Below are 57,647 nucleotides of genomic sequence, written 5' to 3' on the forward strand. Positions count from 1 at the left end.
TCGATAACCAATTGTTTTTTTTGATACATTCTAACTAGATCAGAGCAGGATCGCTGCTCATTGTAAGCAATAATATCTACAGGAGGAAAATCCACATCATCTTCTTCCTCTAGATACTTTTCTTCTTCGGATGCTAGTAATTTCTCTTCTTGAGTGAGATAATTAACCATAATTTTTATCCCTCCTAATATCTATAAAATTTTCACAGTTAAAAGGGTACTTTATTAGACAATAAAGCACCATTTTAATTTAGCTTAGAACTCTCCTTTTAAAGCGGCATTACAGCGCTCGCAAATAGTGGGATCATCGGCAAATTTTCCCACTTGAGTGGAATAATTCCAACAGCGATCGCATTTTTCGCCGTCTGCTTTGACAATTCCCACCGAAACAAAGTCCGATTCTCCTTTATATTCTGCGGTTTGAATTGCGCTAATATCACTAACTAATTCCACCTGAGAAGAGAGAAATAGATAACGCAATTCATCGACTTTATTTCCCGTTAAACTATCACAATTGTTGAATAATTTTAACTCCTGTTGTAAGGTTTCATCGGGAACATAAAGTAAAACTTTTGCCTCTAAAGAAGCACCGATCGCCTTATCATTTCTTGCAGTTTCCATCACCTTATTAACTTCGGTGCGTAGCTGCCGGAATTTGGCCCATTTATCGGCCAATTCGCGATTATTCCAAGCAGGATCGATGTTTAGCCATCCTGACTCAAATACCGATAAATAAGGAGTTTTGTAGGGGAGAAATTGCCAGATATCTTCCGCTAGATGAGACAGGACAGGAGCGATCGCTTTAGCAAGATTTTCTAAAGCAATAGCATAAACTGTTTGACAACTGCGACGACGGAAAGAATTAGAATCAGAAATGTATAAACGATCCTTAGCGATGTCGATATAAAAGTTAGATAAATCGACAACACAAAAATTCTGTACCGTCTGGAAAAAGCGGAAGAATTGGAAACTTTCAAAAGCTGCCGTAACTTCCGTAAACACCTCCGAGATACGATGTAACATATAGCGATCAATCTCCGGTAGCTTTTCATAAGCTACCGCATCTTTAACGGGATCAAAATCATTTAAACTCCCCAGTAAAAACCTGGCAGTATTCCGGATTTTATTACGGATATCTACCAACTGTTTAAGAATATTTTTACCGATATTCACATCATTGGTATAGTCCACCGAGGACACCCATAACCGAATCACATCCACCCCATAAGCGGGTTCTTTTTTCTGGTCTTTACCCCCATTAATGATCACATTGGGATCGATGACATTACCCAGAGATTTACTCATTTTTCGTCCCTGTTCATCCAAAACAAAACCGTGAGTTAACACCGTTTTATAGGGAGCAATACCATTAGCAGCGACACTGGTTAATAAACTCGATTGAAACCATCCCCGATGCTGATCCGATCCTTCTAGATACATATCCGCAGGATAACTTAATTCTGGTCGAGCATTAGCCACCGCATTCCAACTAGAACCAGAATCAAACCACACATCCATAGTATCCATTCCCTTGCGATAACTGCGACCATTATCGCGATAACTGGGAGGCAACAATTCCTCTACAGATAACTCCCACCAAGCATTAGAACCCTTGACCGCGAAGATAGCTTGAACGTGATTAATCGTCTCCTCCGTTAACAGAGGTTCATTCGTTTCTTCGTCATAAAAAACAGGAATAGGAACCCCCCAACTGCGCTGACGAGAGATACACCAATCGCTTCTTTCACTAACCATAGAAGTGATGCGATTCTTACCCGTTGCAGGAATCCAACGCACCGAATCAATTGCATCTAAAGCTAATTCTCGGAATCCTTCCACGGAAGCAAACCATTGTTCTGTTGCGCGGAAAATTGTCGGTTTTTTGGTTCTCCAATCGTAGGGATATTTATGCTGGTATGCTTCTTCTTTGAGTAAGGCACCCTTTTCTGTCAGTGCTAAAATTATCGCTTCATTAGCATCTTTCAGGACATTTAAACCCGCAAATTGTCCCGCTTCTGCGGTGAAATTTCCCTTATCATCCACGGGAGAAAGTATCGGTAAACCGTAACGTTGGCCGACGATATAATCCTCCTGACCATGGCCGGGGGCCGTGTGAACTAATCCGGTGCCGGAATCAGTGGTGACATAATCCCCACCGATGAGAATCGCACTTTCTCTGTCAAACAAAGGATGACGATATTTAGTATGTTCTAATTCCAGACCTTTAACCGTTGCTTTAATTGTCAAAGTCCTGTTAAAAGTGTCGGCCAATTTTTCGACTAAATCCGTCGCTACAATTAGATAATTAGACTCGCTAGTTTCCACCACTGAATAGTTTAATTCTGGGTTTAATGCGACGGCCAAATTCCCGGGTAAAGTCCAGGGGGTAGTCGTCCAGATAGCGACGGATAAATTAGGCAAAAATGGCCTTAAAACCGGGGTTGAAACTGACGTAATTGGGAAAGCAACATAGACACTGCGGGAAGTGTGACCTTCGGGATATTCTAATTCTGCCTCAGCTAAAGCGGTTTGAGAACTGGGACTCCAGTGAACCGGTTTTAGTCCCCGATAAATATAACCTTTTAGGGCCATTTTTCCGAATACGGCAATTTGAGCGGCCTCGTATTCAGGTTGTAGGGTTAAATAGGGATTTTCCCAGTCTCCCCAGACTCCATACCTTTTGAAACCTTCACACTGTTCTTTTTGCGTTTGAAGGGCAAAATCATGGGCTTTCTGACGTAATTTCAAAGGGGTTAGACCCTCTTTTTCCGAGCTTTTGAGACTTTGTAAAACCTTCAGTTCAATCGGCAACCCGTGACAATCCCAACCAGGCACATAGCGCACTTTGTAACCTTGCAGCAGTTTATATTTATTGATAATGTCTTTGAGAATTTTGTTTAAAGCATGACCGATATGCAGGGACCCGTTAGCGTAGGGGGGGCCATCGTGGAGAATAAATAATTCTTTGGGGTTATTTTGCGCTAATTTCTCATATATTTGCTCATCTTGCCAGAATTTCTGGATTTCTGGCTCACGTTTGCTGGCATTTGCTCGCATATCAAAGTCAGTTTGAGGCAAATTAACGGTATCTTTGTAACTTTTAGCGTTGGACATTCTGGCAAACCTATGGATATCAATCGTTTTCGGGATTCATTCCTAAATAACGTCCCTTTGAGAGTCGTTATCTCTAGCCTGTCACATAACTGTAATATAAATATTACAAGTGACAATCATTGATCTATAAGTCTAGCGAGATTGTGTCCAAGAGCGATGATTCCCAAAGGCTATAATTTAGTTATTCGAGGATAGGGAGCATGGGGACGATGGTGACGAATCCTAATTTTTTTTATGTCTCTCCAGAAGTGTATCTAGAAGGGGAAAGAGTCAGTCCGATCAAGCACGAGTACCGAAAAGGACGGATTTATGCGATGGTAGGCGCAAAAAAGCCGCATATCGTTTTATCGGCCAATTTAGCCAAGGTTTTAGGTAATCATCTCGATGATAGTCCCTGTCTTGTTCTCACTTCCGATATCAAAGTCCGGTTAGAGGAGGCAAATTGTTATTATTATCCCGATATTGCGGTGGTTTGTGACGAGAGAGAGATTAACAATACCGATGATTTTATTCTCTATCCCGTTCTGATTATTGAAGTATTATCGAAATCTACGGAATCCTTTGATAGGGGTGATAAATTTAGCGATTATCAAACCTGTCCCACCTTAAAAGAATACATTCTTATTCATCAAAACCAGAGGAAAATTGAATGTCACCGTCGCGAGGATTCGGGAGTTTGGCAAGAACAGATCTATGAAGCGGGAGATGAGGTAGAATTTACCAGTGTAGGATTCCGGGGATCGATCGCTTCTATCTATCGCAAAGTCCCCGGTTTGGTATGATTACAATTCTTTTTTGACATCGCACTTTTAGGTCTCTAATTCTCTAAAGCTTCAAACTGACGTAAGGCAAGACTAGAACCTTGGTTCCAGCCTAATTCTACATAATAGGGGAAAAGTTTCTTGATATTTATATCGGGAAAGAGACGACTATTTTCGCTTTCTTGATAACCGTCTTCTCTGAACAGATATATTTTTAATTCTTCCCGACGATAAACCCACAATTCGGGGATTTTTAGCAATTGATAGGCCTCTACATCAGTCAGAGAAGTAAAATCCACTTCTATAGCTAAATCGGGAGGAGGATCAACAGTTAAATCAATTCTCTCTTTGCCTAAAATTGCCTGTCTATTATCAATATAAAAACAACTATCTGGTTCTAATCCCGCTTCCCCCGGCATTTTCAAGGTAATCGGATCAAAACATTGCCAGTCTTTACCTTGGCGACGGAGGATAATTTTTACTAAATCCCTTAATGTATCAACACGATTGCCATGACTTGGTAAAGGAGACATAAGCCGAATTTCTTGAGTTTTGCGATTAAAATAGAGTTTGGGATAGGTTTTTTGGAGACGTAAACTCAGCAATCTTTCGTAATCTTCCCAAGTCTGATGCGGAAAAATAACTTGACTGCCCGGAGATAAAGATAAAGTATTTTCGTTGAGAGTAATTAGTAGCATTTTGATAATTATTTTTAGTTTGTCAGATCCCCCCGCCTATCGGCACCCCCCTTATTAAGGGAGGCAGGGGGGATCAAGGGGGGATTAAGCTCACTTTTATACAAAAAGTGTTTTAACTAAAATTCTCTAAAGCTTCAAACTGACGTAAGGCAAGACTAGAACCTTGATTCCAGCCTAATTCTACATAATAGGGGAAAAGTTTCTTGATATTTATATCGGGAAAGAGACGACTATTTTCGCTTTCTTGATAACCGTCTTCTCTGAACAGATATATTTTTAATTCTTCCCGACGATAAACCCATAATTCGGGTATTTTCAACAATTGATAGGCCTCTACATCAGTCAGAGAAGTAAAGTCCACTTCTATAGCTAAATCGGGAGGAGGATCGACAGTTAAATCAATTCTTTCTTTGCCTAAAATTGCCTGTCTATTATCAATATAAAAACAAGTATCTGGCTCTACTCCCGCTTCTCCAGGCATTTTCAAGGTAATGGGATCAAAACATTCCCAGTCTTTACCTTGACGACGGAGGATAATTTTTACTAAATCACTTAAAAGATTGATACGTTTGCCATGACTTGGTAAAGGAGACATAAGCCGAATTTCTTGAGTTTTGCGATTAAAATAAAGTTTGGGATAGGTTTTTTGGAGACGTAAACTCAGTAATCTTTCGTAATCTTCCCAAGTCTGATGGGGAAAAATAACTTGACTGCCCGGAGATAAAGATAAAGTATTTTCGTTGAGAGTAATTAGTAGCATTTTGGTAATTATCCTTGATTTTTTCCTGTGGGATTTAACTAATTTCGCTCTGGCAACCAATGCCTATCAAGCATTTGTTCAAGGGAATAGGGACAATTTAGAGGGAAATTGTGAGGAGATATTTCAGTTTTTTGCCCGACAATAAAAACGGCATCTTGATAAATTCTTTCTTGGTTATCTAGGAGATAGTTTTCTAAATTTGTGCTTAAATATCCATTTAGCTGAACTCTAAAAGTGGCTATTTCTCCTTGCCAATGCCGATGATTTAATTCAAATTCTTCTGACCAATATTGCCATAACAAAAGATGAATAATTATCTGTCTTAAAAAACTCTCAACTCGATTTTTATCCCGTTTGCTCAAAGCCTCCAACTCCTCGATTAAATGTTGAATATCCAACTCAGCTAGACGATTTTCCTTGAGAAGTTTAATTGTTTCAGTTAACCAGAGATGTTCATCTTGTTCGTAGAGAAATTGTAACTGATTTAGCCAAGGATCTTTTTTCATATTTTTTTGGCTGAGGAGACTTCTAAAACTGCTTTCGGGTAGGCAATGCGTTGATGGTGGAATTGTTGCCAAACTTGCACAAAAACCTCGGCAATAATTGGTAATTCCTCCTGACGAATACCACTATCTACTAATTGTTGATCGCGCCATCGGGCCTGAAAAATCTTTTTGATCATATCCATGGCTTGTTCTGGGGATGCCTCCTTCAGCGATCGCAAAGCGGCCTCGCTACTATCGGCTAACATAACGATCGCCGTTTCTCGCGATTGGGGAATCGGACCATCGTAGCGAAAGGCCGCCTCATCGACGAATTCTTGACCATTTTGGGCGGATTTTTGCAAAGCTTGCTGATAAAAATAGGAAATTAAGAGATTGCCTTGGTGTTCGGGAATAAAATCGCGGACGACTCGCGGTAAACCGTGTCTGCGGGCCATGACTAACCCTTCGCTAACGTGCTTTTTAATAATCTCGGCGCTGACGTAGGGATCGTTAATTTCATCGTGTTTATTCGGGCCACCCATTTGATTTTCAATAAAACCGAGAGGATCGTGCATTTTCCCGATATCGTGATAAAGGGTTCCCGTGCGAATTAATTCCACATTACAGTGCAGTTTTCGGGCGGCCGCTTCAGCTAAACAGGCGACAAAAAGGGTATGTTGAAAAGTCCCCGGCGCTTCCGTGGCCAAACGTTTGAGCAAACTACAATTAGGATTGGACAACTCCACCAGACGAATGGGAGTGACCACATCGAAACAGCGTTCCAAATAGGGGGATAATCCTAGGGCGATTACCGTCCAAGCTATCCCCGATAGACCATAGACGAGCGCCGTGGGTAGTAGAGTATAGATGATCGTGCTGGCCGTGGCGCTAACGATTAGGTAAGTGAGCAGATAAACACCCCCTTGACTGACTCCGATTCCCATCCCTAGCAGCGATAATTCATCCCTAGAACGCAATTTTCCCGCTATCATAGCCGCTAATAGTCCCCCTATCGTCCCCGCGATTAAATCGGCGCTGATACCTTGGATGCTGAATAGGGAAAGACCGGCAGTTAAGAGGACTTGGGTGACGGCCAGAGTCGGGCCGTAGAAACTGCTGACTAATAAACCCACGGCTGCCAAATTGGTAAAGGGAATATTGGCGATCGCTAGGATCGGTGTGGTAAAACTTAGTAAACCCAAGAGAAGAAAATCCCGGTGACGCAGAGGCCGATGGAGACGCTGAGCAACGAGGCAAAAAGTCCCGATCGCGCTGGTGACAAGGATTGCCGTTGACCCTAAACCCATCCAGTTAATGCCCCGTTCGCTCAAACCAAAGCCATCGATGAGAACAAACTGAGCTTGAGTAATTTTTTCGCCTGCTTTAACGATAATTTGACCGGTTTGAGCGCTAGACATGACCATATCTACCGCTTCCACCGCTTTAGCGGCTTGTTCTTTGGTTGCCTCCCGATCTTCTATCAGGTTCGTTTGTCCCTCTAGGGCTGCCAGAAGGATATTTTCGGCTAAAGACTGCTGGCGACTGGTTAGGCGATCGCTGCTAATCTGCACGGCGATGGTATCCTGTAGGTGACTGGTGGAAATCCCCGGGGGAATGCCTTGTATCAAAATCCGGCGACCCGCTTGCAGGACGGCTTTTTCTAGGTTTTGCCACTCTCGATCGCCTATTTGGGCCACTGTGATCAGATCGGCGTATTTGAGTTTATTTAAGCTGGAATGCCGATAATTTTGGCTGGTTTGCTCCTTTATTTGCCGTAATTGCCCTAATCGATCGATAAATTGCTCAAAGCTTCCCTTCGTCACGCGCTGACGATAGGCTTGGATTTCGCTAACAGCATATTCCTGCTCTTTTGTCAAGAGGTTTGTAAAAGATTCTTCATAGTTGAGGCGGCTTTGTAGAGTTGACCATTGAGGGGCAGAAAAGGTGAGCAGCGTTTCCATTGTGGCGTTGGAAATAGTCCTGCCCATTAAAATGGAATTTCTTCGCAGAATTGGGCGAATTTGACTTAATTGCCCTAAAGTGTCTCGCAGCGATCGCTCGATCTGGTCGGTGGTTTGGGGGTCTCTTTTCAGCCGGGGAAGCAGTCCAGCCCGAATTTTTTGGCGTTTGAGGGCGGTGGTTTCTTGGTCTTGAAAACGGGCATCTTCGGGGGCGATAATCGTGACGGGGGAAATAGTCCCGACGGCCAATTTCGGCTGATTATAGAAACGATAACCGACCACGCTAGTCAGACAACCGACGGTAAACAGGAAGATTAAGGGTCGTCGCAGTTTACCCAGGGAGTAAGAGCGAGATTTTCGGGCAGAATCAGGAAAAACAGTGAAAGAATGCAGAAAATGATTCATAAATTCCAGCTAAATTCTATAAACTGCGCCACCATGCCCAGAGGAAAAATACCAGCAATTTGGTTTTGGGTTCCCTCTTCTATTTTAAGGACTCCCTGTGCAAAAAAATTTTTTCTCGAAAGGTATCTAGGGGCTGCTGAAAAAGTTTGTTGGTGGGGTGAGGAGTCGGTCGCAGGTCGGGGAAGAGAGAGGCAAAAGGCAAGGGCTTGGAACTACACAAGGGAGGGTCTTTCTCCGTTTCCTGATGGGTTAAGCAAGAGGTAGAACCTCTAGAAATGCGTTGCAAGGGAGACCCTTGCAACGAGGTACGAGGTAAATTATCAATAGCTCTAATCTATTTCTAGATTTTCTAAATCGGCTAAATCTTGTAATCTACCTGATGCTTTTTTGTTTTTTTTAAGATTTTCTAAGTCGATAAAGTTAACAATAATATCGTCAATTTTAACCTCAATTCTGGATAAGTAACAAGTTTGGAACTCTACCCCATCGGGGGTTGTAATTAAATCAATACGGTTAGGAGGATAACCTAATTGTATCACTTGATCTGGCGTTAAAAAGTCATCAATTGTTAATCCTAAAGAACCAAAACCGAACCCTTCTAAGGCTTTGATTAGATTATAGGCATTTAACGAACTCATTTCTATCCAAATATCAATATCTTTAGTATAACGAGGATAGCCATGTAAGGCAACGGCATAGCCGCCTAAGACGAGATAACGCACTTGATTATCGTTTAACAATTGTATAAACTCTTTGAAGTCTTGGTTCAGCATTATATTTATATTGATGATATTCTTGACGAATTTCTTCTAAGGCCGATAGTCTCGTTTGGTACGATTGACTACGCCAATAGGCTGTCTCCGTTTTGGGAGCTTTTAAGTTAACTTTTTGATGAGTGATTTTCATAGAGAGATTAAGTAGGTAGGCGTTAAAAATTATCAGACACCCCCCTTATCAAGGGTAGATCCCCCCGCCTATCGGCACCCCCCTTATCAAGGGGGGCAGGGGGGATCGAACTTAAAATCCATTTTTAATTTAATTATAACCCAGCTACTTAAGTGTTATTTTTCGCTTTTATTGTTTAAAGAGGGGTGGCAGTTTCTAGGGAAATTTTAAGATTCCTGTTCTCAGAAATCCTGTAGTTAAGTTTTTCAAAACCAATAACTTCGCCTTTTTGATTTTTCATTAAAATAACTTCGTCGCCGGTTTCTTCGCAGAGATATTCCGAAGAGCGATCGCCAAACCACACGGTTAAGGTATTGCCCATCGGATCATAATAAACGTTTACTTCTGCCATAAAATTTCCCCTTCTTTAATTGCATCGGTGGGATAAGTGGTAATTAGGAAGCCTTCACCATTGAGTTTTCGGATAATGGCACAGAGCCAACGTTTTGGTCGTTGAAGTTTATAAAAAAGATAAACATTAGGGTCACTGCGGCTACGTCGAATTTCATCAGGTTGGCTAAGGGTTTCTTGGACTAATTTTTCTTGTCCTTTCATTATAGGATGTTTGATCTGGGTGATAATCCTAAATCCTTTGAGTATAGGCTACTTATGAAGACAGGCACTCATGCAAGAGGCAAAAGGCAAAAAGGGGAATAAATAATCAGTCTTTAATAACCGGATTTAGTATAACCTATCCCTGCGTCTTCATCGGCCCGCATCCTGTAGGGGCGAAGCATTCGGGCAATAACCTATTGCTGAAACCGTAGATTTTCTATCCGAATGCTTCGCCCGTACTTTTTCAGCACAGAAAACGGGTTTCTCCGAGAAACCCGTTTTCTACTCATGGACACCCCCCTTATCAAGGGGGGCAGGGGGGATCGACACCCCCCTTATCAAGGGGGGCAGGGGGGATCGACACCTAATAACCAGATTTAGTATAACCCCTAAACCAATACACTTGTTCTATAGTATGCCCCAAAAAATTCCGGAAAAGGGAATAAGGGAAAAAAAAGAGAAAAAAAGAGAAAAAGGGTTACAGGGTCCCCCCGACACCGCACACCACCCGAAAACCGTAGCCGAGGTCGTAGAAGCCGCGGTAGAAGCTGTAGCGGACAGCGGAACGGCAGGCATCCGGACCGTCGCACCAAGAACCGCCCCGCAATGGAGAATAATTATCATTCCCATTTTTTGTCCAAGCACTGCCATCCGTCGGCGCAACATGATAATTATCGTGCCAAGTATCGGCGCACCATTCCCAGACATTGCCGTGCATATCGTACAACCCAAAGGCGTTAGCTACCTGAAAATAGCCCACTGGGGTTGTTTTACGTCGATATTTTCCTGTAAATTCATCGGCATAAGTTTCAGTAGCTCGATAGTTAGCTAAATCTGCCGTTATCGTTTCCCCAAAATGAAAGGGTGTTTTTGTCCCGGCTCTACAGGCGTACTCCCATTCTGCCTCACTCGGTAGCCGATACTCCCGTTTTGTTTCCCTTGATAGTCGTTTACAGAATTCTGTTGCTTGATACCAGTTGACGCTTTCTACGGGTAGCTCATCCCCTTTGAAGCGAGAGGGGTTTGTCTTCAGGTCGATGTCTATTTTAGCGGTTGCGGCGATAGCTTGCCACTGAGCTTGGGTAATCGGGGTTTGACTGATGTAGAAAGCGGGGACTTTGACTAGGTGTTGTGGTCTTTCACTTCTAAATCCGTCCCAACCAAATTTTTTAACCAGTCTTTCGATTTCCTCATCTTCCGTTCCCATCCAGAATTCTCCTTGGGGAATATACATCATGCGGATATAGTTTTGAGCTTTTTTCCATTTGCGAACTTCCGCAAGGTTTTCATCGTAAAAATAGGCTTTAACAGGTTTTCTCTCGATAACTTGGCCTGTTTTATTAACCAATACCGTTTCTGCGGTAAAAAGGTTTTCATTGTAGGGAACAATAGCGGCTACTTCGTCTATTAAACGTTTTTGTAGGGTTCCTTCGTCTTCTGGGGAAAGTTGAAGGACATTGCCAACGTGGTTTAAATCCCCTCTAGAATAGGCGGCAATCGGTTCATTAAGCAATAATAAGGGTTCATAATCGGCTAAAGCAGCCGATATATTTTCTAATAAAGCTGTCAATCTCACAAGACGCACTCGGTTATTATTTTTGATAGCTTCTGCTAGTACCTGTTTGATTTCATTGACTGCTTGACTGGGTTTTAGGTAGGCAAGAGCTAACCATTGTTGATTTTGCCAATAAACCGATTGTGAGCAATAATCACCGATTTGTTCCTGAATATAGGTTTGTAACTGATAGGCCAGAGATTTGAGTTCCTCTGGGGTTAATTTTTCTAATAGTAGTTTACGAACATCGGGAGACATTTCATAGAGTTCTCGATCTATTTTGCGGACTAAACTGGACAGTAAAATATCAGCGATCGCATACCAAGGAGCTTGATTATTTTTATCTTGATGTTGACGCAGATCATAAAGTAAATTAGGGGATAAACTAAGAGGAAAAGCCGCTCGTTCCGCTAGTTCTCTTGTGTTTGGTTCGTTTTCTTTTTCAAATAATCTTAAACGGCTTTCTGCGCTAAAAAAATCTTCATCCTCATCCCAATTATCCCCTTGGTGAAATTGATTAGAATTAAATGGAAAATGACGGGGTGGGATAGCTTCTTCTTTTAGCCATGTTATCAAGTTTTCCCAGTCCTCTGTGGTTAGTTCAAACATGGAAAAATTGGGTATATCTTCAGCTAAATCAGCAATATCGATCGCAGTTGTCCCATACCATCGATGATAGGGTAAGGGGTTTAACCATGCGACTCGGCTAAATCTTCGGCTAAATCGTCGGATAAGGGTTTCTGTTGCGCTCAAGCGCTCTTCTACATAACGTTTTCTAGCGGCACCCGCATCACTAAGAATTAGACAACTGGTTACTTCCGGAGAATAGTTAGAGAGAACTTTGGTTAAAGATTGACTTTCCCAACCGTTTTCTTGTCGTAAAACCTCGTCTCTAATCAGATTATCAAAGTAAAAATGGGGAACATTTGCCCAAGTTTGCTTCATTATTCGCCCAAATCCTGCAAAGGGAATCATCGAGTCAGAACAATCAATAAAAATTATAATTTCTCGGCGATAAAGTTGTTTCTTTTGGTAAATTATTTGATCAAAAAAACCTCGTTTAGCCGTTGCCATCACCGTGGCTTTTAGATCCCAAGTTTGTCGAGGACTTTCTAGGGGTAATGGACGCAGTTGCTGCCAACTTTCTTGTAACTTAGCGATGCCAATAGGATAATAATCAGGATTATCTAGGGATGTGATTTTTTTTCGCTTTTCAATAGCTGTGGCAATTTGTGGAAATGAAGTCTCCGGTGCTATTGGTGTATCCCCAGAAGGGGTAATTTCTAATGAGGGAGATTCCCTATCATCCATCGGGTTTATGATTTTGCTAATCGATTCTTCTGGATGGCGAATAGGTGTTTTTTTGGCTATTTCTATATTTATTTCTGGTTGGAATTGTAGCATCTCTGTCCAGGCCTGATCAAACTTTTCTTTTTCTTTCGGGGATTTAACCCATAAAGCTTGACAAAGAAGTTTAATTTTAGGATTGTCTAAGTTGGGATTTTCTTGAATAGCAATATCAGAATCATTGGCGAGTTTTTGAATTAGGTAATTTTCCACCCGATAATATTGTTCAATAGACAGCAGAAATCCTTCTTCGTCTCTGAGTTGATAAAATAGGTCAAGTAGGGGGGATGTCATTGGCTTTTTTAACCTCTTGTTCCATAATCTTGTAAATCGGTACGGCTTTTTAGTAAAACACTAGCGTGGGGTAATTTGTCCCCGTTTAATTTGGCGATAATTTCTTCAGGTTTGTACTTGAGTAACGATTTAAACCAGGCTATTAATTCACTGGTGCTAACTTTTTTTTCTCCTTCAGATTTAGTCTCGTCTTGTGATGTTCTCACTTCCTGAAAACGGTCCACTGCTTTGATGATAACCTCTTGTTCAGCGTCGGTAAACCGTTCGGTTAATATTTTTCTTAATCTTTCTTGGTTGGGTAGCTCAATATAGTGATAAATGCAACGTCTCAGAAAAGCATTGGGTAAGTTTTTTTCTTGATTACTGGTAATTATAATCAGAGGAAAAGCTTGATCATTTGCTTGAATTGGTTCTCCTGTTTCTTTAATGAAAAAACGACGAGATTCAATGGCTAAAAGTAAATCATTAGGAAAATCTCGATCCGCTTTATCTATTTCATCAATTAATACTACCGATTGTTCTTGCTTATCTTGACTTTGTTTAAATGCTTTACCCAAGGGTTGTAAATCAACCCAATCTTTTGAAGTAGCTGGATTTTTTTGCTTTGAAGTAGCTGGATTTTTTTGCTCAGAAGAAGATTCTTCTATTTCTTTTTGGCTTAAAATTCCGCTAATTTGAGCAGCTTGTAAACGACCAATATAATCATATTGATAGAGACTATCTTCCGCTTTGCTTGTAGATTGAACTATCCACTCATAATATTTTATAGAACCACTTTGCTGACCATTATTAAATTCATAAACTAAGGCATGAGCTAGACGACTTTTGCCACATCCCGGCTCACCTTCTAGTAACAAAGGCATTCCCAATTCAATAGCCAAGTTAACAACTTCTATTAACTCATCACCTGCGTCATAGGGATAAATTTTCTGTTGAATCGGTTCATAATAAAGATCCGATTTAGGTTGAATTTCTCCCGTGTAGGTTAAGGATAGTTTATCCATCTATTTTCCCTCGATAATTGTCCTTGAAATTGTTGATAAAAAGCTTTCAGTGTGTCTTCTATGTTGCCGTGCTTGCTATTTTCCCATAATTCCTGCAAGGTAGATTTAAATAAGTCTGTGGTTTCATCCTGTAAGTCACAACCTAACTGAAGTTGTTGAGCAAAAGTAGGAATAATTTCCTGAAAAGACCGTTTTTCAAAGCAAGAGTCAATCTGTAAGCGGTGAATAGGACTTAATTCTGATAATTTGTCCTTATCTCTCCAATCATTACTTTTTCCATAATCTAACCAAATCATTAATAAAAAGCCTTTAATGGGACTATTTTGTATTTTACGAGCGTTGGGAATTAAGTTTTGCCAAAATGAATCAATGTCTTTTAAACGGGAAAAGTCTGCACAATCAATTCCTTCAAAAATCAAACATAAATTATTAGTCTTTAAATTTTTAATTCCTCCAGAATTATTGAAAAAATGTTCATGAAGACTATAGCTATCCCATTCTTCTTGACCATCTCCTTGAAATTTAAAAACAATAGGTTTAACTGGCAAATTATTAGTGATCAAGATTTCTTTTTCTAAACGACGCAAACACAAAACACGATATTGATGAGGACAAGGGGGAATATAAATACTGCCTTCTCGTAAAGGTTTAGCAGCTATTTTATCAGTAAAATTTACTAGATTAGTATAATTAAATTTTGTCAAAACACTATAAATCTTCTCATTATTTGTTCGTTGATTTTTTAGGTTTTGATGATGAATTTGACAACATTCTAAGCTTTCAAAATCTAGTCCTAATACTTCGCAATAAGCTTGAACAATATAAGACTGTTTAGAGGTTCGCCCTTTTTTTCCTAGTCCATATTTTTGTTCAGTACAAAACCGCAAACTATCTCCAGATATGCCAATTACCTTTAAAATAGACGAATCTAATAAAAAATTCAGAACCTCATCAAAGGTTAAATGAATTAAATTATCATTAATATCTTCAATTCTGGTTGTATTTATTTTATTTTGAGTAATGTACTCCCTTTTATTCTGATTTTCAAATCCTTTAAAATCAGATTTATTTTGTAAGTACAATTTCTTACCCTTTGGTTCTAAAACCTCTTTAGTTGCTCCAGATTGTGGCTGAGATTCTGTCATCCAAGCTTTCAAAACATTTAATCGAATGGTATAACTGGAAGTTTTTGTTTGACTACGGTATTCTTCGAGAAATGCCTCAAGTAACCATCGACTTGCTTCTATTAATATTTGCTCTGTTTTCTCCGAAGCACAAGAATAGTCTCCCTCATAAGCATCTTTAGCCTTACGAAGGGTTTCTACATCTTCATCCGATAATCTGATTTCGCCAGACCTTAACATAAATCTCGTCAAACGTCAACCTACGATCTGATCCACTTTTTGATCCCCTTTTGCCAGCATTTGCTGAAAGCATTTTAATCAACTTGTCGCCACAAAACAAGCCATAAGGCGACAGGAGCAAAATCTATGAATTTCTGGCAAAAACATAAAGCGGACATCGACGTGATTTGCCGCATCATCACCACTTTAGCTGCTTTGGCTAGTTTGGGTGTTCAGGTGGGAGAGTTAAAGATTCCCCAAAGCGGGATTCTTCCCCCTATCACTGAGGTTCAATTGGAAGCGGGGAAAAACACTCACCCCCACTAAATGAAGATAAATACTAGGGATTGAAGCACATTAGCTGAAATAAAGGCCGATGTGCTTTTTTCATAAGACTGGACCAAAACGAGGGTGAGTTAATAAGATAACTCACCCTGAAAGAGATTTAGCGATCAACTGACCCCATAATAATATCAATACTGCCTAAAATCGCCATAATATCGGCAACTTTTACCCCTTTGAGGATATGGGGCAGAATTTGAAGATTATTAAAATCGGCGGCCCGAATTTTCCAACGCCAAGGGAAAACATCATCATTACCGACGATAAAGATGCCTAATTCCCCTTTACCACTTTCCAAGCGCACATAATGTTCACCTTTAGGGATTTTGAAAGTGGGGGCGACTTTTTTGGCGATATACTGATAGTCAAAATCATTCCAAGCTGATTTTTTCCCTTCTGCCATCCGTTTTGCTTCCAGATTTTCGTAGGGACCACCGGGTAAACCTTTCAGTGCTTGCCGGATAATTTTCACCGATTCGCGCATTTCCCGAATCCGCACCAGATAACGAGCAAAACAATCGCCGGCGGTTTCCCAATGCACTTCCCAGTCAAAATCGTCGTAACACTCGTAATGGTCAACTTTTCTTAAATCCCATTTCACCCCGGAAGCGCGCAACATCGGACCGGATAAACCCCAGTTAATCGCTTCGTCTCTGGTAATGCAGCCTATCCCTTCAATACGACGGCGGAAAATCGGGTTATTAGTGATTAATTTCTCGTATTCGTCCACTTTGGGGTCAAAATAGTCACAGAAATCCACGCACTTATCCACCCATCCGTAGGGTAAATCCACCGCCACGCCACCAATACGGAAATAATTATTATTAATTAACCGCATTCCCGTGGCGGCTTCCCAGAGGTCATAAATCATCTCCCGTTCCCGGAAAATGTAGAAAAAGGGAGTTTGTGCGCCTACATCCGCCATAAAGGGGCCCAACCAGAGTAAATGGTTAGCGATGCGGTTGAGTTCCAACATAATCACCCGGATATATTGCGCTCGTTTGGGAACGGCGATATCGGCTAATTTTTCGGGAGCATTGACCGTAATCGCCTCATTAAACATCCCTGCGGCGTAATCCCAACGACTAACGTAGGGAACGTACATGACATTAGTGCGATTTTCGGCAATTTTTTCCATGCCCCGATGAAGATAACCGATTACGGGTTCACAGTCAATCACGTCTTCCCCGTCAAGGGTGACGATTAAGCGCAAAACTCCGTGCATCGAAGGGTGATGGGGTCCCATGTTTAAAACCATGGGTTCTGTTCTCGTTTCAATTTTTGCCATAGGGCTACCGATGATCCCGAAAATCTTTTTAAAGTTATTATAGGTAAACGCTTCGACAATACACAAGGACTATCGGGTATCAGTAATCAGTGATCAGTAATCAGTGATCAGTAGTCAGGAGATTATTTTTATTTATACTTCGCCACACCCTACACCCTACACCCTACACCCTACACCCTACACCCCACACCCCACACCCCACTTCCCCACACCCCACACCCTACACCCCCACTTCCCCGCTTGATCGAGTACAATAGAGTGTTCAGCAAAAGCGATCAGCTATTAGCTTTGATTAGTCCTTCGGTAAGAATATAAACCAGAGAAAAGAGCCATTAAGAGCGGCAATCAGCTGAAAAAGCTCAAAAACTGAATTTTAGGCTGAAGGCTGACGGTAGCTTGCTGAAAGCTGAATCCCGTTGATAATTTTTTTTACTTGAATCACCGTGGTTATCCAAATCGACTCAACTCAAAACTACGAAACTAAAACCCAAGAGATCGCTAGACAACTTTTAGCCGAAACTCGGGAAAAAAAAGGTCTTTGGTCTGCTTTACAGGATCAAATGCGTTGGGATGATAAATTACTCGATTGGGCAATGTCTAACCCCAATTTACGAGTACAATTATTCCGTTTTATTGACTGTTTACCCGCTTTACGCAGTAATGCCGAGATCGCTAATCATCTCCAACAATACCTCGGTGATGCTTCCGTAGAACTGCCCAGTGCGCTGAAAAGTATCCTCAACTTTAGTGATCCTAACTCCCTACCCGCTCAAACGGCCGCCAGTCTGATCAGTAAATCCGTAGAAACCTTAGCTCGTAAGTATATCGCCGGGGAAGACCTAGAGCAAATTACTCGCACTGTCACCCGTCTGCGGAAGGAAAAAATGGCTTTTACCATAGATCTCCTCGGTGAAGCGGTAATTACTGAAGCGGAAACCCAAGTTTATCTACAAAGTTATCTGGATTTAATGACCCATTTGGCTCAAGAAGCGACCAAATGGAATAAAGTTAGCCAAATTGATGAAGCAGATGGCGAGTTACTACCACAAGTGCAGGTTTCTGTCAAGCTAACTGCCTTTTATTCTCAGTTTGATCCCATGGATCCCATTGGCAGTAAGGAGAAAGTTTGCGATCGCATTCGCCTACTGTTGCGACGCGCTCAGGAGTTAGGGGTGGCAGTCCATTTTGATATGGAACAGTACGTTTATAAAAACCTCACCCTGGCTATCCTGAAAGAATTACTCCTAGAAGAAGAATTTCGCAGTCGTACCGATATTGGCATCACCCTACAGGCATATTTAAGAGATTCTGCCCAAGATTTACAAGATTTAATTAATTGGGCCAAAAAGCGCGGTTATCCCGTTACTGTCCGGCTAGTCAAAGGCGCTTACTGGGATCAGGAAACGATTAAATCTCGGCAAAATCACTGGCCACAGCCGGTATATAACGAAAAATCGGCCACCGATGCCAATTATGAGCGGATGACGCGGTTATTATTGGAAAATCATCAATATTTATACGCCGCCATCGGTAGTCATAACGTGCGATCGCAAGCCTTGGCCTGTGCGATCGCAGAAAGTTTAGAAATTCCCCGTCGTCGCTTTGAAATGCAGGTATTGTACGGCATGGGCGACCAATTAGCCAAAGCGTTAGTGAAGCGGGGTCATCGGGTGCGGGTTTATTCCCCCTACGGACAACTCTTACCCGGTATGGCCTACCTAATCCGCCGTTTATTAGAAAATACCGCTAATAGTTCTTTCCTAAGGCAAAATTTGGAGGATCGTCCCGTGGAAGATTTAATCGCAGCCCCCCGGGTTTTAGGCCAGGATAACCCGATTATCCCCGGTTTTCCTAATGCCCCCGATACGGATTATGCTAACGAGCAATTACGAAATAAAGCGAGTCAAGCCCTTACTTTTGTCAAAAATTCCCTCGGTAAAACCTATTTACCCCTAATTAATGGCGAATACGTTGCCACCAATGTTCAAATTAATTCCGTTAATCCCTGTAACCCACAGGAAATAGTGGGGAAAGTGGGCTTAATTGAGGTGGAACAGGCAGAAAAAGCGATCATAGCGGCGAAACAGGCTTTTCCCGCTTGGAAACGCACTCCAGTGGCAAAAAGAGCCGAAATACTGCGAAAAGCGGCGGATTTGATGGAAGCGCGACGACACGAGTTATCGGCCTGGATTTGTTTGGAAGTGGGCAAAGTTATCCAACAGGCGGATCCAGAAGTGTCAGAAGCGATCGATTTTTGCCGTTATTACGCTTCCGAGATGGAAAGACTGGATTTAGGGCATAATTTCGACGTAGCAGGTGAGAATAATCGTTATTCCTACCAACCCCGGGGTATTGCTTTAGTGATTTCTCCCTGGAATTTCCCTCTAGCCATTGCGGTGGGGATGACAGTAGCGGCTTTAGTAGCAGGTAACTGCACGCTATTGAAACCTGCCGAGACTTCTTCGGTGATTACGGCGAAATTTGCCGAGATTCTCCTAGAAGCGGGTATTCCTGCCGGAGTCTTCCAATATATCCCGGGTAAAGGTTCCCAGGTGGGGGCGCATCTAGTCAGCCATCCCGATGTTCACCTAATCGCCTTCACCGGTTCACGAGAAGTGGGCTGTCGCATCTATACAGATGCCTCTATCGTGCAAAAGGGTCAAAAACACCTAAAACGAGTTATCGCCGAAATGGGCGGCAAAAATGCCCTAATTGTCGATGAGAGTGCCGATTTAGATCAGGCCGTTGTCGGTGCGGTTAAGTCCGCTTTTGGCTACACCGGCCAGAAATGTTCGGCCTGTTCGCGGATAATCGTTCTGGAAAGCGTCTATGATAGCTTTGTGGATCGCTTTGTCGAGGCTACCAAGTCCCTCAATATCGGGCCGACGGATTTACCGAGTACGGAAGTAGGACCGGTTATCGACGAGAAAGCTCAAGCAAGAATTCGGGAATATATCGAAACTGGTAAAAAAGAGGCTGAATTGGCCCTAGAGATGCCAATTCCAGAAGTGGGTTACTTCGTCAGTCCCACCGTCTTTAAGAATGTTCCCCCTGATGCGGTAATAGCGATGGAGGAGATTTTTGGTCCGGTGGTGGCGATTATCAAAGTGAGCAATTTTGAGCAAGCTTTAGCTGTAGCTAACGGAACCGACTATGCTTTAACCGGTGGCTTATATTCTCGCACTCCTGCCCATATTAACCGAGCTACGCAGGAATTTGAAGTAGGAAACCTCTATATTAACCGGGGAATCACCGGTGCGATTGTCTCCCGTCAACCCTTCGGGGGTTTCAAGATGTCGGGGGTAGGTTCCAAGGCTGGGGGTCCGGATTATCTGCTGCAATTCCTCGAACCTCGTCACATCAGCGAGAATATTCAACGTCAGGGATTTGCACCGATTGAAGGGGCCGATTAGGCCATTCACAGCTAAAATTGGTTATTATTGGGGGTTTATACCCCCAAATCTGGTTCATTTATCGGCTAAGACCCATCTTAACCCCCTATCCTTAGATTAGCTCTCTTATTCTTTGTGTGATCAGTTTAAATTATATAGGAGCGATCGATCTCTGTGTCCTTTGTGTCTGGAGTGGTTCCTTCCACTCACTCACCAAACCCAATAGAACCGTTGTCTTTCCTAGCTGATTTCTTGGCTGTCAACCTACTGCTATATACTTAAGTTGAAAATTGCGTCGGCCTATCAAGAAAAGACTATGACGATTGAAACCGTTGCCACAAAACCCTTTAGTGACCAGAAACCGGGGACTTCTGGATTGCGAAAATCCGTTCCCGTTTTTCAACAACCCCATTATCTGGAAAATTTTATTCAAGCTATCTTCAATACTTTAGACGGTATCGAGGGTCAAACCCTAGTTGTCGGTGGAGATGGTCGTTATTATAACCGTCAAGCTATTCAAACTATCCTGAAAATCGCCGCCGCTAACGGTATCGGTAGAATACTCGTGGGAACCGATGGTATTGTCTCCACTCCGGCTATTTCTGGGTTAATTCGCGAAAATAACGCTTTTGGCGGTATTGTTCTCTCCGCTAGTCATAACCCCGGCGGTCCGGAGGGCGATTTTGGCATTAAGTACAATATTACTAACGGCGGACCGGCCCCGGAAAATATCACCGATGCAATTTATGCCGAGACGAAGGTGATTAGCAGTTATAAAATCCTCTTAGGGGCCGATATTAACCTCGATCGCCCCGGTTCCTTTAAACTGGGAACTATGGATGTGGAAGTGATCGATGCGGTTACTCCCTACGTCAAAATGATGGAAAAGATTTTTGATTTTGATCGCATTCAGGCCCTACTCACTTCTGGTAAGTTTAAAATGTGCATGGATTCTCTCCATGCGGTAACCGGTCCCTACGCTTATGCTCTATTTGAACAGCGTTTAGGTGCGCCCAAGGGTACAGTATTAAATGGTATTCCCCTAGAGGATTTTGGTGGTGGTCATCCCGATCCTAACCTAGTCTATGCCCATGATCTGGTAGAAATTCTCTTCGGTCAAGAGGCCCCGGATTTTGGCGCTGCTTCCGATGGAGATGGCGATCGCAATATGATCCTCGGTCAGAATTTTTTTGTCACCCCCAGTGATAGTTTAGCCGTACTAACTGCTAACGCTCATCTAGTACCAGGCTATCAAAATGGTATCACGGGAGTGGCGCGATCGATGCCCACCAGTGCGGCGGCCGATCGAGTAGCGGCTAAACTGGGAATTGACTGTTATGAAACTCCCACGGGTTGGAAATTCTTCGGTAATTTGTTGGATGCGGGGAAAGCAACCCTTTGCGGGGAGGAAAGTTTCGGCACGGGTTCCAATCATATTCGCGAAAAAGATGGTTTATGGGCGGTTCTTTTCTGGTTAAATATTTTGGCAGTTAAAGGGGAATCTGTAGAGGAAATTGTTCGCAGTCATTGGCAAGAATTTGGACGCAATTTCTATTCTCGTCATGACTATGAAGAAGTCGCCTTAGAACCGGCTAAAGAGATGATGGCACGTCTCCAGAAGCTGGTTTTAGACCTTAAGGGTCAACAATTTGGTAACTATGAAGTGGAATATGCCGATGATTTTAGCTATACGGATCCCGTGGATGGTAGTGTTAGTAAAAATCAAGGCATTCGCATTGGTTTTACCGATGGTTCTCGGATTATTTACCGTCTATCGGGTACGGGAACTAAAGGAGCAACTCTTCGGGTTTATCTAGAAAGTTATGAACCGGACGCAAGCAAACACGATATCGACACCCAAAAGGCCCTACATCCGTTAATTGATTTAGCCGAAGAAATCGGTCAAATTCGTCAATCTACCGGACGGGAACAACCCACAGTTATTACCTAAAATCTAGGGATCAGCTATCAGTTTTTATCGGGGAATTTTTTGACCTGCTCATCACTGATAGCTACTCCTTAATTACTTTCAGTAATTGCCCTGTGGTACAATTTTTGAATTCCCGTCACTAATTTATCTAACATTGATCGATGGCTATCATGAGTCGGATCGAAACTCTGCACTTTGGTTAATAATTTCGCTTCCTGTACGTCCACGTCGTCATCGCTATAGATTAAAGTGCTAATCGATGCTAGTAGATCTTGATAGATTTCCGGACTAGGATTATCGCCTAAATAGGACTCTAACCATCGATAACATTCACTGGTTTTAACTGGTTTTAGTTCCGATAATAGTGGTTTAATCTCTGGATCATCATCAAGTTTTTCCCTCACAGCTACCTGTCGTAAATAACTCCTTTCTGATGGTTGAATGACACCATCAATCCAGGCAACACCGATGAGAATTTTCAGTAATTGTTTATTTTTCATCTCACACTTCCTTGACTAACTTAGCCATAAAAAAACCGTCTTGATTATGCCGATGGGGTAACACTTCGATCGCTCCCGTTTCTGTATAGTATTCTGAGACGCACGAATTAGAGTCAGGAGTGGCCATTTTCCAATCGGGATGAGCGGCTAAAAACTGCTCGATCACTCTTTCATTTTCTAACGGATTTAAAGTACAGGTGGCATAAACTAAGATTCCCTTCGGTTTTACCCAAGTGGCAGCCGAGGCTAAAAGTTCCCCCTGTCGTTTGGCTAGTACAGGTAAATTTTCTGGTGTTTGTCGCCAACGTATATCAGGACGCTTGTGCAGGGTTCCCAATCCTGAACAGGGAGCATCGATTAGTACACGATCAGCGATGCCGCGCCACTGGGGACGATCGCGACTATCCCCTAGATGTATTTCGATCGCTTTTAAGTCTAATCTTTTAATATTGGCTTCTAACTGTCGTAAACGGGATGCCGTTTGATCACAGGCTAATATTCTACCCCGATCGCCCATTAATTCGGCAATATGAGTGGTTTTTCCCCCCGGTGCCGCACAAGCGTCGATAATTGTCTCTCCGGGCTGGGGATCGAGCAGATAAGTGACTAATTGGGCGCTAATATCCTGTAGGGTGTAATTTCCGGCTTGAAATCCCTCTAAACGCTCAATATTGCCTAAACCAGAGGTTAAACGGCAAGCTAGAGGTAACTTAAGATGATTAAAAGTTATATTGGCTGATTCTAACTCATTTTCTAGGGCTTCTAGGCTAGTTTTTAGGGGATTAATCCGAATATCGAGGTCAGGAGAGCGATTAAACCATTGACACAGTTGTTCCGTTTCCGTAACACTAAAGCGATCTAACCACAATTGCACCAACCAATCGGGGAAACTGTGGAGAATACCCAATCTAGAAGCGGTATTTTCTGGCAAAATTAAAGGATCGTCGCCATTAGCAGTTAAACGGAGATATTGCCGCAGCATTCCGTTAACCACCGCCGTTAATTTGCCTAAATGACTGATTTTAGTTAATTCTACCGCCGTATTCACCGCCGCCGATGGGGGAATCTGGGAGAGATAACGCAGTTGATAAAGACCAATATGGAGAATTCGCCGTAAATCCGGGGGTTGCTGGGCCGCAGTTTTTTTCCCCAGGCGATCGAGCAGCGCATCCAAAGTTCTTTGTCGGCGTATTATACCATAAACAATCTCCGTTGTCAAGGCTTTGTCAAGACAATTTAAGGAACTAGCGGACAAATGGCGATCAAGAGCGCGATCGGGATAGGCGGAGGAGCGATCGATATCGCGTAAAATCAGCAAAGCCAGCTGACGAGCATTATTCATGCAGTTTCTAGACGATTGCGGAGGAATTGGCGTAAAATAGTCAGCGCCGGAATCGGGATTTCGTGACCCATATTTAACTCGTGATATTCGACGTTAACCCCCAAACCAAGCAGTAAATCTCTGGCTTGACGAGCAGCAGCGATAGGAACGACGGGATCCTGCTTACCATGAACAATTAAGACATTTTGGGGACCCTGGGGATGGGGTTCACTGTGCAGATAACCACTCAAGGAACCCAATCCCGCCAAGGGTAAGGATAAACCCACATCCAGCGTCATCGCTCCCCCTTGGGAAAAACCGGTCAAAAAAGTCCGCTCTAGGGGAATGCCGGTAGTTGCTTCTAGGGAAATAATCCAATCCTGCAATTGTTGACGACTAGCGGCTAAACCTTGATAATCGGAGGTTTCTAACGCATACCAGGCGCGTCCCCCCGGCACTTGGGGATGATCAAAGGGAGCATTAGGAAACAAAAATTGACAATCAGCCAGATCCAGCATCGATGCAAGGGGGGCCAGATCCATGGCATCCGCACCCCAACCGTGCAGCATGATCACTAGATAGCGAGCGGGATTTTCTGGGGAAGGGGGAATGACAATCGGGTTAAAAGACAGGGTTTTTTCCTCGCAATTCTCTTTTTTATCTATTCTATAGCGGTTTTCCCCGGGGTGAGATGGCTGTGGGAGAGTCTTTTCAGTGATCAGTAATCAGTGAAAAGAAAACTCCGATTACTACCCCCTTCCTCTCTCGGAGAAGGTTTGAGGATGAGGACAATTAACCAGAGTTGCCACTACTTTGGAAAAATGGTCTTAGTCGTCGTCGAGTATAGTTGTTGTCAGCAACTACTAAAATTAATTAATATATCCGCCGCTCACCGTCAAGCGGAAACTAGACAGAATGATCTGGCTATTATCACCCAACCCAGCCTTGAGCCGGTGAAAATTGGGGCTAATTGGCAATTTTTCGGCAAAAAAGTTATCTACACCTGCTAACAGGCAATTTATCCCTCGAATGAGCTACAATTATTGGTCAAACGTGGTTAATAGCGAGCAGATGCGTCGCATCGAAGGGGCGATTTTTGCCTCTGGTATGCCTGTGGCCGCTTTGATGGAAAAGGCAGCCCTGTTAACGGCACAACAGCTTAAAAAGTCCTATTCTTTGGCTAATTTCCCCAAAATTGGCGTTATCGTTGGCCCTGGTCACAATGGCGGCGACGCTCTCGTGATTGCTAGAGAATTACATCTCGCCGGTTATCAAGTATCTCTTTTTTGTCCGATCGCCAAACTCAAGGATTTAACAGCACAACAGGCTAATTATGTCAAGCATTTAGGCTTAATTTTTCAGAAAACTTTAGAATCTTTGGAGGATTGTCAGTTAATTATCGATGGTCTTTTCGGTTTTGGTTTAGAAAGGACTTTATCGGGAGAGATTGCCGAATTAGTCGATAAAATTAATAGTTGGCAAAAACCGGTAATTAGTATCGATATTGCTTCAGGAATTCACACCGACACCGGAGAGGTTTTAGGCACGGCAATTAAAGCCACTCATACCTTTTGTTTGGGACTCTGGAAGCGAGCTTTTTTCCAAGATTTGGCCCTACCCTATCTGGGTAAAGTGGAGTTAATTGATATAGGAATTAGTCCCCTTGACCTAGAAACAATTTTACAAGATTCACCGCCAATTCTGAGGGTTAATCCCGATCTAATTCGCCCTTATTTACCTTTACCCCGTCCTCTACTTACCCATAAATATCAGCAGGGACATTTATTAATTATCTGTGGTTCTCGTCGTTATGCGGGGGGGGCAATTCTCACCGGATTAGGAGCGCGAGGTAGTGGTGTGGGAATGCTTTCTATTGCCGTTCCTGCTGCCCTTAAATCTTTATTAATTAGTCATTTACCAGAAGCATTAATTATCGATTGTCCCGAAACTGCCACGGGAGCTATTGCCGAACTTCCCCTAGAATTAAATAATTATCATGTCCTCGCCTGTGGTCCTGGATTAACTACAGACAATGCCGCTATTATCGAACAGGTTTTAGACAGTGATAAACCGATTATACTTGATGCCGATGCTTTAAATATTTTGGCTCAATTCGGTATAGAAAAATTATCATCTCGCCAGAATAAGACAATTTTAACGCCTCATTGGGGAGAATTTAAACGCTTATTTCCTAACTTCTCAGGTTCTCAAGATAGGATTAATATCACTCAAAAAGCATCTCAACAAAGTGGTGCAATTGTCTTATTAAAAGGAGCCAGAACTATAATCGCCTCCCCGGAAGGTAAAATGTATTTAATCCCCGAAAGTAGCTCCGCTTTAGCGCGAGGTGGCAGTGGTGATGTCCTAACAGGACTAATCGGCGGATTCTTAACCCAAATGCCGGATAATCCCCCGGAAGCAACCGCATTAGCGGCTTATTTACACGCTCAAGCTGGCATTTTAGCAGCCAAAGAAAGGACAGAATTAGGAGTAGATGGAGTAACTTTAGCTAATTATTTATTTGCTGCCCTTAAAGATTCGATCCCCCCTGCCCCCCTTGATAAGGGGGGTGCCGATAGGCGGGGGGATCAGAATTGATGATTTTTACTGTATCTAAATAGCTGGTTATAATTAAATTAAAAATGGATTTTAGGTTCGATCCCCCCTGCCCCCCTTGATAAGGGGGGTGCCGATAGGCGGGGGGATCAGAATTGATAATTATTACTGTATCTAACATTAAAATATCTTTCATAATACCCACCAAACCTAAGAGAGCCAAAATATTATTAATAGCATAAGTGTACTGTATTTAAACTGAGTAGGTGTATTTTAGTACAAATGCTCGGACTGCCTCAACCTAGCTCCGGCGCTCCCTTCTCCGGTGCAGTCTTAAGGATTAATTTAGATAGTCGGCATTTGATAAAACATAAGGAATGTTAACCAAAACCACTTATCGTTAAGGAATTTTGATAAGTTGGAGATTGAACAAAGATAGAAAGTCTCTAGCGCTGACAACTATGGCTGTAATTGTCCAAAAATACGGTGGTACATCGGTAGGTTCCGTGGAACGCATTCAATCGGTCGCTCAACGGGTCAAAAATACGGTAATAGCAGGAAATACCGTGGTGGTGGTCGTTTCTGCCATGGGTAAAACCACCGATGGATTGGTCAATTTAGCCAAACAGATCGCCGCCGAACCCTCGCGCCGGGAGATGGATATGTTATTATCCACGGGGGAACAGGTAACAATCGCCTTGATGAGTATGGCCCTAGAGGAAATCGGACAACCGGCCATCTCCCTAACCGGCGCTCAAGTGGGAATTGTCACGGAATCCGAACATAGTCGGGCCCGTATTTTAGAAATTAAAACCGATCGCCTCTCCCGACATCTATCGGAGGGTAAAGTCGTTGTTGTCGCCGGTTTTCAAGGTGTCAGCGATAGTGATCAACTAGAGATTACCACCCTAGGGCGCGGTGGGTCCGATACCTCGGCCGTGGCCCTAGCAGCCGCCTTAAAAGCCGATTTTTGCGAAATTTACACCGATGTACCCGGTATTCTCACCACTGACCCCCGTTTAGTCCCCGAAGCGCGTCTTTTAGACCAAATCACCTGCGATGAGATGCTGGAATTAGCCAGTTTAGGGGCGAAAGTTCTCCACCCGCGAGCGGTGGAAATCGCTAAAAACTTCGGGGTTCCCTTGGTTGTCCGCTCCAGTTGGACAGAGGATCCGGGTACTTGGGTGACATCCCCGGCACCGAAACCGCGCACCCTGCAAGGATTGGAATTGACAAAAGCAGTGGATGCGGTGGAATTTGACGGCAATCAGGCGAAAATCTCCCTTTTACGGGTTCCTGATCGTCCCGGTATCGCTGCCCGTTTATTCGGGGAAATTGCCCATCAACAGGTGGACGTGGATTTAATTATTCAATCGATTCACGAGGGGGACAGCAACGATATCGCCTTTACGGTGATGGGAAATGCCTTAAAAAAAGCCCAATCCGTGGCCGAAGCGATCGCACCGGTTTTACGTTCCCATCCCACTAATACAGAGGAAGCGGAAGTGATCATCGAATCCGGGGCCGCTAAAATCGCCATTACCGGCGCTGGTATGATCGGCCGGCCGGGAATTGCTGCCCAAATATTTAGCACTTTGGCCGCAGCAGCAATTAATATCGAAATGATCTCCACTTCTGAAGTAAAAGTCAGTTGTGTCATCGATGAAGCGGACGGAGAAAAAGCAATTAAAGTCCTTTGTGATGCTTTTCAAGTGGAGTATTCTGCTAAAGTTGCTAATCGCGAAATCCCTAAAAATTTAGTCCCAGTCAGGGGAGTGGCCCTAGATAATAATCAGGCACAAATGGCCATTCGTAACGTCCCCGATCGCCCCGGGATGGCGGCGAGAATTTTCTCGGTTTTAGCGGCAAAAAATGTCAGTGTTGATATGATTATTCAATCCCAACGCTGTCGCATTGTCGATGGTATTCCCCGACGGGATATCGCTTTTACTTTACCCCAAGCTGATGCTAATTTAGCCCAAAAAATCCTCTTAGAACTATCGGAAAGTTTGGGTTTACAGGAAGTGGTGGTTAATAATGATGTGGCCAAAGTGAGCATTGTTGGTTCGGGAATGGAAGGACAACCGGGGGTAGCAGCACGCTTTTTTGAAGCTTTAGCAAAGGAGAAAATTAATATTTTGATGATTGCTACTTCTGATATAAAAATCAGTTGTGTGGTGAATCAGGAAGATGGAGTCAGGGCCCTACAAGTGGTTCACGCCGCTTTTGGATTAGCCGGACAGGGTAAAATTGAAGTACCCGCCTAAATGAAATTACAAGTTCTATGATGGGGGTAAGAGTTGTTTATATTGTTGGCAACTTAACCCCCCAAAAACCCGATAAATAAGTTAACCCTCATCACCCCGATTTTATCTATGGAACCGATAACAGTGGCGACAATTGTTGCTTTGGTATTTCAGACTACTGTAGAAAAATTTACCGAAGCTGCTCTAGAAAAAATTAATACTTTGCGGCAAATCATCTGGAATAAACTTAAAGCTAATCCTAAGGCTGAAAAAGCTTTACAAGCTGCTGAAAAAGGGTCAAAAACTGATCTAGAAAAAGTAGCAGATTATTTAAAGGTTGCCATGAATGATGAAGCAGATTTTGCCGAAAAAGTCAAGGGTTTAGCAACAGAAATTCAATCCTTGAAAATTCAGGATAATAGTAGTATGAACCAGGCTAATTCTGGAGGTCAAAATTTACAGAATCAGGGTCAGGTTAGTGAATTTTATCAAGCAGAAACTATAAACATCAATAAACCCTGACTGCAGCCGCCTGTTAAGGAACAGGTTAAACAACATCCTCACAATTTATCTAATAGTAATATCCCTAGATTTGTTGGTAGGAATCAGGAATTAATTGACTTAAAAACTCAATTACAACAATCCCAAAAGCTTGCTATATCTACCTTAACGGGAATGGGAGGCATAGGTAAAACCGAACTAGCCAGACAGTTTGGCTGGCAACAATGGCGAGAAAAAGCCTATCCCGGGGGTATATGTTGGTTAAATGTGGCAGAAAGTGACGGCGGTTTTATCGGTACTTCTATTTTAGATTTTGCGCGGGTACATCTCAAATTAACTTTACCGGATAAGGGAGAATTAGACGTAAAAATTCGTTATTGTTGGCAAAACTGGTTAGCGGGAAATGTCCTAATTATTTTTGATGATGTGCGGGATTATCAGCAAATTAAGGATTATTTACCACCGCAAGAAGACAAACGCTTTCAGGTTTTAATTACCACTCGCAAGGAATATTTATCAGCGACAATTGAGACTTTTCGGGTAGAAGTATTAAAAGAAAAAGATGCACTTGATTTATTGCGTTCCTACCTTGCAGATAACAGAATTGACACACAAATCGAGGCAGCTAAATTATTATGTCAGGATTTAGGTTATTTACCCTTGGCGTTAGAATTGGTGGCAAGGTTGCTAAAACGACGACAGGATTGGAAAATTAGCAAAATACGGGAGAAATTAGCCGAAAAAGGCTTAGATGAGCCAATTTTAGACAAAAATCCCAAGTTTCATGGGGAAATGACTGCGGAAAGAGGGTTAAAAGCTGCCTTTAATCTCAGTTGGGAGGAGTTGCATAGCGAACCAGAAGCGCAAATTTTGGCACTTTACCTCAGTTTATTCGCTCTTGCGCCCTTTCCCAAGGGAATGATTCTGGATTTATTTCCCGATGAGGATGGGGATACAGTGGAGGAATGGTTAACCGATAGTTTAGTTCACCTGAGTTTAGTTCAGGATAAGGGTGAGGGTTGGTATGAAATTCATCCCCTGTTGCGTCGCTATTTTCGGGATAAGTTAGAAGCATCACCCCACGCAGAACCAGCAAAACGCCGTTATTGTGGGATTATGGCCAAAAAATCGGCAGAAATGCCACAGAATCCCACTGTAGAAATCGTTGAAGAATTTAAACCTTTCCTTCTCCATCTACAAGCATCTGTCGGGGAATATTCCCAATATATCGCTGATGAGGATTTATTTTGGTCTTATACGGGTTTAGCTCGTTATTATGAAGGACAAGGATTGTATGCTATTGCTGAACCCTACTGTCAAGCTTGTTTAACCGCAACTCGAACCCACTTAGGAGACAATCATCCCGATGTGGCAACTTCCCTCAACAATTTAGCAGGATTGTACGAATCCCAAGGCAGGTACACAGAAGCGGAACCTCTCTATCTAGAAGCATTAGATTTGACAAAACGACTCTTAGGAGACAATCATCCCTCTGTGGCAACTTCCCTCAACAACTTAGCATACTTGTACGAATCCCAAGGCAGGTACACAGAAGCAGAACCTCTCTATCTAGAAGCATTAGATTTGAAAAAAAGACTCTTAGGAGACAATCATCCCTCTGTGGCAACTTCCCTCAACAATTTAGCAGAATTGTACCGTTCCCAAGGCAGGTACGAAGAAGCGGAACCTCTCTATCTAGAAGCATTAGATTTGTATAAACGACTCTTAGGAGACAATCATCCCCTTGTGGCAACTTCCCTCAACAATTTAGCAGGATTGTACGATTCCCAAGGCAGGTACACAGAAGCGGAACCTCTCTATCTAGAAGCTTTAGATTTGTTAAAACGACTCTTAGGAGACAATCATCCCCTTGTGGCAAGTTCCCTCAACAACTTAGCAGAATTGTACCAATCCCAAGGCAGGTACACAGAAGCGGAACCTCTCTATCTAGAAGCATTAGATTTGTATAAACGACTCTTAGGAGACAATCATCCCGATGTGGCAACTTCCCTCAACAATTTAGCAGGATTGTACGATTCCCAAGGCAGATACTCAGAAGCAGAACCTCTCTATCTAGAAGCATTAGATTTGTGTAAACGACTCTTAGGAGACAATCATCCCTCTGTGGCAACTTCCCTCAACAATTTAGCATACTTGTACTATTCCCAAGGCAGATACAAAGAAGCGGAACCTCTCCTTCTAGAAGCATTAGATTTGAAAAAACGACTCTTAGGAGACAATCATCCCGATGTGGCACTTTCCCTCAACAATTTAGCAGGATTGTACGATTCCCAAGGCAGGTACACAGAAGCGGAACCTCTCTTTCTAGAAGCGATTAATATTGCTACCCAAGCTTTAGGGGAAAATCATCCCCATACCCAAACCTTTTATCAGAATTATCTGGAGATGTTATCCCAATTACCCGAAGCAGAATTAAGACAACGGTTTCCCGATGAGGTGGTGGAGATGTTGAAACCAAAACCCCCTCATCCCTGAAAATAGTCTTAACTGTGATTTATGGAATTATGGGATAGACTATAATTGATCATTGATAAAGACTTGCCAAATACAACACAATCATAGCATTCACTCAATCATTCAAATCACAGCTTAGACTTATTATAGGAATCTTCCAGACTCTGTGCGATAAGCTTAACCTACAACATAATCGATCTTTGTGTCCTTTGTGCCTTTGTGGTTCCTTCCATTCCCTCGCCAGTAGGACTGTATCTTAGAATACATTTTACCCACTAAATCCAAGAGAGCCTTGAATGAACCAATCATAGTTAAGAGCGTTGGAAAATAGGGTTCGTAGGCGCACGGATTTTCCATTATGAATATAATATCATGTCAAGTCGCCTTTGTCAAGAGAAAATTTAACAACATCCAGATTTAGTCGTAACGCATCACCTATCATTGACTATGATTGAATTAATCACTGCTCACTGATAACTGATAACTGCTCACTGATAACTGATAACTGATAAAGCTATGACACTCAAAGAACAACTTATTAAAGAAATTGAAACAACTCCCATTTCTCTGCTGCCGGAAATCCTGCATTTTGTCCAATCTATAAAAACAAAACATCCAGACATTGACTTTATGGAATTTGCTGGTATGGCAGCAGATATAGAAAATACTATGCAAGAGATTGTCGAAGAAGCAGAAGCTAATCGTCAACTTGATTTAAAACGGATAAATGACTTATGAAACAAGCATTACTTGATACCAATATCCTCTCTTATTTTTTACGAGGCAATCCCACAGTAATTGAACAATTCCGCATCTATCGACAACACTATACTTATATATCGTTTTCAATCTTTACCTATTACGAGATTAAAAGTGGTTTATTGTATAAAGATGCACGAAATCAACAACAACAATTTGAACGTCTTGCAGAAGTCAGTGAAGTAATTGGTTATGATCGTGAAATTAGTGATATAGCTACTCAAATATACGTTAATCTTAGAATAAAAGGACAACTAATTACCCCGATTGATTTGTTTATTGCTGCGACTGCTATTTATTGCGATTATACTCTGATTACAGCTAACATTAAGCATTTTCAAAATATTCCCAATCTTAGTTATGAAAATTGGTATCTCTCAACAATTTAGCACTATTGTACTATTTTCAAGTCAGGTACACAGAAGCGGAACCTCTCTATCTAGAAGCGATTAATATTTTCAGAGAAGGATTAGGGGAAAATCATCCCCATACTCAAACGATTATGGAGAATATAAAACTATGTTGTCCCAACTCTGGCAAGTAGAATTAAGATAGAGTTTAAATGCTTTGGAAAATAGGGTCTGTAGGCGCACGGATTTTCCATTATGAATATAGTATCCTGTCAAGTCGCCTTTGTCAAGAGAAATTTTAACAACATCCAGATTTAGTCGTAACGCATCACCTATCATTGACTATGATTGAATTAATCACTGATGACTACAATGATGGATAATTATAGGAGTATGCTGTCTGGACTGTGATTAGGTGAGATTGTTAAATCCCTACAATAATTTTTATTATTTCATCATCAAAAAAAGGATTAATTATGATCAAAAAAATTAAAATCGCCGATGCTCAAACCGATTTACCAAGTCTCGTTAAATCGGTTACGGAAGATAACAAAATTTATGCCATTGAGAATCAGGAGGACTCTGTAATTTTGATTTCTCAAAAAAACTATGAAAGTTTACAAGAAACTATCGAATTACTCTCTATTCCCGATTTAAGAGAAAGCTTACAGCTATCTCTACAGCAAATTAATGAAAATGAAACCTATTCTCTTGAGGAAGTGTTGGGAGACATTGATTAATGGTTTATGAAGTCAGCATACAACACAATCATAGTATTCATTCAATCATTCCAATCAAAGTTTAGACTGATGATGAACAGAAGTTAATCTATATTCATCGTGCTAAAACCCATTATGGCGAATAAACTAGACCTTGAAAATTCTTGAAAACTAGGGTCTGTAGGCGCACGGATTTTCCATTATGCATATATTATCATGTCAAGTCGCCTTTGTCAAGAGAAAATTTAACAACATCCAGAAAAACGGGGACATGAAGCTTAAATCAAGATGGGAATTACAGCAGACGAATAAATTCTTCTTGTGTCAGTTCAGCATCGCGTAAAATTTTTAGGAGTAATCCTTTCCCGACAGTTTTCCCCCGATGAACCGGTACGGTGACAACTCTTCCATCTTCAGGTTTTAAGCGCAGATGACTTCCTTTTTGTCGGATAGATTGAAACCCGATTTTGGTTAAAGCTTTGATAACTTCATCACCTGTTAATATCGGTAATTTTGGCATCAGATAGACACCTTTTCAATTCCAACAAACTCCGACACATCTTCAGGATTGTCATCTTCCAAGCAAAGTTCAATCACTTCCCTGATATTCTTCATCAATTCATCAATCGTTTCCCCTTGACTGTAACAACCCCGAAGTTGAGGAACTTCCCCAACATAATATCCATCCTCATCTCGTTCAATGACAACATAAAACTCTCTTTGATGGTTCATGGTTCTCAATCCTTAAAAAAATTATCGCTATCTAAGCTTTTATTGGCGATTATTGAGACTTGAAGAGAGAGGTCGCAGGCGCACGGATTTTCCATTATGAATATAGTATCATGTCAAGTCGCCTTTGTCAAGAGAAAATTTTGACAACATCCAGATTTAGTCCTCACGCATCACCTATCATCGACTATGATTGAATTAATCACTGATAACTGATAGCTGATAACTGATAACTGATAACTGATAAGAGATTGTCGAAGAAGGGGTGAACATTCGGGGGATAACCTATGGTTGAAACCGTAGATTTCCTATCCGAATGCTGGTCCCCTACTTTTTCAGCATACCCTAATTAATCGGGCAATTTATACTGTTCCACAATCTTTTTAGCATATTCAGGAACATGAGCCGCTAATTTTTCAGGATAATTACGTTTAACATAAAGGTAATTACGGGTAAAGTGAGAATCGATGGAAAAGCGAGCATATTCTAAACCTTTAGGCCCGATTTTTTCAATTACTACTCCCATCATTTTTGCCGCCCACATCGGCAAGGTTACACCTTTATCATAGGCAGGAATGCTATTTTGTACCGCCTGTTTTCTATCACCACTAGACATAACATCTTGGGTATCTAATTGATCTTTAACTAACTCTAACATTTCCTTGCCCGTATCATTACGAACCATAATCCATTGCCAGCCAAAAGGTGCGCCCATATAGCCCACAACCAAATCGGCAAGGGAGTTAACATAATCAAAACAACTCATACAGGAAGGGGCAAAAACATCTTTTAATTTATTAGTTTTTAAGCCAAAAAAGGGAACCATTTCCATCGAGCCGTCTTCGTGTTTAAAGTGTACCCGAAAATCCTGCATAAATTCGTAGTGAACCACAGTTTCTGGGGAACGACTGGTAGTTTCTAGAAACTTTTGCAGTCCTGAGCGGGTGACATTATCGACGCAGGGAGTTCCTAAGACATATAATTTTTCCAAGCCTAATTTTTTTTCTACTGCTCTTAGGGCTTGAATTTGACAACCAACTCCGATAACTAATAACCGTTTCATGCCCGATTTTTCAATTTCTTCTAGGACTGATAAATTGGGAGAAAGAGTCGGTTTATTGACTTTAGCGGCGAGAATTTCTTCCGTGGTACGGGCGAGAATCGGCTGCGGTTGAAAGCGATCCTCGGCGGTATTCTGCACACAAACCACCCCTTCTACTAAACCACGATTGAGCATTTCACAGGCAATTGTGCTGACGATTCCTGTCCATTGCGCCCCTGGAATAGCTTGTTTTTTCTTGGCAGCCATCATCTCTTGATGAACACCAAAATAGAGATCATTTTCCTGATTTAAGTCGCGACTTTTGCCGTGTGCTGCTGCTTCTAAATCGGCAATTTGTTGATTGAGAAAAGCACAAGCTTCTTTAACATAGTGAATGTAATAAGTGTCACAAAGTCCGCACTCGCTACACAATTCTTTGGCAGGACGACGACTATTGGGTTTGAGGGCTTTGGCTTTTAGGTGTGGCGCAAGGGAGTTCATAATCTTAAAAGGCAACTAGGTCAAGGTTTTTTTTCTATCGATCGTTTACCTTACCGCATTAGATCGCTTTGTTACCAATCTTTTTAAAGAAATGTAACGATTACCCGGAATAGGATCAGAGCAAAGCTTCTAAGGTGGCGACGACGGAAGCCGCTAAAGCTTCTAAATCATAACCACCTTCTAAGCCGAAAAGCAGCGGTTTATTGAGAGTTAAGAGGTATTTGGTTAAAATTCCATAATCCTGTGGGTGTAAACAAATTCCCGCCAGAGGATCCGCTTGATTGGCATCATATCCAGCACTAACAATCACTAAATCCGGTTGAAAATTTTTCAGAAAAGATATGACTTGCCCCTCAAAATGTTCTTGATAATCTTTAATCGTACTTCCCGCCGATAAGGGAATATTCAAAACATTATTAAACTCACCTTTTTCTCGCGCTTCTCCCGTGCCGGGATAAAAGGGGAATTGATGGAGGGAACAATAGGCAATCTGGGGATGATTTTCGACTATATCCTGGGTGCCATTGCCGTGATGTACGTCCCAATCAAGAATCGCTACTTTTTGCACTCTTTTGTTTTCCAAAGCATAATAGGCGGCAATAGCAGCATTAGAAAACAGACAGAAACCCATGCCATAATTAGAAGTGGCATGATGTCCGGGGGGACGGGCTAAAATAAAGGCAGGATCGCCGGTAGATAAGACTCGATCTACCCCATCTAACCAGCCACTAACCGCTAGTAACGCCACATCGTAACTACGGGCAGAAACGGGAGTATCGGCATCCAATCTCCCCCCACCCTGTTGACAAATTCGCCGCAATCTATCAACATAATCTTGATTATGAACTTGTTTAATCAAAGGGATTACTTCGTCACGAATTTCGATCGGTGTGGGTAAATGCCATGTTAATTTTGACTGCCATTCTGTTTGTTTTAAAGCCTCGACAATTGCCGTTAAACGCGCCGCTTGTTCGGGATGGTAAATACCTGTATCGTGATCGAGAAATTCATCGGAATAGATAATCGAGATCATAATCAAATCACTGCTTAACTCGTTGATTTTTGAGCAACCCAATGGTTTTAATCTATCAGAAAAGTGGGGGCTTGAGGAGCTATAGTGAAAAAACTTTACTGATTAGGCCACTTTTGCCTGATGATGCAATTATCTCTCCCTAAGGTGACAGGACGCAAAAATGCTGACAAATTTTCGGAAATTTCAGCTAGAAGTTAATGGCATTACTATCAATGGTGTCAAAGGTGGGCGCGGTTTTCCGCTGCTTTTGCTGCATGGTTATCCCCAAACCCATCAAATGTGGCATAAAATCGCCCCCCGATTAGCGGCTAATTTTACGGTGATCGCCACGGATCTGCGCGGCTACGGGGATAGCGATAAACCCTTACCCCTAGAGGATTCTAGCAATTATTGCAAGCGGGTGATGGCCTTAGATCAGGTGTTGCTGATGGAAAAATTGGGTTATCAGGAGTTTTATCTGATCGGCCACGATCGAGGGGCGCGAGTTTCCCACCGTATCGCCCTTGATTTTCCCGAAAAGGTCAAAAAACTCGTTTTACTCGATATAGCTCCGACGCTGGCGATGTACGAGGCGACTGATAAAACTTTTGCCACTGCCTACTATCATTGGTTTTTCTTGATTCAGCCTTCCCCTTTTCCCGAAACCCTGATCGCTGCTAATCCCGATTATTATCTACAACATTGCTTGCAAAGTTGGGGGCGAGATTTTAGCGCTTTTACAGAGGAAGCTTTGGGGGAATATCGGCGTTGTTTTCGAGATTTAAGGACGATAACCGCCACCTGTGCCGATTATCGGGCCGCCGCTACCATCGATTTAGAGCATGATCGTCAGGATTTAGACCGGAAAATTTCCTCCCCCCTCTTGGTTCTTTGGGGAAAAAAAGGTTTCATCGCACGTCAATACGATATGATCACTCTTTGGCAGCAGCGAGCTAATCAAGTCACGGGACAGGCGATCTCCAGTGGTCATTTTTTACCGGAAGAGGCACCAGAAGAGACGGCACAGGCGATCGAGGATTTTCTCGGCTAAGTAATACTAAATCCTGTTATTAAAAACTGATTATTTATTCTCCGTTTTGCATGAGTGCCTCTCCTGATATGTAGTCCATACTCAACGGATTTAGTATCAAAAAAAAATCGGGCTAGAAATAGCTTCCAACCCCATAGGATCCATAACCTAATTAGTGATTAAATTCTCGACTTAGTAAGCGTCCTGTAGTTCGTAGAATTCGGGAGAAACGTAATCTTTGCGTAGGGGCCAACCTACCCAATCTTCCGGCATTAAAATCCGTTTTAGGTGGGGATGTCCTTCATAAATAATGCCGAACATATCATAACTTTCTCGTTCTTGCCAGTCAGCGGCTTTCCAAATCCAGTAAACCGAGGCAACCCTGGGATTATCTCTAGGAAGAAAGACTTTTAAGCGCACTTCCACGGGACTATCGACATTATCGGTTACTTTGACCAGATGATAGAAACTAACTAATTCTTTCCCCGGCCCCAAATCGTAAGCGCCCTGACATTGGAGATAATTAAAGCCATAAGCGAATAAAGCAGTGGCCAGAGGAATTAAAAAGTCTGGTTCTACTTTAATCAATTCCACACCACTATGGTCAGCTTCTAAAGCTTGATGATCAAAACCATTTTCGCTTAACCAAATCGAAGTGGGGCCAGCTTGCACAATAGCTGTGGTTTCTTCAGTCATTTAGATTTCTTCCTTTTGTTTCGTGGTCAAAAGAGCGGGGGGAACAGGCATCCCGGTGGCTTCTAGTAACTCTTTCGGAGGTGCTTGACGGGTGGCCGATTGCAGATATTTACCCGTAAGAATCGGTTCCGTGGCCTGCATTTTATGGGTGGTGCTGTAATAACGATTGGTTTGCTGGAGGACAGTCCCGCGTTCTTGAATAGATTCGTTAGCGACTTTTTTCCGCAGTTTAATAATTGCATCGATAATCGCTTCCGGACGGGGGGGACAACCGGGTATATAGACATCGACGGGGATAAGTTTATCTACTCCTCTAACTGCGGTGGTGGAGTCACTGCTGAACATTCCCCCCGTAATCGTACAGGCACCCATGGCGATAACGTATTTGGGTTCTGGCATTTCTTCATACAGACGCACCAAAGCGGGGGCCATTTTCATAGTGATTGTACCGGCAGTGATGATTAAATCGGCTTGCCGGGGACTAGAACGGGGAACTAAACCAAAGCGATCAAAATCAAAACGGGAACCAATCAAGGCCGCGAACTCGATAAAACAGCAAGCTGTACCGTATAGCATCGGCCAAAGACTTGACAAACGCGCCCAGTTATATAGGTCATCAACGGTGGTAAGGATGACATTTTCCGATAAATCCTGGGTAACTTTAGTGCGTTCGATGGGATTGAGGATTTTTTCGCTTTGTTGTTCGATAATTTGCTTAAATTCGCTGGTAGGGTTGGGACTCATCGGGTTATCCTCTCATGAAAAGTCAAAAATAAGGAAAATTATGGCCGTTATGACCATTCTAAGGCTCCTTTCCGCCAAGCATAGACGAGAGCAACCACAAGGATAGCAATAAAGATCAGTGCTTCTACAAAAGCTAATAGACCCAATTGATTGAAAGCTACCGCCCAAGGGTAGAGAAAGACGGTTTCCACGTCAAAAACCACGAAAACGAGGGCAAACATATAATAACGAATGTTAAACTGAATCCAAGCACCGCCGATCGGTTCCATCCCCGATTCATAGGTAGTGCGTCTTTCCGGACCGCCACCACTAGGCCGCAGGACTTTGGAGGCAGTTAGGGATAGGATTGGTACTAAACTGCAAGCGAGCAGAAATCCTAGAAAATACTCGTAACCTTTGAGGACAAACACTGGGTTTTTTTTCTCCTTATTCGCTATCGACAGGGGAAGTTGTCGGCATCTCTATGGCTACTTATTATAGAGGCTTTAGCAACCCGTCTCCTTCTCAAAAGCAGCATTGAAGATGTTTATCGATACCATTAGCTAATCATCGGGTTGAGCTTCGCTTCTGTCTCTGTTTTGCTCTTAACTCTGACGGGGTGACAAGGAAGCCTACAATCCCTATGAGAAGCGAAGTGTAGCTAAATATGGTAAAAAAGAAGTGGCTGCGATCAGCTGTTGACTATCTCAATGAGTGCCAGGGTTGTAAGTTCGAGCATTTGTACTAAAATTTCCCCTAGGCAGTTCAAATTATCAGAAATGCTGTCCAGCGGATTATAGTTTGTTTGTTAATGCACAGGCTCCAAGCAGCGATCGCTTAAGACAATATATCATTATGCAGTTACTAAAACTGACTCGCTAGAATTTTGCTAAATCTCTTAATAGCTTGTTTATGTCTTAAAATAAGACTGATTAGATTATAACGATTACAATTTAAGTAAGTAGTTATTGCCTCTGATCCCCCCTGCCCCCCTTAATAAGGGGGGTGCCGATAGGCGGGGGGATCTGACAACTTTTAACGCCTACCTACTTAAATAGTGACGAGGACAATTTACAATCCCCAGTCGGATTAACTTTGTTAGCTATAGCATCCCTAAATAAAATGTGAAAAGGTATCGTATTTTTTAAGTTTAGGAAAATTAAATAATTGAAATTTAGCCAAAAACTCGAACAGTCGTTTAACCACAGGAAAACCTTTCGCCATCCCATAAAATCCGCTCAAAAGACTTGTTAACTGTAGCCAAATCGTTTCTACTAGATTTTCTTCGGTTTGGTGCGCTCTCAGTTGTTTGCTGACGCTTTTTGCGCTATTTGACCGAATAAACCCTTTTTAAGGCATTAGGGAAGGATAGGCTATGCCGACTTTTATTTTATGAGACTAGGCTATTGTATCAACTTTTAATTAAACAGCTAATCTGCTAAAATGATAAGTAAATATTATTTTAAGTTTATTTAAGGCTGTCATTACTAATGCTAAGTTAAGCTGGGTAAATTTTCGCGTAGTATCAAAAAGGAAACTCATTCGACCCGTTCAGTTTAAACGGCGAGAAAAGGCATTTTGAGGCTGAGGAACAACCTATGGCAAAGGAAACAAAGACAACCACTTATAAAGTCACCCTGAAAACACCCAATGGCGACCATACAATTGATGTTCCCGATAATGAATATATTCTCGATATAGCGGAAGAAAAAAAATTAGATTTACCTTTTTCTTGCCGTGCTGGTGCTTGTTCTGCTTGCGCTGGTAAAATCGAATCCGGTAGCGTTGATCAATCCGAGCAATCCTTCTTAGATGACGATCAAATTGAAGCGGGTTATGTCCTCACCTGTGTGGCCTATCCTACTTCTGACTGTGTGATCGTCACCCACAAAGAAGAAGATTTGTACTAATTTAACTCAATATTCGGGGGTTAGATACTCCAACAATACAACAATAATAGAGCGGGAACTGCAAGGGCGACAGTTCTCGCTTTATTTGTATTTTTGCCTCTTGACTCGACAGTGAGATACAGCCCAAAAATTAATCATGCCAGAGGTCTCCCAAGAATTTATAATTGTATAGTAGTATAGTTATAAAAATATATAAAGAGAGTCAGAGATCATGCTATTCCGTCAGATGTTTGATCCCGAAACCAGCACTTATACTTATTTGATTGCCGATCCCGTCAGCAAGGAAGCGGCATTAGTGGATTCAGTACGGGAACAGGTGGAAAGGGATTATCAGCAATTACGGGAGCTAGGATTAACGCTAAAATATTGTTTAGAAACCCATATTCACGCCGATCACGTCACAGGAACCGGAAAATTAAGGCAAATCACAGGCTGTCAGGGTATAGTTCCCGAAAATGCTCAAGTAGCCTGTGCCGATCGCCATCTGACGGATGGAGAGGAATTGTTACTAGGAAATATCACCATCAAAGCGATCGCTACTCCTGGCCACACCGATAGTCATCTAGCCTATTTAGTCAATAACAGTCATCTTTTGACAGGAGATGCCCTATTTATCCGGGGTTGTGGTCGTACCGACTTCCAAAGCGGCGATGCTGGTACTCTCTTTGATTCGGTCACGCAAAAACTTTTCACTCTCCCCGATAGTACCCTAGTTTATCCCGGCCACGACTATCGCGGTTTAACTGTCTCCACCATTGCCGAAGAAAAACAAGACAATCCCCGTTTTGTCGGACGTAACCGCCGACAATTTATCGAGTTGATGAACAGTCTTAATTTACCCGATCCCAAAAAGATCATGGAGGCAGTTCCCGCTAACCAAGGCTGCGGCAATTTAGGAGTTGTTTTAGCTTAAATATCTATTCCATTCAGGAGATTAACGATGACCCATACCACAAATCAAGCAAAATTACTAGAATTTGATGCCCATACTTTAAAAAACTTAATTGAGCGCCGAGAAGTTTGCTTAATTGATGTGCGAGAACCGGGGGAGTACGCCAGCGATCGCATTCCGGGGGCGAAATTAGTACCACTTTCCAGTTTTAACCCTAATTCGATCGCTTTTGACCCCGATCAAACCCTAGTTCTCTACTGTAATTCCGGCAGCAGGTCCACTGTAGCGGCACAAAAACTGATTGCGGCAGGATTTAGCCAAGTTGCCCAGCTTAAAAACGGCTTAAATACTTGGAAAAGTGCGGGTTATACCACCGAAAAAGACCAAAATGCCCCAATTAGTTTATTCCGTCAGGTGCAGATCGTCGCTGGTTCCTTAGTTGTCCTTGGAACAGTATTAGGAGCCTTTCTCTCGCCTTGGTTCCTGATTTTAAGCGGTTTTGTCGGTTCCGGTCTAGTTTTTGCCGGTATTAGTAATACCTGTGCTTTAGCTATGCTTCTGGCTAAACTTCCCTACAATCAACCCCATCAGTAAACAGTAATCAGTAACCAGTAAATAATAAAATATGATTTCCTGATCACTGATAACAAGGGTCGAATCTAAAACCTAAGATGTACTTAGTTTCTAGCCTTCTTTTTAGGTAGGAGAATTGCCAGATTTTTTACTTGGGGCCTCTTGCCTGTTGCCTTCAGAAGCTGATCACTGATAACTGAAATGACTTGGTTAATTGGACATTTATTAGCCGTTTGTACGGGGATTAGTCTGGGATTGTTAGGAGGAGGAGGTTCTGTACTAGCATTACCGATTCTAGTCTATGTGATGGGAGTACCGACCAAATCGGCGATCGCTATGACGCTTCTAGTCATCGGTAGTGTCAGCTTACTCGCCACGATTCCCCACTGGAAAAAAGACAACATTAACTTAAAAACCGCTTTTATCTTCGGTTCTGCGACGATGGTAGGGGCTTTTTGCGGAGCAAGATTAGCCACATTACCCTTTGTCACTGCAACCTTCCAGATGCTCCTGTTTGCGACACTAATGCTCATAGCGGCAGCCTTTATGATTAGTAGATCAACACAGATAGATAATCCTGATTATAAAGCCCGCGATCGGCCAAAAAATCTCACCCTCTACCCCCAACCGGTCTGTCAATATTGCTGGCTCTGGTTAATGAGTGAAGGAATCGCTGTGGGTGTCCTGACGGGATTAGTTGGGGTTGGGGGAGGCTTCGCTATCGTTCCCGCGCTGGTATTATTGGGTAAAATCCCCATGGTTCAGGCGATCGCCACTTCCCTGCTGATTATTTCCCTCAATTCTCTAGCCGGATTACTGGGCTATTTAGGTCATATTAGCCTCGATTGGCAGTTAACCCTATCCTTTGCTTTTGCGGCTGCCCTCGGTACTCTCATCGGTTCCTATCTAGGACAGTTTGTGTCCGCAAAACAGTTACAAAAAGGTTTTGGTTATTTTCTCTTAGCGATCGCAACTTTAGTTTTAATTCAAAATCGTCACATCTTGCACAATTTCCTAGCTCCGAAAGGTCATTCTATTATCCCGGCGGAGAAGACTATCAATCGAACTGAAGTCAATTAAATCTCGATACTGGGAGAATTGCTGCAATACTGACCAGCTGCTTGCCTATCCCCATCACTTGTTAAAACTGCATGGGAGAGGCACTGGAGCTTTTTGCTGTTATCAGTAAAGAGCAATTAGAAAAAAGAAAACGGCACCTTTCTACTTAAGACTGATAACTGATCACTGATTATCGGCCCACTTCAGCGAAAATCTCGGCTAAAATCTCTCCAGCACCAGCCTCGCGCACTTTATGGGCTAAATCTCGTCCTAAGACTTCCCCATGGCTAGGATCACCGCTAACCGAGTCCTTAATCAGGCGCTTACCGTCGAGACTAGCCACCATACCCGTTAAAGTTAGGATACCATCCTCGATCGCCGTATTCACCCCGATGGGAACTTGACAGCCCCCCTGCAACTCGCGTAAAAAAGCGCGTTCAGCATAGCATCTATCGCGACTAGGGGCGTGTTCCAACACTTTTAGGACTTGCAAAACCTCCGGATCAGCATCGCGGCATTCTATCCCTAAAGCCCCCTGTCCCACCGCATGGAGAGAAATTGCCGCCGGAATAACCTGATGAACTCGATCGCCTAATCCTAACCTTTCTAGTCCCGCTACTGCCAGAATAATCGCATCGTATTCTCCCGCATCCAGTTTTGCCAGACGGGTGTTGACATTGCCGCGCACATCTTTAAAAGTCAGATGGGGATAATGATAACGCAACTGGGCTAATCGCCGCAGGGAAGAAGTCCCCACCACTGCACCTTCCGGTAAAGTGTCTAATTGATAGTCTTGATTTTGGCTATTTACCACCAAAGCATCTGCCGGATTAACTCTTTCGGTGACGCAACCCAAGATTAAGCCTTCGGGTAAATTAGTGGGCAGATCCTTGAGAGAATGGACGGCAAGATCGATCGATCTATCCAACATTCCCACTTCTAATTCTTTGGTAAATAAACCCTTATCACCGATTTTCGCCAGGGCCACATCGAGAATTTTATCGCCTTGGGTACTCATCGTCTCCACCTCAAACTGTCGATGGGGGTGGTGTTTACTCAATTCTGCCTGTACCCAATAGGTTTGTACTAGGGCTAACTGACTTTTACGCGAACCGATACGCAGGGAACGAGGAGGACTAGAAACGGACATATCTGAGGTAGGAATTTAACTAAACATCTATCTGACTGCTCGATCTAGACTATCCTGATCTCACCCCTGTTGAGTAATCACTTTCTAGCTTAGGGGTAAATAGTTACATCTCTTAATATTTTTAGGCAAATAGGGTGATCGGGTTTTCGGGAAGGGGTCAAAGTTTAAAGGTCAGTGGTTCGGTTTCTGCGTTGGTATCTAAAAAATTAACCGACTGCAAACCCTGTATAGGGTCTAACTAAAGCTTGATGAACAGCTAAACAGCTTAAACCTTAACCGATTATTAACGCTATTCTCCGATAATTCTCCATAGTTAATTAACTTATATTAATTTTCTAGGAGATACTTGACATCCCCCCCCCCCTATGTTAGTCTGGCTACTGTTCCCAATGCGATTTTTCGTTAGCAAAGCAATTATGTCTTTAAAAACCTCTTTAGCGGGCGCTACTGCCGCCATCGGCTTGACCGCCCTAGCCTATCCCGCCCAAGCTGCCCTGTACAACTTAACCTATACCCACGGTACCCCAGTAGGAAACCCAATAACTTTCTCCGCAAAACTGACAGGAACGGCTTCAGGGCAAGTTATCACTGTCACTGGATTTAGTGATGCCAAATACAATGGGTTTTCCTTCCCAAGCTGGACATACTTAGACACCTACACTGGCTATTTGGTAGGCCCATCGACTCCTGGTTCTGGTGTGGTTAGTTTGGATAATTCAGTGACAAATATTACGTTTGGCACAGCTGATTTCAGCCAAATAGTTGCCTTTGGCCCTGCAGGCGGCACTGTTGGTAACTCTGTGATTTTTACTTCTTTCGGTTTTGATCCTACCTTCGGTGCCGACACAAATAGTGGTGAAGAAACATTGGGTACTCTGACCGTGACCGAGATCTCACAACAACCCATCCCTGAACCTAGTGCTGTTGTCGCCCTATTGGGGTTAGGTTTGGGTGCCTTGGCTTCTAAAGTTAGGAAACAAGGTTAATTTTGATTTCCAGGCTGAGAGTCGGGGGTGCAAGCAGTTCGATAAACTCACTGACCACCTTGCACCCCTACAAGGTTTCATCGGGATTGATGCCTAATTCTCTTAATCTTGCCGTTAATTGCTCAATTTTTTGTAAAGCCAGTTCTTTTTGTTGTCTTTCATATTCTTTTTGCTGTAAAGCCAGTTCTTGTTGTTGAGGTTCAGATTCTGTCGCCTGTTTCTCCAGAATAGCGGCTTCGACTGGTGTTGGGATTAACTGGCCCTTAGGAATAAAATAACGCAATTTATCGGCGTGTATCCCTAAATATAAGCCCAATTCTTCACTCCATAACCAACCTTGCTGATTGGGTTCAATCGGTTGATATTTTCCCCTAATTAACGTATATCCTTCAAACTCTAGGCTATAGGGGTCAAACCAGAAATAATCAGGAGTCCTAAAGGTATTTGGTTTCTAGTTGTTCCTAATGCGACAAAAAAGTCTGGCCCTCTAAAGTATTCTAATTTTTTCTGATTTGGGCTGTAGTAGATGCTTAAATTCCAGGTGCCAAAGTAATCTTCTCTATCTTGCCATAACCATTCTAGGCATTTTATCAATAAAATAATCTGAGTTAGATGTAAATTACTTTCCAATGGCGGTTTATCACTCGAAAATTCGCCCGTTGGGAAGATTATCTGATCTTTTTGGGCGGTTTAGCTAGGGGATAGGGGTTGAGTCGTAGTCATGGTTATCTGCTATGAATAATCGGCTGCCCGTGTGTTTAAACTGCTGGTTGAGATGAGACAAGGGGCGACAGTAAAGGGATTGGGGGAGATTCAGCTAATCTAAGGATAGGTGCTTAAAATGCGTCCTAGCCTATTATTATGTGTTAATCTCATCTTTACAGATCAAAACCCCACATCGTCTAAGGAGACAATGGCCGCTAATTCTCGGAATAAATCGCCCGTTTTTCTCGGCTGTTCCGGCAGGATCGCTATTTTTTGCCTTTTGATGTTATTATCGGCGGCAATAGGCTGGTTAATCGGGAAACAGTGGGTTAAACACAGCAATCAACCCCAAACCGTTAAACCCGTTTTTGCCACGGAGGAAAATAATTTTAATTCTGCCACAGATCGGGCATGGCAACGGAAAGCCGAGATGAGAAAGCGCCGTCTGGAGTTGGGAATTGATAGTCAGTTTTTTAAAAATCTTGTCAATGAATTGTTTAACCTCCGCTATGGGGATATCAAAGAGGAAAAACAGAAACAGGAACAAAGAGATATTTTAGCAGCAGCAATCCTTGATCGCTTAGAACGTCTCGATTCTGGCACTAGAGAAGCATTAGGTAGCTACGACGAGCAACAGCGAGAAAAATGGCGAGAACAAGTAAATCAGTTACGATTAAGCAGTAGAGTTCTTAATTTACTCACTGATACTGCTTTTTTTCAGCTATTTCCCGAATTGACAGAAAGACCAAATTTTGATAGTAGCCTAGGACAACTGTGGAGTGGTTTGGCTTGGAATCAGTTACAATCTTTACAGTCTGGCCTATCCTACCAAGCGATCGAAAGTTTAGACGCGGGGGGAGAGGAAGTGATCGAGGCAATTATCAGCGAGGGACAAGGAAAAGCCTATGCAATAAAATTGCGTTCTGGTGATCGGTTAGACTTAAATTTAGAGGCGGAAGGCGAAGTTTTACTATCTTTCTACTCTCCCACGGGTAATATTACCCTTTTAGACAAGTCTAGCGATCGGCAATGGTCCGGTCAATTACCCGAAGAGGGATTTTATGAATTAGTTATTCTCCCCCAATCTTCTACCCCCGTTCACTTTCGCTTACAGTTAAAAGTAAGTCAATGACTTTAACCGTCAGTTATCAGTTATCAGTTTACTGTTTACTGATCACTGAAAAGCTCCCCACTTCCCAATTCATAATTTATAATTTATAATTCATAATTTATAATTCCCCTAACCCGCTTTTTTACTTTTTCCCATGTCTCTAACTTTCCAAGCTGTTATCGCTAAATTAAATGAATTTTGGGCTGATCGCGGTTGCTTAGTTGCTCAACCCTATGATACCGAAAAAGGTGCAGGAACCATGAGTCCCCACACCTTTTTAAGGGCAATTGGTCCGGAACCTTGGGCCGTTGCCTATGTGGAACCCTGTCGTCGTCCTACGGATGGCCGTTATGGCGAAAATCCCAATCGTTTTCAGCATTACTATCAATATCAAGTCCTAATTAAACCCTCTCCTGATAATATTCAGGAAATCTATTTAGACTCCCTGCGGGTGTTAGGAATTAACCCAGAAGATCACGATATTCGCTTCGTGGAAGATAACTGGGAATCTCCCACCCTTGGCGCTTGGGGTGTGGGTTGGGAAGTGTGGTTAGATGGTATGGAAATCACTCAATTTACCTACTTTCAACAGTGTGGGGGCATCGATTGTCGTCCCGTGGCGATCGAAATTACCTACGGTTTAGAAAGATTAGCCATGTATCTGCAAGATGTGGAGGCAATTAATAAAATTCAATGGAATGAAAATATCCTCTACGGTGATATTTTTCTACAAAATGAAATCGAACAATGTACCTACAATTTTGAGGCTTCTAATCCTGAGTTGTTATTTAGTTTATTCAGTTTATATGAACAGGAAGCTAAACAATTAATCGATCGCTCTCTGGTGATTCCCAGTCTAGATTATGTTCTCAAATGTTCCCATACTTTTAATTTACTCGATGCTAGAGGTGTGATTGCTGTAGCTGAAAGAACCCGTTATATCGGCAGAATTCGCCATTTGGCGCGACAGGTTGCCCAATTGTATTTACAGCAACGAGAAGCTTTAGGTTTTCCCCTACAAACGGTTTAGCAATCAGTTATTCTAGCCGTCAGCATTTTCAGTAATCAGTAATCAGTTACCAGTTATCAGATGCGAGTTTTCAGTTCACTGTTTACTGTTCACTGATAAAATCTCCCCAACCTCGAACCAGTAACTTTGTACCTCATCAGTCAGAGAATTAATACATTAAGTTTTACAAACAGAGGCGATATTTCTGCAATCTAACCGGGTTCTACTGGTATATTAGTGGGTGACACTATATCTAGCCGGTAATTCGCCTCAAAAGACCCTTTTGTTGGATGTAATTCTTTACTTTGACTAGCCTATTAGTGCCAGGAAAAAGACTAAGCTTTTTAAGTTCTAATTTTTTAGACAAGGAGTTACTTTGATGATACCATCGCTACCCCAAAATGATGCTGATTCTATCAAACGACAAGAATTACTACAAAGACAAAAACAAGTCTACATCTATGATTCCGTTAGTGGTATCACCCTCGTCAAAGATTTACCTGCCCAAGAAAATTTCTCTATTTCCTATCAATTAATGCTGCGTAAAGGCTTGAGTGCTTTAATTGCCAATAGCGTGGCCACGAAAATAGAAAATGTCTTTGATCCCTTTGACAAATTAGAAGATTACGAACAACTTTTTCCTCTCCTTCCCAAACCCACAAGTATTAAAACTTGGCAATCTAACACAAGTTTTGCCCACCAAAGATTAGCGGGATTAAATCCCATGGTCATCCGCGGGATTAGCAGCTTACCGGATAATTTCCCCGTCAGCGATGCTATCTTCCAAAAAGCCATGGGACCCGATAAAACCATTGCCTCGGAAGCCGCTAAGGGTAACTTATTTCTAGCAGATTATGCCCCCCTAAACAACCTAACTTTAGGCAGTTATCAAAGGGGTATGAAAACCGCAACAGCACCTCTTGTCCTTTTCTGTTGGCGCGCTAGGGGTTTACGCGGTCAAGGGGGATTAGTACCGGTTGCCATTCAATTGTATCAGGATCCGACCGTACCTAATCAGCGCATCTATACCCCCGATGACGGACTTAATTGGTTAATGGCGAAGATTTTCGTGCAAATTGCCGACGGGAATCACCATGAATTAGTTAGTCACCTCAGCCATACCCATTTAGTAGCGGAAGCTTTTGTTTTAGCCACAGCTACCGAGTTAGCACTCAATCATCCTCTGGCAATTCTATTAAAACCTCATTTTCAATTTACCCTCGCTATTAATACTTTAGCCGAGAGCGAGTTAATTAGCCCAGGCGGATTCGTTGATCGTCTATTAGCGGGGACGCTAGAAGCATCTATCGAGATAATTAAGACTTCCTATCGTCAAAGATTGGATAATTTCGCCGATTATACCCTACCCAAGCAATTAGCCTTCCGCCAAGTCGATGATACCTCCCGACTACCAGATTACCCCTACCGGGACGATGCTCTCTTACTTTGGCAAGCAACGGAAACCTACGTCAAAGATTACCTAAGTCTTTACTATACTTCCGACGCGGATGTAAACGAGGATACAGAATTACAAGCTTGGGTGCGAAAATTGATGTCACCTGAAGGTGGAGGCATTAAAAAATTAGTTTCTGACGGAAAATTAGACACTTTAGCCAAATTAATCGAAGTTGTCACCCAGATAATTTTTATTGCTGGACCACAACACGCGGCGGTTAATTATTCTCAATACGATTATCTCGCCTTTTGCGCGAATATTCCCCTAGCCGGTTATCAATCTCCTCCCAAAGCATCTGAGGAGGTGAATATGGATTATATTCTCCGTCTTTTGCCCCCCCAGGCCCAGGCCACTTATCAATTGGAAATTATGCACACTTTAACAGCTTTTCAATTCAACCGTTTTGGTTATCCATCCCGAAATGATTTCCCAGATCAACGCACTTACCCGATTTTGGCGGTTTTCCAAGCTAAATTAAAAGCGATCGAAAATGAGATCGATCGGCGCAATTCAACCCGAATTACGCCTTATATTTTCCTGAAACCCTCTCGCATCCCCAATAGTATCAATATTTAAAGAGCAACCGCCACCTTGATGGGCTGCTGGGGTATCTAATGGTGATTCTCGTCCACAAAAACTAGACGAGAAACACCATGACAAAGAGTCTCTAAGAAAAAAAGATGTTAGCGATAACATCTTTTTGGCATTTTTTACAATTTAACTTCAATATCAACCCCTGCGGGTAAATCTAATTTCATCAAAGCATCGATTGTCTTAGAAGAGGGTTGGTAAATATCAATAATGCGGCGATGGGTGCGGGTTTCAAAATGTTCACGGGAGTCCTTGTCAACGTGAGGGGAACGCAGGACACAATAAATCTTTCTTTTGGTCGGTAGGGGAATCGGTCCGATGGCCGTGGCGTTAGTTCTATTGGCAGTATCGACAATCTTCTCACAGGAAGTATCGAGTAAGCGCCGGTCAAAAGCTTTCAAACGAATGCGAATTTTCTGTTGTTGTAACGTAGCCATAATTTCACCTATTGCAATTGTCAAGGTACAAAATAAAGACAGTAACGGAGCAGCTTTTAAATTCACTGCCCCGTTAATTAGTAGATTAGCCTACTTGATAATTTTCGAGATAACGCCAGAACCGATGGTGCGACCACCTTCGCGAATAGCGAAGCGCATACCCTGTTCAATAGCGATCGGGTTGATCAGTTCCACGGTCATTTTGATCCGGTCTCCCGGCATGACCATTTCTACAGTGCTGCCATCATCGGCGGTGTAGTCTTGGATCGTGCCAGTTACGTCAGTTGTCCGTACATAGAACTGAGGACGATAGTTTTTAAAGAAAGGAGTGTGACGACCACCCTCTTCTTTACTTAACACATACACCTCCCCTTCAAACTGGGTGTGGGGTTTGATCGTACCCGGTTTAGCGATCACCATGCCGCGCTCGATGTCGGTTTTTTGGATACCACGCAGGAGGATACCCGCGTTGTCACCGGCCATCCCTTGGTCAAGACTTTTCTTGAACATTTCGATCCCGGTGACGGTGGTGGGGCGAGTTTCTCTGATCCCGACCAATTCCACGTTATCACCCACTTTCACAATACCGCGTTCGATCCGACCGGTAGCCACCGTCCCCCGACCAGTAATCGAGAATACGTCTTCTACCGCCATCAGGAAGGGTTTATCGATATCCCGTTCGGGGGTGGGGATATAGCTATCTACCGCTTCCATTAATTCATAAATTGCGTCCACCCACTCGTTATCGCCTTTTTGGGCCTTGGGATTTTTGGTCATGTAGTCGAGGGCTTCTTTCGCAGAACCGGCAATAATGGGGATATCGTCGCCAGCGAAGTCGTAATTGGTGAGAAGTTCGCGTACTTCCAGTTCTACGAGTTCCAGTAACTCCTCGTCGTCCACCATATCTTTTTTGTTGAGGAAGACCACCAGGTTAGGTACACCCACCTGACGAGCCAGCAGGATATGTTCCCGGGTTTGGGGCATCGGGCCATCGGCGGCCGAGACCACGAGAATACCACCGTCCATCTGTGCCGCACCGGTGATCATGTTTTTTACATAGTCCGCGTGGCCGGGGCAGTCCACGTGTGCATAGTGGCGACTGGCGGTTTCGTACTCAACGTGAGCGGTGTTGATGGTGATCCCGCGAGCCTTTTCTTCGGGAGCGGCATCGATTTCATCGTATTTTTTAGCTTGGGCATTACCCAGAGCCGCTAGGGTCATCGTGATAGCGGCGGTGAGGGTAGTTTTGCCGTGGTCAACGTGACCGATCGTGCCGATGTTAACGTGGGGTTTCGTCCGTTCAAATTTAGCGCGTGCCATTTACTTTCTGTTCCTTTGTTTTTTTTTCTTCTTCAGGTGGGTGAACAGTAATCAGTCACCAGAGATCAGTTTTAAGTTAGCAGTTATTAGGGTTGACCGATCAAATTTAAATGATCGGTTTGTCTTCACTGCTCACCGGTCACTGGATTACTGATTAGCCGTTCCCCTTACTTTTGGCGATAATCGCCTCGGCCACGTTGCGGGGGACTTCTTCGTAATGGCTAAATTCCATGGTGAAGATGCCCCGTCCTTGGGTTTTGGAGCGAATATCAGTGGCGTAACCAAACATTTCCGCTAAGGGAACTTTAGCGGAGACTTTGGCGATGCCGGCCTCGGTTTCTTGACCGTCGATTTGTCCCCGACGAGAGTTAAGATCACCGATGACGTTACCGATGAAGTCTTCGGGTACTTCCACCTCGACCTTCATCATCGGTTCTAGGAGAACGGGGGTAGCTTTCATCACCGCTTCCTTAATCGCCATGGAACCGGCAATCTTAAAGGCCATCTCGGAGGAGTCCACATCGTGGAAAGAACCATCCACAAGGGTTGCTTTCAGGTCGATGACGGGATAACCCGCAACGATACCCGATTCGCAAGCTTCTTTCATCCCTTGTTCTGAGGGGTTGATGTATTCTTTGGGGATAGCACCACCGACAATTTTGGAGACGAAGACAAAGCCAGATCCCGGTTCACCCGGTTCGAGTTCGATGACGACGTGGCCGTACTGTCCTTTACCGCCACTTTGACGGATAAATTTACCCTCGGCCCGTACGGGTTTCCGCACAGTTTCCCGATAGGCAACTTGGGGAGCGCCCACCGTCGCTTCGACTTTGTATTCCCGCAGCATCCGATCGACGAGGATTTCCAGGTGCAGTTCTCCCATCCCGGCGATTACCGTTTGATTGGTTTCGGGATCAACTTTGACCCGGAAGGTGGGATCTTCATCGGAGAGAGCTTGCAGAGCTTTGCTGAGTTTCTCGATGTCCTGTTTGGTTTTCGGTTCCACCGCCACGGAGATAACCGGTTCGGGGATAAAGAGGGATTCTAGAATAATCGGGTTCTTATCATCACAGAGGGTATCCCCGGTAATGGTGTTTTTCAGTCCGATCGCCGCTCCCAGATCACCGGCGCGCAGTTCATCCACTTCGATCCGTTCGTTGGATTTGAGGATGATCAGGCGAGCGATCCGTTCTTTGGTTCCTTTGGTGGAGTTGTAGGCGTAGCTGCCTTTAGCTAGTACACCGGAATAGACCCGTAGGAAGGTTAAACGACCGAAGGGATCGGCCATGATTTTGAAGGCGAGAGCCGAGAAGGGCGCATCGTCCTTGGCTTCCCGGATTGCCTCGCTACCATCGGGGAGAATCCCTTTAACGGCGGCTACTTCCGAGGGTGAGGGCAGATAATCGACAACGGCATCGAGGAGCAGTTGTACCCCTTTGTTTTTGAAAGCCGACCCGCAGAGGACGGGAACAATTGTACCTGCAATCGTCCCTTCTCTGAGACCGCGTTTGATTTCGGCTTCGGTGAGTTCTTCACCTTCTAGATATTTTTCTAGGAGTTCTTCATCGGCTTCCGCTACAGCCTCCACCAGCTGCAGGCGGAATTCTTCGGCCTTTTTCAATAAGTCTTCGGGAATGTCGGTTTCTTCTATGTCTTTCCCTAGATCGTCCTTATATATATAGGCGCGCATCTTGACGAGATCGATGATCCCGCTCAGTTCGCTTTCCGCGCCGATCGGCATTTGGATGGGAACGGCGTTAGCTCTAAGGCGATCTCTTAATTGTTCGTAAACTTTGAAGAAGTTCGCTCCCGTTCTGTCCATTTTGTTGATAAAGGCAATCCGGGGTACTTTGTACCGATCGGCTTGTCTCCAGACGGTTTCCGATTGGGGTTGTACACCACCAACAGAGCAGAAAACCGCCACTACTCCATCGAGTACCCGCATGGAACGTTCCACTTCAATGGTGAAATCGACGTGGCCAGGGGTGTCAATGATGTTGATGCGATGATCTTGCCAACTGGTACTGATGGCGGCGGCGGTGATGGTGATTCCTCGCTCCCGTTCCTGTTCCATCCAGTCGGTAATTGCCGTTCCGTCGTGGACTTCGCCCAGTTTATGAGCGACTCCCGTGTAGAACAGGATTCTTTCTGTTGTCGTTGTTTTGCCCGCGTCTATATGAGCGGCGATTCCGATGTTTCGCACTCTCTCTAGCGGGATAGTCCGTGCCACAGCAACCTCCTTGCTTTGCTTGCCAGTGATGGGATTTTGTTCTAGGATTTTTTACACTATTTACAATTTTATACTTTTCTTGACAGTTTTTTGGCGGCAGCGGTGTGTTCCACCGCCCTTAAAGTATCTTTAAAGTATCTTTCTTAGTAACGATAGTGGGCAAAGGCTTTGTTTGCCTCTGCCATCCGGTGGGTTTCTTCCCGTTTTTTGATCGTGCCGCCGGTTTCATTGGCTGCGTCCATGATCTCGTTGGCTAGTTTACCTGCCATGGTTTTGCCACCTCTAGTCCGAGCATAGTGGACTAACCAACGCAGTGCCAATGTACTACCACGGTTGGTGCGTACTTCCATCGGGACTTGATAGGTGGCTCCACCGACCCGGCGGGCTTTCACTTCCACTAGGGGGGTGGCGTTTTTAACGGCTTTTTCAAATACTTCTAGGGGTTCTTGGCCGGTACGTTCGCCGACGGTTTTCAGGGCATCGTAAACGATGTTAGCGGCCAGGGATTTCTTGCCCGATCGCATGATCCGGCGGATGGTCATGCTGACTAAACAGCTATTGTAAACGGGATCGGGGGGAATAGGACGTTTTTTGACGTTTTTACGGCGAGACATCGGAATATTCCTGAATTTTCTAGGTTAACTTTAACTTTTGCTTGACAGTCGGATGATTACAGCCCATCTCAAACCCCCTCCTGCGAGTTTTCAGTCTCTTGGGTTAACTTTGACCGACTCGGTGGGAGTATTTTTTTGGTTAATCAATTCCCTGTTTATTTAGCGGCGGGTTTGGGGCGTTTGGTTCCGTACTTAGACCGCGCCTTTTGACGGTTTTTCACCCCGGTGGCATCGAGGGTGCCGCGAATGATGTGATATCTGACTCCGGGTAGATCTTTGACCCGACCGCCGCGAATGAGGACGACCGAGTGTTCTTGCAGGTTATGACCGATGCCCGGGATGTAGGCTGTCACCTCAAATCCAGAGGTCAAACGTACCCTAGCCACTTTCCGTAGGGCTGAGTTGGGTTTTTTCGGTGTGGTGGTATATACTCTTGTACAAACTCCCCGACGTTGGGGGCATTGTTTGAGGGCGGGAGATTTGGTTTTTCTTTTCGCTTTGGATCTTTCGTCGCGTATTAATTGCTGAATGGTGGGCATGATAGGGCTGTATCTAAGGTTACTCTGAACTCCTATTACCGAAGGTCAAATCGTTGACAAAAGGTCATTATAGCAAATTGTTGCTCTTGTTGTCAAGTACGCGATTGTGCTTTTCTCCGGTTTAGATGTTAGAGATTGTCTTTTTGGTTAGATAACAAAATCTTGATCGCTGTGATAGGAAAGGACGCAACTGCAGGTATTATGGATAAATTTGGCAATAATTGACAAAATTAGCATTAGAGACAGGAAATTGCGATAACATCAAAAAAAGTCAGGGAGAGGATAGTTATGCTCGATCTTGCCAAATTAGCGGCAAAAATGCCAGGGATTAGTCAACATTTTCAACAGGAAGTGGCAGCTAGTCGCGAGCGAGTGCAACGGGCTAAAATTCTTTTAGAACAGGCTCAACAGCAACAGGAAAAACTGCTAGAACTCTATCATAACTGGCACGATCGCCTAATTTTCTCCGTAGCGCTACCGATCGAACCTCTCGACACCCGCGTTAGTATCCTTCCCCCTCCCGAAAGTCATAGCGTTTTTGCCACGGATGGTTCCCAAATTGCCCCTTCTCACCACGAAATCGCCTACTGTTATCTAATTAACATCGGTAGGATCATGTTGCACTATGGTCAAAATTTGCACCCTCTCCTCGATAGCATTCCCGAAGTCTATTACAAATCAGAAGACCTCTACATTTCTAAACAGTGGGGTATTCGCGTCGATGAGTGGATGAGTTATCGTCGGACGGTATTAGAAAGCCAAATGTTAGCAGAAATGGCTACTCGTTGGGTAAAACCCCCCGGGGCCCATTATGAACCAAATTTAGCCCTCGTGGATGGTTCTTTGATCTATTGGTTTATCGATAGTCTCCCCCCGGAAGCAAAAGATTTAATTTTGCCACCGATTTTTCAGTCTTGGGACGATTTAAAATCAGCTAGAATCCCGCTTATGGGTTATATTAGTGCTTCTCGTAGCACGGAAGGCTTAAATTTCCTGCGTTTACAATCTTGTCCCCATGATACTCCCAATTGCTTGATCAATTGCGGTGATTTAGACCCAGAAAAAACCCCTTGTCGCGTCGTCGATCCTCTCCGGGATGCTTCTCTCTGGGGTTATTTATTGGAACCGGGACAAAGAAGTCCTTTTTGGCGCAGTTCTTTGAAAATCCTCGATCTTTATGGGGATGAGCATCGCATTTACTTCTGTTATCTCCATGTGGGGACGGAAATCGCTAGGGTAGAAGTTCCTGCTTGGGTGGTAGAGGAGCGAGAATTACTCGATCGCTCTTTGAGTATTTTACTAGCCCAGGTGTTAAAAGGTTATGGTTATCCGATCGCCTTAGCGGAAGCGCACAATTTAGCGGTGATTAAAGGTGGCGATCGCTTGCGTTTTTTTGCCCTTTTGGAACAACAGATGATTAAAGTCGGTTTACAGGATGTGGGAACATCTTATAAAGAAGCGAGAAAGCGCAGTAGTATCGCTTAATAGTAAATCTGTTGAGTATAGGCTTACATATCAGGACAGGCAAAAGGCACTCTTGCAAAAGGCAAAAGGGGCAATAGATAATCAGTCTTTAATAACCGGATTAGACCTCGACCTAATATTATCTCAAGACCAAAAGTCTTTCTAGTTAAGGAATCTACCCGAATAAAAATTATTTTAATTGCCTCATATTTTTTAAGTAAAATTGAATTAGCAACGATAGATATACATTCCAGCTATCGAAC

Annotated in this window: 53 protein-coding genes and 1 pseudogene (1 of these 54 only partly in view); 23 read left to right on the forward strand and 31 right to left on the reverse strand. The window is 43.2% G+C overall.

Going from position 1 to position 57,647, the window contains the following annotated elements:
• Positions 1 to 170, reverse strand: the 5' portion of a protein-coding gene (locus IM475_RS13260; protein ID WP_287727870.1) for a DUF262 domain-containing protein. It extends 940 nt beyond the left edge of the window; 170 of the gene's 1,110 nt are visible here — the first part of the coding sequence; it begins with the start codon at positions 168 to 170; its stop codon lies beyond the left edge, outside the window.
• Between the two features lie 84 nt (positions 171 to 254).
• Entirely contained in the window at positions 255 to 3,113 is a 2,859-nt protein-coding gene (ileS, locus tag IM475_RS13265; RefSeq protein ID WP_287727871.1) for an isoleucine--tRNA ligase, read from the reverse strand.
• 209 nt (positions 3,114 to 3,322) lie between these two features.
• Between ileS and IM475_RS13270 the strand changes: the two genes are divergently transcribed.
• The gene (locus IM475_RS13270; protein WP_159253408.1) at positions 3,323 to 3,895 is read left to right on the forward strand and encodes a Uma2 family endonuclease; all 573 of its coding nucleotides are present in this window, start codon (positions 3,323 to 3,325) and stop codon (positions 3,893 to 3,895) included.
• 35 nt (positions 3,896 to 3,930) lie between these two features.
• Here the strand turns inward: IM475_RS13270 and IM475_RS13275 are convergent, their stop codons facing one another.
• The 11 genes from IM475_RS13275 to IM475_RS13325 all read right to left on the reverse strand — a co-directional run bounded on the left by IM475_RS13275 (position 3,931) and on the right by IM475_RS13325 (position 15,247).
• Entirely contained in the window at positions 3,931 to 4,572 is a 642-nt protein-coding gene (locus IM475_RS13275) for a Uma2 family endonuclease (RefSeq protein ID WP_287727872.1), read from the reverse strand.
• 112 nt (positions 4,573 to 4,684) lie between these two features.
• Positions 4,685 to 5,332 carry a Uma2 family endonuclease gene (locus IM475_RS13280; protein ID WP_287727873.1) on the reverse strand — a complete coding sequence of 216 codons (648 nt, stop codon included), beginning with the start codon at positions 5,330 to 5,332 and terminating at the stop codon, positions 4,685 to 4,687.
• 38 nt (positions 5,333 to 5,370) lie between these two features.
• On the reverse strand, positions 5,371 to 5,838 hold the full coding sequence (locus tag IM475_RS13285) for a DUF29 domain-containing protein (RefSeq protein WP_287727874.1): 468 nt from the start codon (positions 5,836 to 5,838) through the stop codon (positions 5,371 to 5,373).
• The gene (locus tag IM475_RS13290) at positions 5,835 to 8,183 is read right to left on the reverse strand and encodes an HD family phosphohydrolase (protein ID WP_287727875.1); all 2,349 of its coding nucleotides are present in this window, start codon (positions 8,181 to 8,183) and stop codon (positions 5,835 to 5,837) included. Before IM475_RS13290 ends, IM475_RS13285 begins: the two co-directional genes overlap by 4 nt.
• 329 nt (positions 8,184 to 8,512) lie before the next feature.
• On the reverse strand, positions 8,513 to 8,956 hold the full coding sequence (locus IM475_RS13295; protein ID WP_046663377.1) for a DUF6036 family nucleotidyltransferase: 444 nt from the start codon (positions 8,954 to 8,956) through the stop codon (positions 8,513 to 8,515).
• On the reverse strand, positions 8,910 to 9,089 hold the full coding sequence (locus IM475_RS13300; RefSeq protein ID WP_079209363.1) for a hypothetical protein: 180 nt from the start codon (positions 9,087 to 9,089) through the stop codon (positions 8,910 to 8,912). Before IM475_RS13300 ends, IM475_RS13295 begins: the two co-directional genes overlap by 47 nt.
• 175 nt (positions 9,090 to 9,264) lie before the next feature.
• Entirely contained in the window at positions 9,265 to 9,480 is a 216-nt protein-coding gene (locus tag IM475_RS13305; RefSeq protein ID WP_046663375.1) for a DUF2283 domain-containing protein, read from the reverse strand.
• Positions 9,468 to 9,683, reverse strand: a complete 216-nt coding sequence (locus IM475_RS13310; protein ID WP_287727876.1) for a hypothetical protein — start codon at positions 9,681 to 9,683, stop codon at positions 9,468 to 9,470. Before IM475_RS13310 ends, IM475_RS13305 begins: the two co-directional genes overlap by 13 nt.
• 478 nt (positions 9,684 to 10,161) lie before the next feature.
• Positions 10,162 to 12,879, reverse strand: coding sequence for a formylglycine-generating enzyme family protein (locus IM475_RS13315; protein ID WP_287727877.1), 2,718 nt, complete (start codon positions 12,877 to 12,879; stop codon positions 10,162 to 10,164).
• Positions 12,880 to 12,887: 8 nt separating this feature from the next.
• Positions 12,888 to 13,883 carry an AAA family ATPase gene (locus IM475_RS13320; RefSeq protein WP_287727878.1) on the reverse strand — a complete coding sequence of 332 codons (996 nt, stop codon included), beginning with the start codon at positions 13,881 to 13,883 and terminating at the stop codon, positions 12,888 to 12,890.
• The gene (locus IM475_RS13325; protein WP_287727879.1) at positions 13,865 to 15,247 is read right to left on the reverse strand and encodes a hypothetical protein; all 1,383 of its coding nucleotides are present in this window, start codon (positions 15,245 to 15,247) and stop codon (positions 13,865 to 13,867) included. Before IM475_RS13325 ends, IM475_RS13320 begins: the two co-directional genes overlap by 19 nt.
• Positions 15,248 to 15,373: 126 nt before the next feature.
• Between IM475_RS13325 and IM475_RS13330 the strand changes: the two genes are divergently transcribed.
• A complete protein-coding gene (locus IM475_RS13330) occupies positions 15,374 to 15,553 on the forward strand; it encodes a hypothetical protein (RefSeq protein WP_287727880.1) in 180 nt (59 codons plus the stop codon).
• A 118-nt stretch (positions 15,554 to 15,671) separates the two neighbouring features.
• Here IM475_RS13330 and IM475_RS13335 read toward each other — a convergent pair whose 3' ends face one another.
• Positions 15,672 to 16,856, reverse strand: coding sequence for an NAD(P)H-quinone oxidoreductase subunit H (locus tag IM475_RS13335; protein ID WP_002760089.1), 1,185 nt, complete (start codon positions 16,854 to 16,856; stop codon positions 15,672 to 15,674).
• 443 nt (positions 16,857 to 17,299) lie between these two features.
• On the opposite strand from IM475_RS13335, the gene pruA reads away from it, so the two are divergent.
• On the forward strand, positions 17,300 to 20,269 hold the full coding sequence (gene pruA / locus IM475_RS13340) for an L-glutamate gamma-semialdehyde dehydrogenase (protein WP_287727881.1): 2,970 nt from the start codon (positions 17,300 to 17,302) through the stop codon (positions 20,267 to 20,269).
• A 295-nt stretch (positions 20,270 to 20,564) separates the two neighbouring features.
• Positions 20,565 to 22,199 (forward strand): alpha-D-glucose phosphate-specific phosphoglucomutase, encoded by a 1,635-nt coding sequence (locus IM475_RS13345; RefSeq protein WP_287727882.1) that lies wholly within the window; start codon positions 20,565 to 20,567, stop codon positions 22,197 to 22,199.
• A 68-nt stretch (positions 22,200 to 22,267) separates the two neighbouring features.
• On the opposite strand, the gene IM475_RS13350 is transcribed toward IM475_RS13345, so the two are convergent.
• From IM475_RS13350 to IM475_RS13360, 3 genes are read right to left on the reverse strand one after another with little or no spacing between them, the layout of a single operon-like run.
• Positions 22,268 to 22,678, reverse strand: coding sequence for a tellurite resistance TerB family protein (locus IM475_RS13350; RefSeq protein WP_287727883.1), 411 nt, complete (start codon positions 22,676 to 22,678; stop codon positions 22,268 to 22,270).
• A gap of 1 nt (position 22,679) precedes the next feature.
• Positions 22,680 to 24,020: a 16S rRNA (cytosine(967)-C(5))-methyltransferase gene (locus tag IM475_RS13355; protein WP_287727884.1), complete on the reverse strand. Its 1,341-nt coding sequence runs from the start codon at positions 24,018 to 24,020 to the stop codon at positions 22,680 to 22,682.
• Entirely contained in the window at positions 24,017 to 24,610 is a 594-nt protein-coding gene (locus IM475_RS13360; RefSeq protein ID WP_353737452.1) for an alpha/beta hydrolase, read from the reverse strand. The genes IM475_RS13355 and IM475_RS13360 overlap by 4 nt, the downstream gene beginning before the upstream one ends.
• 171 nt (positions 24,611 to 24,781) lie before the next feature.
• Between IM475_RS13360 and IM475_RS13365 the strand changes: the two genes are divergently transcribed.
• The 9 genes from IM475_RS13365 (at position 24,782) to IM475_RS13405 (ending at position 33,626) form a co-directional block, all read left to right on the forward strand.
• The gene (locus tag IM475_RS13365) at positions 24,782 to 25,009 is read left to right on the forward strand and encodes a hypothetical protein (RefSeq protein WP_287727885.1); all 228 of its coding nucleotides are present in this window, start codon (positions 24,782 to 24,784) and stop codon (positions 25,007 to 25,009) included.
• A gap of 19 nt (positions 25,010 to 25,028) precedes the next feature.
• Positions 25,029 to 26,597 carry an NAD(P)H-hydrate dehydratase gene (locus IM475_RS13370; protein WP_287727886.1) on the forward strand — a complete coding sequence of 523 codons (1,569 nt, stop codon included), beginning with the start codon at positions 25,029 to 25,031 and terminating at the stop codon, positions 26,595 to 26,597.
• A 419-nt stretch (positions 26,598 to 27,016) separates the two neighbouring features.
• Positions 27,017 to 28,822, forward strand: coding sequence for an aspartate kinase (locus IM475_RS13375; RefSeq protein ID WP_046663368.1), 1,806 nt, complete (start codon positions 27,017 to 27,019; stop codon positions 28,820 to 28,822).
• Between the two features lie 108 nt (positions 28,823 to 28,930).
• Positions 28,931 to 29,323, forward strand: coding sequence for a hypothetical protein (locus tag IM475_RS13380; RefSeq protein WP_016514997.1), 393 nt, complete (start codon positions 28,931 to 28,933; stop codon positions 29,321 to 29,323).
• A 135-nt stretch (positions 29,324 to 29,458) separates the two neighbouring features.
• Positions 29,459 to 31,798: a tetratricopeptide repeat protein gene (locus IM475_RS13385; RefSeq protein ID WP_502865674.1), complete on the forward strand. Its 2,340-nt coding sequence runs from the start codon at positions 29,459 to 29,461 to the stop codon at positions 31,796 to 31,798.
• Between the two features lie 495 nt (positions 31,799 to 32,293).
• Positions 32,294 to 32,515 carry a hypothetical protein gene (locus tag IM475_RS13390; protein WP_002754465.1) on the forward strand — a complete coding sequence of 74 codons (222 nt, stop codon included), beginning with the start codon at positions 32,294 to 32,296 and terminating at the stop codon, positions 32,513 to 32,515.
• Positions 32,512 to 32,925 (forward strand): type II toxin-antitoxin system VapC family toxin, encoded by a 414-nt coding sequence (locus tag IM475_RS13395; RefSeq protein ID WP_287727888.1) that lies wholly within the window; start codon positions 32,512 to 32,514, stop codon positions 32,923 to 32,925. The genes IM475_RS13390 and IM475_RS13395 overlap by 4 nt, the downstream gene beginning before the upstream one ends.
• Complete coding sequence (locus IM475_RS13400; RefSeq protein WP_353737451.1) at positions 32,904 to 33,080, forward strand: tetratricopeptide repeat protein; 177 nt, start codon at positions 32,904 to 32,906, stop codon at positions 33,078 to 33,080. Before IM475_RS13395 ends, IM475_RS13400 begins: the two co-directional genes overlap by 22 nt.
• A gap of 282 nt (positions 33,081 to 33,362) precedes the next feature.
• The gene (locus IM475_RS13405; protein ID WP_002756068.1) at positions 33,363 to 33,626 is read left to right on the forward strand and encodes a type II toxin-antitoxin system Phd/YefM family antitoxin; all 264 of its coding nucleotides are present in this window, start codon (positions 33,363 to 33,365) and stop codon (positions 33,624 to 33,626) included.
• A 274-nt stretch (positions 33,627 to 33,900) separates the two neighbouring features.
• Here IM475_RS13405 and IM475_RS13410 read toward each other — a convergent pair whose 3' ends face one another.
• The 4 genes from IM475_RS13410 to IM475_RS13425 all read right to left on the reverse strand — a co-directional run bounded on the left by IM475_RS13410 (position 33,901) and on the right by IM475_RS13425 (position 36,910).
• Positions 33,901 to 34,125, reverse strand: coding sequence for a type II toxin-antitoxin system HicA family toxin (locus IM475_RS13410; RefSeq protein ID WP_287703100.1), 225 nt, complete (start codon positions 34,123 to 34,125; stop codon positions 33,901 to 33,903).
• Positions 34,125 to 34,337 (reverse strand): type II toxin-antitoxin system HicB family antitoxin, encoded by a 213-nt coding sequence (locus tag IM475_RS13415; protein WP_002749012.1) that lies wholly within the window; start codon positions 34,335 to 34,337, stop codon positions 34,125 to 34,127. Before IM475_RS13415 ends, IM475_RS13410 begins: the two co-directional genes overlap by 1 nt.
• 346 nt (positions 34,338 to 34,683) lie before the next feature.
• Positions 34,684 to 35,877: a Coenzyme F420 hydrogenase/dehydrogenase, beta subunit C-terminal domain gene (locus IM475_RS13420; RefSeq protein WP_287727892.1), complete on the reverse strand. Its 1,194-nt coding sequence runs from the start codon at positions 35,875 to 35,877 to the stop codon at positions 34,684 to 34,686.
• A 115-nt stretch (positions 35,878 to 35,992) separates the two neighbouring features.
• Positions 35,993 to 36,910, reverse strand: a complete 918-nt coding sequence (locus IM475_RS13425; RefSeq protein ID WP_287727893.1) for a histone deacetylase family protein — start codon at positions 36,908 to 36,910, stop codon at positions 35,993 to 35,995.
• Positions 36,911 to 37,070: 160 nt separating this feature from the next.
• On the opposite strand from IM475_RS13425, the gene IM475_RS13430 reads away from it, so the two are divergent.
• Positions 37,071 to 37,940 carry an alpha/beta fold hydrolase gene (locus IM475_RS13430; protein WP_287727895.1) on the forward strand — a complete coding sequence of 290 codons (870 nt, stop codon included), beginning with the start codon at positions 37,071 to 37,073 and terminating at the stop codon, positions 37,938 to 37,940.
• Between the two features lie 171 nt (positions 37,941 to 38,111).
• Here the strand turns inward: IM475_RS13430 and IM475_RS13435 are convergent, their stop codons facing one another.
• The 3 genes from IM475_RS13435 to ndhC are packed head-to-tail and all read right to left on the reverse strand — an operon-like array spanning position 38,112 to position 39,769.
• On the reverse strand, positions 38,112 to 38,615 hold the full coding sequence (locus IM475_RS13435; RefSeq protein WP_002778330.1) for an NAD(P)H-quinone oxidoreductase subunit J: 504 nt from the start codon (positions 38,613 to 38,615) through the stop codon (positions 38,112 to 38,114).
• The gene (gene ndhK, locus IM475_RS13440; protein WP_002760976.1) at positions 38,616 to 39,359 is read right to left on the reverse strand and encodes a photosynthetic/respiratory NAD(P)H-quinone oxidoreductase subunit K; all 744 of its coding nucleotides are present in this window, start codon (positions 39,357 to 39,359) and stop codon (positions 38,616 to 38,618) included.
• Positions 39,360 to 39,406: 47 nt separating this feature from the next.
• Positions 39,407 to 39,769 carry a photosynthetic/respiratory NAD(P)H-quinone oxidoreductase subunit C gene (gene ndhC, locus IM475_RS13445; protein ID WP_002739390.1) on the reverse strand — a complete coding sequence of 121 codons (363 nt, stop codon included), beginning with the start codon at positions 39,767 to 39,769 and terminating at the stop codon, positions 39,407 to 39,409.
• 1,167 nt (positions 39,770 to 40,936) lie between these two features.
• Here ndhC and IM475_RS13450 point away from each other — a divergent pair.
• From IM475_RS13450 to IM475_RS13465, 4 genes are all read left to right on the forward strand, one after another.
• Positions 40,937 to 41,248, forward strand: a complete 312-nt coding sequence (locus IM475_RS13450; RefSeq protein WP_287727897.1) for a ferredoxin — start codon at positions 40,937 to 40,939, stop codon at positions 41,246 to 41,248.
• Between the two features lie 211 nt (positions 41,249 to 41,459).
• On the forward strand, positions 41,460 to 42,161 hold the full coding sequence (locus IM475_RS13455; protein WP_287659061.1) for an MBL fold metallo-hydrolase: 702 nt from the start codon (positions 41,460 to 41,462) through the stop codon (positions 42,159 to 42,161).
• A gap of 27 nt (positions 42,162 to 42,188) precedes the next feature.
• The gene (locus IM475_RS13460) at positions 42,189 to 42,734 is read left to right on the forward strand and encodes a rhodanese-like domain-containing protein (protein WP_287727898.1); all 546 of its coding nucleotides are present in this window, start codon (positions 42,189 to 42,191) and stop codon (positions 42,732 to 42,734) included.
• A 180-nt stretch (positions 42,735 to 42,914) separates the two neighbouring features.
• Complete coding sequence (locus IM475_RS13465; protein WP_287727899.1) at positions 42,915 to 43,793, forward strand: sulfite exporter TauE/SafE family protein; 879 nt, start codon at positions 42,915 to 42,917, stop codon at positions 43,791 to 43,793.
• A gap of 169 nt (positions 43,794 to 43,962) precedes the next feature.
• Here IM475_RS13465 and hemC read toward each other — a convergent pair whose 3' ends face one another.
• Positions 43,963 to 44,922, reverse strand: a complete 960-nt coding sequence (gene hemC / locus IM475_RS13470; RefSeq protein ID WP_287727901.1) for a hydroxymethylbilane synthase — start codon at positions 44,920 to 44,922, stop codon at positions 43,963 to 43,965.
• Positions 44,923 to 45,287: 365 nt separating this feature from the next.
• Between hemC and IM475_RS13475 the strand changes: the two genes are divergently transcribed.
• A complete protein-coding gene (locus IM475_RS13475) occupies positions 45,288 to 45,908 on the forward strand; it encodes a PEP-CTERM sorting domain-containing protein (protein ID WP_287727903.1) in 621 nt (206 codons plus the stop codon).
• Positions 45,909 to 45,975: 67 nt separating this feature from the next.
• On the opposite strand, the pseudogene IM475_RS13480 reads toward IM475_RS13475, so the two are convergent.
• A pseudogene (locus IM475_RS13480) lies at positions 45,976 to 46,580 on the reverse strand (Uma2 family endonuclease).
• A 241-nt stretch (positions 46,581 to 46,821) separates the two neighbouring features.
• On the opposite strand from IM475_RS13480, the gene IM475_RS13485 reads away from it, so the two are divergent.
• The 3 genes from IM475_RS13485 (at position 46,822) to IM475_RS13495 (ending at position 50,765) form a co-directional block, all read left to right on the forward strand.
• Positions 46,822 to 47,745, forward strand: a complete 924-nt coding sequence (locus IM475_RS13485) for a serine/threonine protein kinase (RefSeq protein WP_287727909.1) — start codon at positions 46,822 to 46,824, stop codon at positions 47,743 to 47,745.
• Between the two features lie 133 nt (positions 47,746 to 47,878).
• On the forward strand, positions 47,879 to 48,754 hold the full coding sequence (glyQ, locus tag IM475_RS13490; RefSeq protein ID WP_008201736.1) for a glycine--tRNA ligase subunit alpha: 876 nt from the start codon (positions 47,879 to 47,881) through the stop codon (positions 48,752 to 48,754).
• A 358-nt stretch (positions 48,755 to 49,112) separates the two neighbouring features.
• The gene (locus tag IM475_RS13495; RefSeq protein ID WP_287727905.1) at positions 49,113 to 50,765 is read left to right on the forward strand and encodes a lipoxygenase family protein; all 1,653 of its coding nucleotides are present in this window, start codon (positions 49,113 to 49,115) and stop codon (positions 50,763 to 50,765) included.
• Positions 50,766 to 50,899: 134 nt separating this feature from the next.
• Here the strand turns inward: IM475_RS13495 and rpsJ are convergent, their stop codons facing one another.
• The 5 genes from rpsJ to rpsL form a co-directional block, all read right to left on the reverse strand.
• A complete protein-coding gene (rpsJ, locus tag IM475_RS13500) occupies positions 50,900 to 51,217 on the reverse strand; it encodes a 30S ribosomal protein S10 (RefSeq protein WP_002800099.1) in 318 nt (105 codons plus the stop codon).
• Positions 51,218 to 51,307: 90 nt separating this feature from the next.
• Positions 51,308 to 52,537, reverse strand: a complete 1,230-nt coding sequence (gene tuf, locus IM475_RS13505) for an elongation factor Tu (protein ID WP_147069203.1) — start codon at positions 52,535 to 52,537, stop codon at positions 51,308 to 51,310.
• 154 nt (positions 52,538 to 52,691) lie between these two features.
• On the reverse strand, positions 52,692 to 54,767 hold the full coding sequence (gene fusA / locus IM475_RS13510) for an elongation factor G (protein WP_287727906.1): 2,076 nt from the start codon (positions 54,765 to 54,767) through the stop codon (positions 52,692 to 52,694).
• Between the two features lie 143 nt (positions 54,768 to 54,910).
• A complete protein-coding gene (gene rpsG / locus IM475_RS13515; RefSeq protein WP_002739653.1) occupies positions 54,911 to 55,381 on the reverse strand; it encodes a 30S ribosomal protein S7 in 471 nt (156 codons plus the stop codon).
• 155 nt (positions 55,382 to 55,536) lie between these two features.
• Positions 55,537 to 55,920 carry a 30S ribosomal protein S12 gene (gene rpsL, locus IM475_RS13520; RefSeq protein ID WP_002740176.1) on the reverse strand — a complete coding sequence of 128 codons (384 nt, stop codon included), beginning with the start codon at positions 55,918 to 55,920 and terminating at the stop codon, positions 55,537 to 55,539.
• Positions 55,921 to 56,208: 288 nt separating this feature from the next.
• On the opposite strand from rpsL, the gene IM475_RS13525 reads away from it, so the two are divergent.
• Positions 56,209 to 57,405, forward strand: coding sequence for a DNA double-strand break repair nuclease NurA (locus IM475_RS13525; RefSeq protein WP_287659071.1), 1,197 nt, complete (start codon positions 56,209 to 56,211; stop codon positions 57,403 to 57,405).
• Positions 57,406 to 57,647 lie beyond the last annotated feature (242 nt).

It is taken from the genome of Microcystis sp. M061S2, from assembly GCF_020245605.1.
Classification (GTDB): domain Bacteria; phylum Cyanobacteriota; class Cyanobacteriia; order Cyanobacteriales; family Microcystaceae; genus Microcystis.

Coding starts and splice junctions, on each gene's coding strand:
- ileS (WP_287727871.1), bottom strand. CDS start 3,113: ATGTCCAACGCTAAAAGTTACAAAGATACCGTTAATTTGCCTCAAACT.
- IM475_RS13270 (WP_159253408.1), top strand. CDS start 3,323: ATGGTGACGAATCCTAATTTTTTTTATGTCTCTCCAGAAGTGTATCTA.
- IM475_RS13275 (WP_287727872.1), bottom strand. CDS start 4,572: ATGCTACTAATTACTCTCAACGAAAATACTTTATCTTTATCTCCGGGC.
- IM475_RS13280 (WP_287727873.1), bottom strand. CDS start 5,332: ATGCTACTAATTACTCTCAACGAAAATACTTTATCTTTATCTCCGGGC.
- IM475_RS13285 (WP_287727874.1), bottom strand. CDS start 5,838: ATGAAAAAAGATCCTTGGCTAAATCAGTTACAATTTCTCTACGAACAA.
- IM475_RS13290 (WP_287727875.1), bottom strand. CDS start 8,183: ATGAATCATTTTCTGCATTCTTTCACTGTTTTTCCTGATTCTGCCCGA.
- IM475_RS13295 (WP_046663377.1), bottom strand. CDS start 8,956: ATGCTGAACCAAGACTTCAAAGAGTTTATACAATTGTTAAACGATAAT.
- IM475_RS13300 (WP_079209363.1), bottom strand. CDS start 9,089: ATGAAAATCACTCATCAAAAAGTTAACTTAAAAGCTCCCAAAACGGAG.
- IM475_RS13305 (WP_046663375.1), bottom strand. CDS start 9,480: ATGGCAGAAGTAAACGTTTATTATGATCCGATGGGCAATACCTTAACC.
- IM475_RS13310 (WP_287727876.1), bottom strand. CDS start 9,683: ATGAAAGGACAAGAAAAATTAGTCCAAGAAACCCTTAGCCAACCTGAT.
- IM475_RS13315 (WP_287727877.1), bottom strand. CDS start 12,879: ATGACATCCCCCCTACTTGACCTATTTTATCAACTCAGAGACGAAGAA.
- IM475_RS13320 (WP_287727878.1), bottom strand. CDS start 13,883: ATGGATAAACTATCCTTAACCTACACGGGAGAAATTCAACCTAAATCG.
- IM475_RS13325 (WP_287727879.1), bottom strand. CDS start 15,247: ATGTTAAGGTCTGGCGAAATCAGATTATCGGATGAAGATGTAGAAACC.
- IM475_RS13330 (WP_287727880.1), top strand. CDS start 15,374: ATGAATTTCTGGCAAAAACATAAAGCGGACATCGACGTGATTTGCCGC.
- IM475_RS13335 (WP_002760089.1), bottom strand. CDS start 16,856: ATGGCAAAAATTGAAACGAGAACAGAACCCATGGTTTTAAACATGGGA.
- IM475_RS13345 (WP_287727882.1), top strand. CDS start 20,565: ATGACGATTGAAACCGTTGCCACAAAACCCTTTAGTGACCAGAAACCG.
- IM475_RS13350 (WP_287727883.1), bottom strand. CDS start 22,678: ATGAAAAATAAACAATTACTGAAAATTCTCATCGGTGTTGCCTGGATT.
- IM475_RS13355 (WP_287727884.1), bottom strand. CDS start 24,020: ATGAATAATGCTCGTCAGCTGGCTTTGCTGATTTTACGCGATATCGAT.
- IM475_RS13365 (WP_287727885.1), top strand. CDS start 24,782: ATGAGGACAATTAACCAGAGTTGCCACTACTTTGGAAAAATGGTCTTA.
- IM475_RS13370 (WP_287727886.1), top strand. CDS start 25,029: ATGAGCTACAATTATTGGTCAAACGTGGTTAATAGCGAGCAGATGCGT.
- IM475_RS13375 (WP_046663368.1), top strand. CDS start 27,017: ATGGCTGTAATTGTCCAAAAATACGGTGGTACATCGGTAGGTTCCGTG.
- IM475_RS13380 (WP_016514997.1), top strand. CDS start 28,931: ATGGAACCGATAACAGTGGCGACAATTGTTGCTTTGGTATTTCAGACT.
- IM475_RS13390 (WP_002754465.1), top strand. CDS start 32,294: ATGACACTCAAAGAACAACTTATTAAAGAAATTGAAACAACTCCCATT.
- IM475_RS13395 (WP_287727888.1), top strand. CDS start 32,512: ATGAAACAAGCATTACTTGATACCAATATCCTCTCTTATTTTTTACGA.
- IM475_RS13405 (WP_002756068.1), top strand. CDS start 33,363: ATGATCAAAAAAATTAAAATCGCCGATGCTCAAACCGATTTACCAAGT.
- IM475_RS13410 (WP_287703100.1), bottom strand. CDS start 34,125: ATGCCAAAATTACCGATATTAACAGGTGATGAAGTTATCAAAGCTTTA.
- IM475_RS13415 (WP_002749012.1), bottom strand. CDS start 34,337: ATGAACCATCAAAGAGAGTTTTATGTTGTCATTGAACGAGATGAGGAT.
- IM475_RS13420 (WP_287727892.1), bottom strand. CDS start 35,877: ATGAACTCCCTTGCGCCACACCTAAAAGCCAAAGCCCTCAAACCCAAT.
- IM475_RS13425 (WP_287727893.1), bottom strand. CDS start 36,910: ATGATCTCGATTATCTATTCCGATGAATTTCTCGATCACGATACAGGT.
- IM475_RS13430 (WP_287727895.1), top strand. CDS start 37,071: ATGCTGACAAATTTTCGGAAATTTCAGCTAGAAGTTAATGGCATTACT.
- IM475_RS13435 (WP_002778330.1), bottom strand. CDS start 38,615: ATGACTGAAGAAACCACAGCTATTGTGCAAGCTGGCCCCACTTCGATT.
- ndhK (WP_002760976.1), bottom strand. CDS start 39,359: ATGAGTCCCAACCCTACCAGCGAATTTAAGCAAATTATCGAACAACAA.
- IM475_RS13450 (WP_287727897.1), top strand. CDS start 40,937: ATGGCAAAGGAAACAAAGACAACCACTTATAAAGTCACCCTGAAAACA.
- IM475_RS13455 (WP_287659061.1), top strand. CDS start 41,460: ATGCTATTCCGTCAGATGTTTGATCCCGAAACCAGCACTTATACTTAT.
- IM475_RS13460 (WP_287727898.1), top strand. CDS start 42,189: ATGACCCATACCACAAATCAAGCAAAATTACTAGAATTTGATGCCCAT.
- IM475_RS13465 (WP_287727899.1), top strand. CDS start 42,915: ATGACTTGGTTAATTGGACATTTATTAGCCGTTTGTACGGGGATTAGT.
- hemC (WP_287727901.1), bottom strand. CDS start 44,922: ATGTCCGTTTCTAGTCCTCCTCGTTCCCTGCGTATCGGTTCGCGTAAA.
- IM475_RS13475 (WP_287727903.1), top strand. CDS start 45,288: ATGTTAGTCTGGCTACTGTTCCCAATGCGATTTTTCGTTAGCAAAGCA.
- IM475_RS13485 (WP_287727909.1), top strand. CDS start 46,822: ATGGCCGCTAATTCTCGGAATAAATCGCCCGTTTTTCTCGGCTGTTCC.
- glyQ (WP_008201736.1), top strand. CDS start 47,879: ATGTCTCTAACTTTCCAAGCTGTTATCGCTAAATTAAATGAATTTTGG.
- IM475_RS13495 (WP_287727905.1), top strand. CDS start 49,113: ATGATACCATCGCTACCCCAAAATGATGCTGATTCTATCAAACGACAA.
- rpsJ (WP_002800099.1), bottom strand. CDS start 51,217: ATGGCTACGTTACAACAACAGAAAATTCGCATTCGTTTGAAAGCTTTT.
- tuf (WP_147069203.1), bottom strand. CDS start 52,537: ATGGCACGCGCTAAATTTGAACGGACGAAACCCCACGTTAACATCGGC.
- rpsG (WP_002739653.1), bottom strand. CDS start 55,381: ATGTCTCGCCGTAAAAACGTCAAAAAACGTCCTATTCCCCCCGATCCC.
- rpsL (WP_002740176.1), bottom strand. CDS start 55,920: ATGCCCACCATTCAGCAATTAATACGCGACGAAAGATCCAAAGCGAAA.
- IM475_RS13525 (WP_287659071.1), top strand. CDS start 56,209: ATGCTCGATCTTGCCAAATTAGCGGCAAAAATGCCAGGGATTAGTCAA.